Origin of the sequence: Pseudoalteromonas sp. SIMBA_162 (assembly GCF_046535955.1) — a bacterium.
In the GTDB taxonomy this organism is placed as follows: Bacteria; Pseudomonadota; Gammaproteobacteria; order Enterobacterales; family Alteromonadaceae; genus Pseudoalteromonas; species Pseudoalteromonas marina.
Map to the genome: position 1 here is coordinate 115,344 of NZ_JAWJBQ010000006.1, position 57,671 is coordinate 173,014.

59 protein-coding genes and 1 other RNA gene (2 of these 60 cut by a window edge) are annotated in these 57,671 nt (G+C 40.0%); 24 read left to right on the forward strand and 36 right to left on the reverse strand.

Annotation, left to right across the window (positions count from 1 at the left end):
* On the reverse strand, window positions 1–535 hold the 5' portion of the coding sequence (locus R0J88_RS06320; RefSeq protein WP_410899444.1) for a sensor histidine kinase. Its footprint begins 569 nt before the window's first position; only the first 535 of its 1,104 coding nucleotides appear in the window; the start codon lies at window positions 533–535; the stop codon falls past the left edge of the window.
* Complete coding sequence (locus tag R0J88_RS06325; RefSeq protein ID WP_006794092.1) at window positions 532–702, reverse strand: hypothetical protein; 171 nt, start codon at window positions 700–702, stop codon at window positions 532–534. The genes R0J88_RS06320 and R0J88_RS06325 overlap by 4 nt, the downstream gene beginning before the upstream one ends.
* 156 nt (window positions 703–858) lie before the next feature.
* On the opposite strand from R0J88_RS06325, the gene R0J88_RS06330 reads away from it, so the two are divergent.
* The 4 genes from R0J88_RS06330 to queG all read left to right on the forward strand — a co-directional run bounded on the left by R0J88_RS06330 (window position 859) and on the right by queG (window position 4,944).
* Window positions 859–1,725 carry a DMT family transporter gene (locus R0J88_RS06330; protein ID WP_410899445.1) on the forward strand — a complete coding sequence of 289 codons (867 nt, stop codon included), beginning with the start codon at window positions 859–861 and terminating at the stop codon, window positions 1,723–1,725.
* Complete coding sequence (locus R0J88_RS06335; protein ID WP_410899446.1) at window positions 1,722–2,426, forward strand: glycerophosphodiester phosphodiesterase; 705 nt, start codon at window positions 1,722–1,724, stop codon at window positions 2,424–2,426. The genes R0J88_RS06330 and R0J88_RS06335 overlap by 4 nt, the downstream gene beginning before the upstream one ends.
* Before the next feature lie 58 nt (window positions 2,427–2,484).
* Window positions 2,485–3,702, forward strand: a complete 1,218-nt coding sequence (locus R0J88_RS06340) for a methyl-accepting chemotaxis protein (RefSeq protein WP_008126841.1) — start codon at window positions 2,485–2,487, stop codon at window positions 3,700–3,702.
* Window positions 3,703–3,813: 111 nt separating this feature from the next.
* A complete protein-coding gene (gene queG / locus R0J88_RS06345) occupies window positions 3,814–4,944 on the forward strand; it encodes a tRNA epoxyqueuosine(34) reductase QueG (RefSeq protein WP_410899447.1) in 1,131 nt (376 codons plus the stop codon).
* A 124-nt stretch (window positions 4,945–5,068) separates the two neighbouring features.
* On the opposite strand, the gene R0J88_RS06350 is transcribed toward queG, so the two are convergent.
* The 3 genes from R0J88_RS06350 to R0J88_RS06360 all read right to left on the reverse strand — a co-directional run bounded on the left by R0J88_RS06350 (window position 5,069) and on the right by R0J88_RS06360 (window position 8,853).
* Complete coding sequence (locus R0J88_RS06350; RefSeq protein WP_410899448.1) at window positions 5,069–6,202, reverse strand: response regulator; 1,134 nt, start codon at window positions 6,200–6,202, stop codon at window positions 5,069–5,071.
* A gap of 70 nt (window positions 6,203–6,272) precedes the next feature.
* A complete protein-coding gene (locus tag R0J88_RS06355) occupies window positions 6,273–8,246 on the reverse strand; it encodes an ATP-binding protein (RefSeq protein WP_006794086.1) in 1,974 nt (657 codons plus the stop codon).
* A 118-nt stretch (window positions 8,247–8,364) separates the two neighbouring features.
* On the reverse strand, window positions 8,365–8,853 hold the full coding sequence (locus R0J88_RS06360; protein WP_033024928.1) for a GNAT family N-acetyltransferase: 489 nt from the start codon (window positions 8,851–8,853) through the stop codon (window positions 8,365–8,367).
* An 81-nt stretch (window positions 8,854–8,934) separates the two neighbouring features.
* On the opposite strand from R0J88_RS06360, the gene R0J88_RS06365 reads away from it, so the two are divergent.
* The 6 genes from R0J88_RS06365 (at window position 8,935) to R0J88_RS06390 (ending at window position 14,363) form a co-directional block, all read left to right on the forward strand.
* Window positions 8,935–9,510 (forward strand): glutathione peroxidase, encoded by a 576-nt coding sequence (locus R0J88_RS06365; RefSeq protein ID WP_276754086.1) that lies wholly within the window; start codon window positions 8,935–8,937, stop codon window positions 9,508–9,510.
* Window positions 9,511–9,594: 84 nt separating this feature from the next.
* Window positions 9,595–9,876, forward strand: a complete 282-nt coding sequence (locus R0J88_RS06370) for a peptidylprolyl isomerase (protein ID WP_006794083.1) — start codon at window positions 9,595–9,597, stop codon at window positions 9,874–9,876.
* Window positions 9,877–9,940: 64 nt separating this feature from the next.
* Window positions 9,941–10,519 carry a glutathione S-transferase family protein gene (locus R0J88_RS06375; RefSeq protein WP_410899449.1) on the forward strand — a complete coding sequence of 193 codons (579 nt, stop codon included), beginning with the start codon at window positions 9,941–9,943 and terminating at the stop codon, window positions 10,517–10,519.
* A gap of 17 nt (window positions 10,520–10,536) precedes the next feature.
* Window positions 10,537–10,887: a DUF2750 domain-containing protein gene (locus R0J88_RS06380; protein WP_006794081.1), complete on the forward strand. Its 351-nt coding sequence runs from the start codon at window positions 10,537–10,539 to the stop codon at window positions 10,885–10,887.
* Window positions 10,888–10,984: 97 nt separating this feature from the next.
* On the forward strand, window positions 10,985–11,665 hold the full coding sequence (locus tag R0J88_RS06385) for a hypothetical protein (protein ID WP_033019772.1): 681 nt from the start codon (window positions 10,985–10,987) through the stop codon (window positions 11,663–11,665).
* Between the two features lie 124 nt (window positions 11,666–11,789).
* Window positions 11,790–14,363 (forward strand): M1 family aminopeptidase, encoded by a 2,574-nt coding sequence (locus R0J88_RS06390; protein ID WP_410899450.1) that lies wholly within the window; start codon window positions 11,790–11,792, stop codon window positions 14,361–14,363.
* A 118-nt stretch (window positions 14,364–14,481) separates the two neighbouring features.
* Here the strand turns inward: R0J88_RS06390 and R0J88_RS06395 are convergent, their stop codons facing one another.
* Window positions 14,482–14,847, reverse strand: a complete 366-nt coding sequence (locus R0J88_RS06395) for a hypothetical protein (protein WP_006794078.1) — start codon at window positions 14,845–14,847, stop codon at window positions 14,482–14,484.
* Between the two features lie 61 nt (window positions 14,848–14,908).
* Window positions 14,909–15,784: a hypothetical protein gene (locus tag R0J88_RS06400; protein WP_410899451.1), complete on the reverse strand. Its 876-nt coding sequence runs from the start codon at window positions 15,782–15,784 to the stop codon at window positions 14,909–14,911.
* A 157-nt stretch (window positions 15,785–15,941) separates the two neighbouring features.
* Between R0J88_RS06400 and R0J88_RS06405 the strand changes: the two genes are divergently transcribed.
* From R0J88_RS06405 to yjjG, 3 genes are all read left to right on the forward strand, one after another.
* The gene (locus R0J88_RS06405; protein WP_138740409.1) at window positions 15,942–16,841 is read left to right on the forward strand and encodes a phosphoribulokinase; all 900 of its coding nucleotides are present in this window, start codon (window positions 15,942–15,944) and stop codon (window positions 16,839–16,841) included.
* A gap of 75 nt (window positions 16,842–16,916) precedes the next feature.
* Complete coding sequence (gene yjjX, locus R0J88_RS06410; protein WP_058428359.1) at window positions 16,917–17,456, forward strand: inosine/xanthosine triphosphatase; 540 nt, start codon at window positions 16,917–16,919, stop codon at window positions 17,454–17,456.
* A gap of 15 nt (window positions 17,457–17,471) precedes the next feature.
* The gene (gene yjjG / locus R0J88_RS06415; protein ID WP_410899452.1) at window positions 17,472–18,146 is read left to right on the forward strand and encodes a pyrimidine 5'-nucleotidase; all 675 of its coding nucleotides are present in this window, start codon (window positions 17,472–17,474) and stop codon (window positions 18,144–18,146) included.
* 106 nt (window positions 18,147–18,252) lie between these two features.
* On the opposite strand, the gene lpxC is transcribed toward yjjG, so the two are convergent.
* From lpxC to mraZ, 16 genes are all read right to left on the reverse strand, one after another.
* On the reverse strand, window positions 18,253–19,164 hold the full coding sequence (gene lpxC, locus R0J88_RS06420) for a UDP-3-O-acyl-N-acetylglucosamine deacetylase (protein WP_008126813.1): 912 nt from the start codon (window positions 19,162–19,164) through the stop codon (window positions 18,253–18,255).
* A gap of 103 nt (window positions 19,165–19,267) precedes the next feature.
* Complete coding sequence (gene ftsZ, locus R0J88_RS06425) at window positions 19,268–20,512, reverse strand: cell division protein FtsZ (RefSeq protein ID WP_010555688.1); 1,245 nt, start codon at window positions 20,510–20,512, stop codon at window positions 19,268–19,270.
* Window positions 20,513–20,533: 21 nt separating this feature from the next.
* Window positions 20,534–21,766, reverse strand: a complete 1,233-nt coding sequence (gene ftsA / locus R0J88_RS06430; RefSeq protein ID WP_010555687.1) for a cell division protein FtsA — start codon at window positions 21,764–21,766, stop codon at window positions 20,534–20,536.
* On the reverse strand, window positions 21,763–22,542 hold the full coding sequence (locus R0J88_RS06435; RefSeq protein WP_058428356.1) for a cell division protein FtsQ/DivIB: 780 nt from the start codon (window positions 22,540–22,542) through the stop codon (window positions 21,763–21,765). The genes ftsA and R0J88_RS06435 overlap by 4 nt, the downstream gene beginning before the upstream one ends.
* 1 nt (window position 22,543) lies before the next feature.
* Window positions 22,544–23,464, reverse strand: a complete 921-nt coding sequence (locus R0J88_RS06440; RefSeq protein ID WP_010555686.1) for a D-alanine--D-alanine ligase — start codon at window positions 23,462–23,464, stop codon at window positions 22,544–22,546.
* Window positions 23,461–24,912 carry a UDP-N-acetylmuramate--L-alanine ligase gene (murC, locus tag R0J88_RS06445; RefSeq protein WP_138740413.1) on the reverse strand — a complete coding sequence of 484 codons (1,452 nt, stop codon included), beginning with the start codon at window positions 24,910–24,912 and terminating at the stop codon, window positions 23,461–23,463. The genes R0J88_RS06440 and murC overlap by 4 nt, the downstream gene beginning before the upstream one ends.
* A complete protein-coding gene (gene murG, locus R0J88_RS06450; RefSeq protein ID WP_410899453.1) occupies window positions 24,913–25,989 on the reverse strand; it encodes an undecaprenyldiphospho-muramoylpentapeptide beta-N-acetylglucosaminyltransferase in 1,077 nt (358 codons plus the stop codon).
* Entirely contained in the window at window positions 25,986–27,161 is a 1,176-nt protein-coding gene (gene ftsW / locus R0J88_RS06455) for a cell division protein FtsW (protein ID WP_006792144.1), read from the reverse strand. Before ftsW ends, murG begins: the two co-directional genes overlap by 4 nt.
* Window positions 27,158–28,492 (reverse strand): UDP-N-acetylmuramoyl-L-alanine--D-glutamate ligase, encoded by a 1,335-nt coding sequence (murD, locus tag R0J88_RS06460; RefSeq protein ID WP_410899454.1) that lies wholly within the window; start codon window positions 28,490–28,492, stop codon window positions 27,158–27,160. The genes ftsW and murD overlap by 4 nt, the downstream gene beginning before the upstream one ends.
* The gene (gene mraY, locus R0J88_RS06465) at window positions 28,493–29,575 is read right to left on the reverse strand and encodes a phospho-N-acetylmuramoyl-pentapeptide-transferase (RefSeq protein ID WP_006792142.1); all 1,083 of its coding nucleotides are present in this window, start codon (window positions 29,573–29,575) and stop codon (window positions 28,493–28,495) included. It abuts the gene before it with no gap.
* Window positions 29,575–30,957: a UDP-N-acetylmuramoyl-tripeptide--D-alanyl-D-alanine ligase gene (locus tag R0J88_RS06470; protein WP_033019026.1), complete on the reverse strand. Its 1,383-nt coding sequence runs from the start codon at window positions 30,955–30,957 to the stop codon at window positions 29,575–29,577. The genes mraY and R0J88_RS06470 overlap by 1 nt, the downstream gene beginning before the upstream one ends.
* The gene (gene murE / locus R0J88_RS06475; RefSeq protein WP_410899455.1) at window positions 30,954–32,432 is read right to left on the reverse strand and encodes a UDP-N-acetylmuramoyl-L-alanyl-D-glutamate--2,6-diaminopimelate ligase; all 1,479 of its coding nucleotides are present in this window, start codon (window positions 32,430–32,432) and stop codon (window positions 30,954–30,956) included. Before murE ends, R0J88_RS06470 begins: the two co-directional genes overlap by 4 nt.
* Window positions 32,425–34,242, reverse strand: coding sequence for a peptidoglycan glycosyltransferase FtsI (locus tag R0J88_RS06480; protein ID WP_008126791.1), 1,818 nt, complete (start codon window positions 34,240–34,242; stop codon window positions 32,425–32,427). Before R0J88_RS06480 ends, murE begins: the two co-directional genes overlap by 8 nt.
* Window positions 34,239–34,568 (reverse strand): cell division protein FtsL, encoded by a 330-nt coding sequence (ftsL, locus tag R0J88_RS06485; protein ID WP_006792138.1) that lies wholly within the window; start codon window positions 34,566–34,568, stop codon window positions 34,239–34,241. Before ftsL ends, R0J88_RS06480 begins: the two co-directional genes overlap by 4 nt.
* Window positions 34,565–35,503 carry a 16S rRNA (cytosine(1402)-N(4))-methyltransferase RsmH gene (rsmH, locus tag R0J88_RS06490; protein ID WP_010555681.1) on the reverse strand — a complete coding sequence of 313 codons (939 nt, stop codon included), beginning with the start codon at window positions 35,501–35,503 and terminating at the stop codon, window positions 34,565–34,567. Before rsmH ends, ftsL begins: the two co-directional genes overlap by 4 nt.
* Before the next feature lie 28 nt (window positions 35,504–35,531).
* A complete protein-coding gene (gene mraZ, locus R0J88_RS06495) occupies window positions 35,532–35,990 on the reverse strand; it encodes a division/cell wall cluster transcriptional repressor MraZ (RefSeq protein ID WP_006792136.1) in 459 nt (152 codons plus the stop codon).
* Between the two features lie 498 nt (window positions 35,991–36,488).
* On the opposite strand from mraZ, the gene R0J88_RS06500 reads away from it, so the two are divergent.
* The 3 genes from R0J88_RS06500 to R0J88_RS06510 are packed head-to-tail and all read left to right on the forward strand — an operon-like array spanning window position 36,489 to window position 37,533.
* Window positions 36,489–36,827 carry a hypothetical protein gene (locus R0J88_RS06500; protein WP_010555679.1) on the forward strand — a complete coding sequence of 113 codons (339 nt, stop codon included), beginning with the start codon at window positions 36,489–36,491 and terminating at the stop codon, window positions 36,825–36,827.
* A 6-nt stretch (window positions 36,828–36,833) separates the two neighbouring features.
* Window positions 36,834–37,289: a hypothetical protein gene (locus R0J88_RS06505; protein ID WP_006792134.1), complete on the forward strand. Its 456-nt coding sequence runs from the start codon at window positions 36,834–36,836 to the stop codon at window positions 37,287–37,289.
* A 1-nt stretch (window position 37,290) separates the two neighbouring features.
* Window positions 37,291–37,533, forward strand: coding sequence for a hypothetical protein (locus R0J88_RS06510; RefSeq protein ID WP_410899456.1), 243 nt, complete (start codon window positions 37,291–37,293; stop codon window positions 37,531–37,533).
* Window positions 37,534–37,541: 8 nt separating this feature from the next.
* Here the strand turns inward: R0J88_RS06510 and R0J88_RS06515 are convergent, their stop codons facing one another.
* Together R0J88_RS06515 and R0J88_RS06520 are read right to left on the reverse strand one after the other, a co-directional pair.
* Entirely contained in the window at window positions 37,542–38,513 is a 972-nt protein-coding gene (locus tag R0J88_RS06515; protein ID WP_008126784.1) for a glutathione S-transferase family protein, read from the reverse strand.
* Window positions 38,514–38,530: 17 nt separating this feature from the next.
* Window positions 38,531–39,376 carry a pirin family protein gene (locus tag R0J88_RS06520; protein WP_203986152.1) on the reverse strand — a complete coding sequence of 282 codons (846 nt, stop codon included), beginning with the start codon at window positions 39,374–39,376 and terminating at the stop codon, window positions 38,531–38,533.
* A 275-nt stretch (window positions 39,377–39,651) separates the two neighbouring features.
* On the opposite strand from R0J88_RS06520, the gene R0J88_RS06525 reads away from it, so the two are divergent.
* Complete coding sequence (locus R0J88_RS06525) at window positions 39,652–42,663, forward strand: EAL domain-containing protein (protein WP_410899457.1); 3,012 nt, start codon at window positions 39,652–39,654, stop codon at window positions 42,661–42,663.
* A 128-nt stretch (window positions 42,664–42,791) separates the two neighbouring features.
* Window positions 42,792–43,676 (forward strand): LysR family transcriptional regulator, encoded by an 885-nt coding sequence (locus R0J88_RS06530; RefSeq protein WP_410899458.1) that lies wholly within the window; start codon window positions 42,792–42,794, stop codon window positions 43,674–43,676.
* 7 nt (window positions 43,677–43,683) lie between these two features.
* On the opposite strand, the gene R0J88_RS06535 is transcribed toward R0J88_RS06530, so the two are convergent.
* Window positions 43,684–44,637 (reverse strand): YihY/virulence factor BrkB family protein, encoded by a 954-nt coding sequence (locus R0J88_RS06535; RefSeq protein ID WP_008130339.1) that lies wholly within the window; start codon window positions 44,635–44,637, stop codon window positions 43,684–43,686.
* Between the two features lie 176 nt (window positions 44,638–44,813).
* On the opposite strand from R0J88_RS06535, the gene R0J88_RS06540 reads away from it, so the two are divergent.
* Window positions 44,814–45,830, forward strand: a complete 1,017-nt coding sequence (locus R0J88_RS06540) for a mechanosensitive ion channel family protein (RefSeq protein WP_410899470.1) — start codon at window positions 44,814–44,816, stop codon at window positions 45,828–45,830.
* A 58-nt stretch (window positions 45,831–45,888) separates the two neighbouring features.
* Here R0J88_RS06540 and rnpB read toward each other — a convergent pair.
* Together rnpB and rsmI are read right to left on the reverse strand one after the other, a co-directional pair.
* Window positions 45,889–46,252: RNase P RNA component class A (gene rnpB / locus R0J88_RS06545), an RNA gene on the reverse strand.
* A 41-nt stretch (window positions 46,253–46,293) separates the two neighbouring features.
* Window positions 46,294–47,151 (reverse strand): 16S rRNA (cytidine(1402)-2'-O)-methyltransferase, encoded by an 858-nt coding sequence (rsmI, locus tag R0J88_RS06550; RefSeq protein ID WP_276754156.1) that lies wholly within the window; start codon window positions 47,149–47,151, stop codon window positions 46,294–46,296.
* Window positions 47,152–47,212: 61 nt separating this feature from the next.
* Between rsmI and R0J88_RS06555 the strand changes: the two genes are divergently transcribed.
* The 4 genes from R0J88_RS06555 to dolP are packed head-to-tail and all read left to right on the forward strand — an operon-like array spanning window position 47,213 to window position 50,652.
* Window positions 47,213–49,090 (forward strand): penicillin-binding protein activator, encoded by a 1,878-nt coding sequence (locus R0J88_RS06555; protein ID WP_410899459.1) that lies wholly within the window; start codon window positions 47,213–47,215, stop codon window positions 49,088–49,090.
* A gap of 9 nt (window positions 49,091–49,099) precedes the next feature.
* Complete coding sequence (locus tag R0J88_RS06560; protein WP_006792124.1) at window positions 49,100–49,471, forward strand: YraN family protein; 372 nt, start codon at window positions 49,100–49,102, stop codon at window positions 49,469–49,471.
* Window positions 49,472–49,496: 25 nt separating this feature from the next.
* Complete coding sequence (locus tag R0J88_RS06565; RefSeq protein ID WP_410899460.1) at window positions 49,497–50,090, forward strand: SIS domain-containing protein; 594 nt, start codon at window positions 49,497–49,499, stop codon at window positions 50,088–50,090.
* Window positions 50,083–50,652, forward strand: coding sequence for a division/outer membrane stress-associated lipid-binding lipoprotein (gene dolP / locus R0J88_RS06570; RefSeq protein ID WP_008130334.1), 570 nt, complete (start codon window positions 50,083–50,085; stop codon window positions 50,650–50,652). Before R0J88_RS06565 ends, dolP begins: the two co-directional genes overlap by 8 nt.
* A 61-nt stretch (window positions 50,653–50,713) precedes the next feature.
* Here the strand turns inward: dolP and R0J88_RS06575 are convergent, their stop codons facing one another.
* The 8 genes from R0J88_RS06575 to zapE form a co-directional block, all read right to left on the reverse strand.
* Window positions 50,714–51,148, reverse strand: a complete 435-nt coding sequence (locus R0J88_RS06575; protein WP_006792121.1) for a ClpXP protease specificity-enhancing factor — start codon at window positions 51,146–51,148, stop codon at window positions 50,714–50,716.
* Window positions 51,148–51,774 carry a stringent starvation protein SspA gene (gene sspA / locus R0J88_RS06580; protein WP_006792120.1) on the reverse strand — a complete coding sequence of 209 codons (627 nt, stop codon included), beginning with the start codon at window positions 51,772–51,774 and terminating at the stop codon, window positions 51,148–51,150. The genes R0J88_RS06575 and sspA overlap by 1 nt, the downstream gene beginning before the upstream one ends.
* A gap of 79 nt (window positions 51,775–51,853) precedes the next feature.
* On the reverse strand, window positions 51,854–52,597 hold the full coding sequence (locus R0J88_RS06585) for a cytochrome c1 (protein ID WP_006792119.1): 744 nt from the start codon (window positions 52,595–52,597) through the stop codon (window positions 51,854–51,856).
* Window positions 52,594–53,859 carry a cytochrome b gene (locus tag R0J88_RS06590; protein WP_006792118.1) on the reverse strand — a complete coding sequence of 422 codons (1,266 nt, stop codon included), beginning with the start codon at window positions 53,857–53,859 and terminating at the stop codon, window positions 52,594–52,596. The genes R0J88_RS06585 and R0J88_RS06590 overlap by 4 nt, the downstream gene beginning before the upstream one ends.
* The gene (petA, locus tag R0J88_RS06595) at window positions 53,859–54,449 is read right to left on the reverse strand and encodes a ubiquinol-cytochrome c reductase iron-sulfur subunit (protein ID WP_006792117.1); all 591 of its coding nucleotides are present in this window, start codon (window positions 54,447–54,449) and stop codon (window positions 53,859–53,861) included. Before petA ends, R0J88_RS06590 begins: the two co-directional genes overlap by 1 nt.
* A 578-nt stretch (window positions 54,450–55,027) precedes the next feature.
* On the reverse strand, window positions 55,028–55,420 hold the full coding sequence (rpsI, locus tag R0J88_RS06600; RefSeq protein WP_086007041.1) for a 30S ribosomal protein S9: 393 nt from the start codon (window positions 55,418–55,420) through the stop codon (window positions 55,028–55,030).
* 8 nt (window positions 55,421–55,428) lie between these two features.
* Window positions 55,429–55,857 carry a 50S ribosomal protein L13 gene (gene rplM / locus R0J88_RS06605; RefSeq protein ID WP_002957960.1) on the reverse strand — a complete coding sequence of 143 codons (429 nt, stop codon included), beginning with the start codon at window positions 55,855–55,857 and terminating at the stop codon, window positions 55,429–55,431.
* A 270-nt stretch (window positions 55,858–56,127) separates the two neighbouring features.
* Window positions 56,128–57,216 carry a cell division protein ZapE gene (gene zapE, locus R0J88_RS06610; protein ID WP_010555667.1) on the reverse strand — a complete coding sequence of 363 codons (1,089 nt, stop codon included), beginning with the start codon at window positions 57,214–57,216 and terminating at the stop codon, window positions 56,128–56,130.
* Window positions 57,217–57,348: 132 nt separating this feature from the next.
* On the opposite strand from zapE, the gene R0J88_RS06615 reads away from it, so the two are divergent.
* A protein-coding gene (locus R0J88_RS06615; protein WP_006792113.1) for a YhcB family protein crosses the window boundary here: on the forward strand, window positions 57,349–57,671 show its 5' portion. The gene runs 121 nt beyond the window's last position; 323 of the gene's 444 nt are visible here — the first part of the coding sequence; the start codon lies at window positions 57,349–57,351; its stop codon lies off the right edge, out of view.

Here is a 57,671-nt window from a genome sequence, read left to right on the forward strand (position 1 = left end):
GCTCAGCAATAGCAGCTAATTGCTCTAATTGGTTTGCACTTTCTTGCTCGCGCTTTTTATGGTCGCGTTCTCTTTTTGCTGCAATTCCATAACTAAATAAAGCGGCACATAATATTAAGGCCACAGCCAAAAAGTATTGAAGCTTTCCCATATCGCTTAAATACGAACTTGTAAAAAGCGCCACCACAATGGCTAATGCGGCATAAAACCGCTGTTTTAAGTTATAACTATACCCAGCTACATAGGCAACAAAGCCATATAAGGTAGGTGTGCCAGAGGTAAAAAAAGTGGCGCTAAAACAAATAGCGAGCAAGGCTAAAAATAAGGTGGTTATTTTTGTGTTATCGCAGTTAATTGCTTTTACATACAAGATAATAAAGGCAATATAAAAAGCTAAACATAGGCCCATTTGGCTTTTTGTGAATTGGTCAAAATTAATAATTAATGGCAGTAAGTAAAAGCCTGTAAAAATTAAATGGCCGTATTTCCAAAACGTTTTATCCGTTTGTTGAGAAAAGCTACTTTGCGAACTCATGCTAGCACCTCTGGTGTATTATTTTTATTTAAAGCACTCTTTTTATTAATAAATATAGATACCACAAAAATGCTTATCAGCATAAAATAATCAATGTAATTAATAGTAAAATTAAGCGAATCAAAAAACTCGCTAATATCAAGACTCATTAAAACTAAACTATTCATAGCACTCTCCTGTTAAGTAGGATAACTATGCCAGTACGTAAAAATAATAAGAGTGTGAAGTGTCATTAACTTTGCTGACATTTGTCATGTTTCAAAAAATTCATCTTGTTGACGCCCCCTCGGTGATAACATATTAAAAAAGGAGATGATGTTTAAATGCAGCCACAACAGCAAAGCTTAATTTACCTACATATTGCCGTGTTACTTTTTGGGGGAACCGCCCTTTTTGCCAAACTCATTGGTTTAAATGCTCTGGATATTACAGTTTACCGAACAGCTATTGCTGGTATGGCAATATTGGCAATGCTTTCATTCGGGAAAAAACAAATTAAGTTAAACAATCCCAAAGACTACCTTATTGCTTTATTTTTAGGTGTTACAGTAGGGCTACATTGGGTGACTTATTTTGCAGGTATGCAAATGGCAGGCATAACCATTGGTATGCTTGCATTTTTTAGCTATCCAGTAATGACCGTGTTTTTAGAGCCTTTATTTAATAAAAGTAAACCTCAAGCAAAAGATATAATAAGCGCTGGTGTAGTTGTTTTGGGTATTTATTTATTAGTACCAAGTGCTGATTTAGGTGACGATGTAACACTTGGTGTTATTACTGGCGTGGTATCTGCGTTGTTTTTCTCTGTCAGAAACATTACTCACAAACGCTATTTTAGCCAATACGGCGGCCCACAGACGATGTTTTACCAAACCTTGGTAGCGAGCATAATGCTGTGCGCATTTATTGAAGTGCCTGTGTACGAGGTGAGTAATCAAGATCTTATATTAATTGCCGTCGCTGGCATTATATTTACCGCTACACCCCACTCGCTATTTGCAGCAAGCCTCAAACATTTATCAGCCGCAACGGCAGGGCTAATTTCGTGCTTACAACCGTTGTACGGTACTATTTTGGCTATTATTATTGTTCACGAACGCCCAACATTAATAACCCTGATTGGCGGTGCACTTATTGTAAGCGCTGCATGCTTTGAAACATGGTCAATAACCAAGAAGGCTCGACAATGAAAGTTTTTGCACACAGGGGCGCTAGCGGGCACTTTCCCGAAAACACGAAAAGCGCCATTTTAGAAGCCTTAAATATGGGTGTAGACGGCATTGAAGTAGATATTCAAAGCGCTACCGATGATTACATGCTAATACATGACTCGTGGCTAGACAGAACCACCAACGGAAAAGGCAAAGTTAGTGAGTTTGATGCAGCAACCCTTACAAAGCTTGATGCGGGTAATGGCGAATGTATACCAAGGCTACAACAGTTATTTGATTGGAATAACAATAAAACCTTACTTAATTTAGAACTTAAGCATACCTTTGAACTTGAAAAGTTTGCTGACCAGCTTGAACGTAATATCAGTGCGGGAACCATTTCATGTGCTAATATTTTAGTATCATCGTTTGATCATCATCAATTACAATGGCTTAAAAAGCGTTTACCCTGGTTAAAAATAGGCGCTTTAACGTCTTCTATTCCAATTAATTATGCAAAGTTTGCACAAGACTTAAATGCATTTAGTGTGCATGTAGATAAAAATTTTATTAACAAAGCGTTTGTAGATGATGCTAAAAAACGCGGGCTTGAAGTTTACGCTTATACAGTCGATAAACAACAAGATATTGCACTTATGCATGACTTCGGTTTAGACGGGATTTTTACTAACTTTCCCATGCAATCCAAGGCATATTTGCTATCGTTAGCTGATAAATAGAGTCGCTTATACCTTGCAAATGCCTGCGTAAAAGCGTTCAAACATAGGTTTAAGCAAGATGAGTGGCTTAATGAAAATTTATAATTACATCGAACAAACATTCTTTTTTACTCTAACGCGTAAAATTGTTGGTAACTTAAGTTTTGTTTTTCTGTTTCAAGCTATTACTTTGTTTTGGCTTTATGACAGCTTAAGTGAGCAACAAAATCTTGGCCTTTTTTGGCTACTAACCTTGGTTATTATTTCAGGCTTTGCGTTTACGCTTTTTTACATGCGCTTTTTGATTGTTCGCCCTGTAAAAGCAATGTGCGATACGCTTATTAAAATTAATCAACAAGATGCCAATTTAAACGCTAAACTTCCGCATTTTTCATACGACGAATTTAAAACGTTAAGTACGCAATATAACGATTTTACAAGCCACTTAAGCCAATTACTTAACACGACTTACACAAGCGCTGAAGCCAGCGCACAAAGTAATAAAGCCGCAACTGAGTCAATGCAAAGTACGGAAAATTCGAGCGAACAGCAAATTACCTTAAGTCATACAATTATTGATGCCAGTAACCAAATAACACAAAGCTTACAAAATATTGTGGGTAATACCGACAGTGTTCATACTGTAAATAATGAGCACTTAGCCTTTGTAAAACTCTCAGCTCAAGAGCTGAGTTCTCTGGTTGAGAAAGTGCAGTTAATAACTGATATGTTAGGCAGTTTTGCGAGCACCGTTGATGGCTTGAAGGAAAACAGTGAGAATATTCGAAGTATTTTAAAAATGGTTGAGGAGTTTTCTGATCAAACTAACTTACTCGCGCTTAACGCCGCGATAGAAGCTGCGCGAGCAGGAGAAGCCGGACGTGGTTTTGCTGTTGTTGCTGATGAAGTACGTACCCTCTCGGTTAAAGTAAGTGGAGCTACTCGCCAAATCAGTGATTTTATAACCCAAATGAACGACCTAGTAAGTGAAACAAATAAAGAGTCAGAGCAACTTATTAACCATTCTAAAAATGCGCAAAGCTCAATTTGTTCAACCTCTGAAGGGTTTAGTAAAATGCTTAATGAATTTGAGAGTAATCAACAGCAATTACAGCAAATTGCCAGCGCCGTACATTTACTAGAAGATACGCAAAATTTAACCCATCAATCGGTAGAGCAAATTGTTGAATTAGGCGAGCAGGCTAAACAGCAAATAGACACCGCTCTTGCCGACAGTCAATTGTCGCAAGAGTTAAGCTTACAAACACAGCAGCAATTGAAGCGCTTTGTACTTTAATTTTTATCATAAATGCGGTTTACGTTTAAACACCTATTGATGCGTAAACCTCAACACACCCTTGTAATTATGCTAAATTACAGGGCGATTATTTAATATGCGTGAATATGTGTGAGCAACCTAACTCCTGACTACCCTAAATTAGCCCAGCAAATAAAAGCATGGGGAAAAGAACTCGGCTTTAGCGAAGTAGGGATCACTGATATAGATTTGAGTAAGCATGAACAACAGCTTCAACGTTGGCTTGACGCCGGGTTTCATGGCTCAATGGATTATATGGCGGCACATGGAATGAAACGCGCTCGCCCTGACGAGCTTATTCCCGGCACACAACGTGTTATATCGGTAAAAATGAACTACCTGCCCCCCGATGCTGGCTTTGCTAAAACATTAAAAAACAAACAAAAAGCCTATATTAGCCGTTACGCACTTGGCCGAGACTACCATAAATTAATTCGTAATCGATTAAAAAAGCTCGGCCAAAAAATAGAACAAGAGGTAGGTGAATATGGCTTTAGACCCTTTGTTGATTCTGCCCCTGTATTAGAGCGCCAATTGGCTGAAAAAGCGGGACTGGGCTGGCGTGGAAAACATTCATTACTAATAAACAAAGAAGCTGGATCGTGGTTTTTTTTAGGTGAATTGTTTATTGATTTACCGTTACCTGTTGATAATGAAAATACCTTTGAAGGCTGCGGTAAGTGTGTAGCCTGCATAACCTTATGTCCTACAGGTGCAATTGTAGAACCTTATGTGGTTGATGCGCGTAAATGTATCTCATACTTAACAATAGAACACCAAGGCCCTATTCCTGAGCAATACAGAACTTTATTAGGTAACCGAGTTTATGGCTGCGACGACTGTCAATTAGTTTGCCCGTGGAACCGCTATGGACAAATAACCGACGAACGAGACTTTCATCCGCGTACGCATTTAAAAGACAAAGACCTGCTTGAGCTGTTTAGTTGGGATGAAACCACATTTTTAAAAAATACCGAAGGCAGCCCAATTCGCCGAATTGGTCATGAACGTTGGTTACGTAATTTAGCTGTTGGTTTAGGTAATGCAAACTTTGACCCTGACATTGTTAGCGCGTTAGAACAAAAAATTGATGGTTGTAGTGATCTAGTAAAAGAGCATATTCAGTGGGCACTGGAGCAGCAAAACAATAAACAACCCTCACTTAGAAAAACGCAAAGACTTATTAGGATAGTGGAAAAAGGCTTACCACGAGATGCATAAATTCATAGAAGCCTATTTAGTACTAAAGCAAATCAGAGCTATTGGAGTGTGATTATTCACCATTATAGGGCGATAAACCTGATATTAATGGCAAACAAGCCCAAAAAGTAAGTCCATGTTTTTATTATTGGCTATGGTTTAGCAGTATCGAAAGCTCTCTTTCAATGTCTGCGAACGCCTCTTTTACTTGAATAACAGACTCCTCGCGGGCTACTGAATTTTGAATTGTTTCATCTACTTTTTTATAGATAAAAATTTCTTGGTCTTCGTCTAAACCCATTGTTGGAATTCTAACCTCAAGCTCTTCCTGAAGTTTTTTAAATACTTGTTCGTTGTTTAGGCGATTTTCATTAAGTAAATCTATCAAACCATGAAATTTACTGTGTACTGTACTTGCTACTGCGTTTAGTTTTACCTGCTGCGCATCTAATAAGTTCTTAGTTATTATGGCGCGTAACTGCTGTTCTGTAACACTAACAATAAAGCACACGTGATCGCGTATTCTGCCGTGTTTATCAGGATCGTGTCCTGGCATGTTTAAGATGAGTAAACTAATTAGCTCGTAGTTAACTAATAAGCGCTGCGAAAACTCATGCAAACGGCCTTTGTTTTTAAGCATTTCAAATAGCTCGATCACAATAGGCGAACAAACACCATGTAAAGCATAATGTTTAACAATAGAGTCGTATCTAAATTCTACATTACTTTGTAAATCAAAAGATTGTAGGCAATCAATAAGTGCTTTTGCTAAATCGTCTGGGTTAGTTATGAGTGCTATGCTTTCTACGTAGTTGACTATTTGCCCCATTTCGCTGCTGTTAGCCATAGCATTGAACGCGGTTGAAGTTGCCGCTTCTACTTGTTTTTCTAGGCTTTGTTTCTCTACTAATACTTGGTTTAGATTTTTTAATTTAGATCTAAGCTCATCATGCCCAAATGGTTTTACTATGTAATCTTCAGCGCCGGCTGAGTAGCCTTCCATGCGCTCCTCCACAGTTCCTCTTGCAGATACAAACATAACAATAATATGTGCGGTACTTGGGTTTGATTTAAGCGTTTTACACACTTCGTAACCACTCATCTGCGGCATGCTTACGTCAAGTAAAATAACTTGAGGCATATAGTCCTCAACCATATCCAAGCATTCAGGGCCACTGTTGGCTAGCCTTAACTCAAAATCTAAGTCTTCTAAAATTTCTTCAATTATCTCAAGGTTAAAGGGCTCGTCATCTACTGCTAGTATTTTTGTTAAAGCCATAACTAAATCATCCTTTTAAATTCAAAAATAAATTGTATTAACATAAACAACTTACTGTTTTAGCATACTTTTATTCATCGACTAGGTGTTCGTCTAAATTTATTTCAAGTGGTAATTTTATGTGAACTGTGGCACCACCATTGGTATTATTACACGCGCTAATTTGACCTTGATGCAACGATACAAATTCTCGGCAAAGTGCTAAGCCTAGCCCCGTACCGCCCGCACCACTGTTTGTTTTACTGCTTTGCACAAACTTTGTGAAAATATGATCAAGCTCATCTTCAGGAATACCTATACCACTATCAATGACTTCAATATCAGCAAATTGGCCATCCGATGCTAATTTAAGCGTGATGTTACTTTTGGGCTCACTAAACTTTAATGCATTGCCCAATACGTTGCGCAACAACTGATTTATTTGCTCTTCATCGCATTGCACAATGACCGGTGAATCTGGCGCAGGAAAAATAATATTAATGTGTTTTTCCATCGCCGTGCCCGACACATCGTCAATGCTTGTTTTAATAATGCTTTCTAAATTATGAGGGCGCGGGTTAAACGGAAATTTACCCACATCAAGCTTTGATAAATCAAGAAGGTTATTTAATAAAGATAGCAGCCTATCGCCACTACACTCGATACGAGATAAGTATTTTAGTAACTTTTCTCTAGCAAAGTCGCCAGCTTCTAGCTTATCGAGTCCAAAGCGTGCAAAACTTAAAATTGAGTGCATGGGGGTTCGCAGCTCATGTGACATATTTGCTAAGAAGTCTGATTTACTTAAATTTGCCGCTTCGGCTACATTTTTAGCATGCTCTAACTGCGATGTACGGGCTTTGACCTCTTCTTCTAGTAACCCTTTAGCTTCTTGAAGTAGCTCTTCTTTTTGTTTTAAGTGAGTTACATTTTTGAAAATTACAGCCAGTGCAATCTCACCATGGTGATCTATTTCGTTAAAAGAGCCAAACAAAGGCACTGTTCCACCGCTTTTAATGGGTAGACGTAAATCGTAACTGAACTGACGATTGCTGTTTAATGTTGAAATTTTTTCTTTGATTCCAGCAATCGAATCGTTATCTAAAAAATCAAATAACGATTTACCAGAAAGCCCGCTAAACGGTAGATCTAACAATCTTAAGCAAGCGTCATTTGCTTCAATAATTTGACCGTTGCGTTTAAATAGCATGATAGCGTCAGGAGTGTGTTTATAAATAACTTGTAGCAAGCTGTCTTTTTCTATTAGAGCGTCGACGGTTTCTTGAAGGCGCTCAACTAACTCGGCATTGCGGCGTTTTAATAATTCAGTTTGCCAAAGCTTATGCACTGATTGCAGTAAAATATTTTCATTGAGCGGTTTAATCAGTACGTCTTCAACACCTTGGCGAATAGCTTCAATCATTGAAACTTGGTCAGGGCGGGAAGTGAAAAGTAAGCACCGTGCATTTGGTTGCGACACTTTTAATTTTGAAAATATTTGAAGGCCAGTCGCTTCACCAAGGCTAAAATCGCTAATTAAAATATCGATTTTATTACTTTTTGCAATAGTGAGTGCGTCATTTAAGCTGCTTGCCGTAAGGGTTTTAATATGTGCGCCAATTAAATTGCTCTTCATATTATCAAGGCGATTTTGGATATGATCGACCAACAATATAGTGGGCAGTTGCATCATATGGTTAGAGTCTAGCTCTAATAAGCTTTCTAAAAGAGAGGTGATCTCTTTATTAGAGAAGAAAGGATAAACAACCGTAGCATCAGGTACTATTTTATTTAGGCCTGCAAATGCGGTTAACTGCTCTGTATTTTCGGTTTTAGGGGCAAGTAATAATAAACGCCCATGAGATAGTTTATCAATTAGCGGCTTAATAGGGGCAACCGGCACGCCGTGAGCTATAACAACTAAATCGTAATTTTCGGCGTGAGTAAACATCTCAAGCATAGAGAAATGAATCAGCTCAACATTACACCCAATGAGCTCTAAGAGTACTTTTACTCTCATTGCTATGATGGTGCTGCTGTCTATGATTAATATTTTTCTAGCCATTAAACTACACTTACAACCAATAAAATTAATATGTTACCAGCGTAGTATAAAAACACGAAAAAAACACACATTCCTGTGCGTTATTTGTAAACAAATATGACCAATAAATAAGCGTAACTTATTCTAAATGCTTACCAAATATGGTTAGGCTGTATAAGTTATTATCCATAACGGCAACGTTTGGTAACTCCCCCCACACATCAAAACCAAAGTGCTTAAATAACTTTACGCTTGGCAAATTATGGCTAAAAATAAAGCCAAGTAACACGTTAATATCAAGCTTTTTAGCCTCCGATTGCGCAAACTGCATTAACTTTTTACCCAAGCCTTTACCTTGTGCATTTTTAGTTATGTAAATGCTCATTTCTACGGTTCCATCGTAAGCAGGGCGTCCGTAAAACGATTTATAACTCACCCAGGCAAGTACAGTATCGTTTTCGCAATACACATAAATTGGGCGTTTTTGTGTATGACTATTAAACCAATCTTTTTTTTCTTCAACAGTTACTTCTTCGGTATCTGCCGTTACCATTCGCCCTTCTATGGTTTCGTTATAAATGGCGACAATATCATTAAGGTCGTCAATAGTTGCTAAGCGAGTTGTCATAGTAAATTTAAGTGGTTGATCAATTTCCTCCATATTAGCGTATGATCAGCCAATCAAACAATCGGATAGTTAGGTAATATGATGCTTAAAAAAATGATAATAGGGTTTACTGCGTTATTGGTTAGTTCAACTTTAATGGCACAAACACAGCCAAGTAATGAAGCCGTAAATCCCCAAGCCTGTGACGATTTTACTAACGTTGATATCCGAAAGCTTCGCTCTAAAGAGTCCATTAACTTATGCGACTACAAAAACAAACCTCTGTTAATTGTTAATACTGCGAGTAACTGTGGCTTCACCCCTCAGTTTGAAAGCTTAGAAAAACTACACAAAACATACAAAGACGAAGGGCTTGTAATATTGGGCTTCCCTTCTGATGACTTTTTCCAAGAAGAAGATAACGAAAAAGAAACGGCCAAAGTCTGTTTTATTAATTATGGGGTCACCTTTCCTATGTTCGCCACCAGCGAAGTGAGAGGAAGTGATGCAAATCCTATATTCAAGCATTTAAACGAGCAAACAAGTTCGCCCAATTGGAACTTTTATAAATATTTAGTATCTGCTGATCGTAAAACAATTTTACGATTTAACAGCAAAGTAAAACCAGATTCAGAAAAAATGATTAAGGCAGTGGAAAATTCCCTGTCTAAAATCTAAATTTATACTGGTACAATTTGTACAAACTAACTAGTATGGCAATACACTAGGTTAAAAAAACACCACTTATAATCAGGAGATTTTATGGCAGTGGCAAGCGCACGACACATTTTGGTAGACAGCGAAGCACAATGTTTAGACTTAAAAACAAAAATTGAACAAGGCGAAGACTTTGCTGAATTAGCAAAAGTACATTCTAATTGCCCATCAGGACAAGACGGTGGCGCTCTGGGTGAGTTTGGCCCAGGTATGATGGTTCCTGAGTTTGATAAAGTGGTTTTTTCTGCCCCAATAAACCAGGTACAGGGCCCTGTACAAACGCAATTTGGTTACCATTTACTTGAAGTTACTAGCCGTTCAGAATAAATTGAGCTTTACTGCTATTAACGTTTAATAAAAGCCGCTTTAGCGGCTTTTTTTTGGAGTGATTATGCAATTAATTGGTTCTGTTCCCTCACCTTACGTTCGTCGAATTAGAATATGGGCTCTGCAAAACAACTGTAATATAGAGCTTATAAACTTAGACATATTTTCAGCTCAAGACCGCCCTAAAATGGCCAATAAAAACCCAGCCCGAAAAATACCTATTTTAATTGATGGTGATTTAACACTGAGCGACTCAAACTCAATAATACGCTACTTATTAGAAAAAACAGGCAAATCAAAGCTAAACTGGCCGCAAGAGCACTTACTTACCACTATTAATGCCTGCAACGACTCGCTTGTTGAAATGCTATTATGCAAGCGCTCAGGTTTAGATACACAAAGCGATGCATTATTTTTTAATCTGCAAAATGAGCGAATAGAACAAACATTAAGCTTTTTAAACAACCATTTAAACGATGAACAATTTAAAAGCTGTGAATACCTCAACATCAGTTTATACTGCCTGCTTGATTGGATTAGCTTTCGTGAATTAACTGACTTTAGTCAGTACAGTGAACTTGTTGCATTTCATGCACAATTTAGCGAACGTCAATCAGCAATAGAAACTAATCCTCGTCACTAACTTAATAAGGTAAACACATGAGCGATATTGAAATTGAATCACAGCTAGTTAACTTCGTAGAAAAAGTACGTGTTAGCGAAGTCATTTGGGCACTGGGCGCAGAAGATAATGGCTTTGTAGTGTGCGACTCAAACCAATTTGACGACACTGATGTTTTACTGCTCTGGGAAAGTGAAGAAGCGGCTAAAGCGCAGTGTAAAGAAGAATGGAAAGATTACAGTCCGGTAGAAATTAACCTTGATGAATTTTTAGATGCATGGGTTGAAGATTTAAATGAGGACGACGCATTAGTTGGCATTAATTGGAATGATGATCAAGTATGTGTTGAGATTGAACCAACGGGTTTAGCTCGTGCATTAAGTGAATAATAATTTACACACAGGACCTTAAAGCCTGATAACCCGACTAGCATCTAGTGCTAGTTGGGTATAAAATAAAACATCTCACTATTTTCAAGGTATTACGTTGAAAACCCATCTTGGTCGCCGCCCTTTTTCAGCCATGGAACTGCACACTATTTATAATGGATATATATACGGTGATGTTCGACTCCCCCGCGAGCAAGCAAAACATTGGCACTTTTGGCTGCCACTAATAGCCTATTACAGCGGTGCTTACAGTGATGAAATTGGCTGTTTAACACTTGATGATCTTTGTATTATTGATGATATTTTATGTTTTAGCTTTCATACTCACGGTAAAATAAAGCCCCGCTTAGTCCCTGTACATAAAGCACTTATCGATGCAGGATTTAGCGATTATGTTGAGTTTATAAAGTCTAAAAACCACCAGCGACTTATGTTTGATCTCCCGGCTAAAACAGGCAGATACAGTGAAAAAGTACGTATTTGGTTTTCGGGTGAAGGCGATCGTGCCGGCTATTTGCAAAAATGTGATATCCCCAACGTTGACCAGCTCGGTATGAAAACCGCCATTAGTAGCTTACGCCTTAACTTTGAACAACAAGTGCGTATTTATGCGCTTCAGGCTAACTCTAAAGATGCTTTTAATTATTTAATGGGTTTTAATGAATACCCAGATAATCAGTTTGATGAAATCAGCTTATTAAATACGGTTATTCAACAAGTACGTATTATAAATACACAACTCAGCTGGCAACGTTTTCTATCACGCGAAAGCCACTGACAAACTTTGTTACTATTTACCATCAAAGCCACTTCTTAAATCAATTACGCGCCTCACAAAAACTGGTAGGATAAACTGTACCCATAAAAATCTGGGCGTTTCTAACAATAAACAAGGGATCACTATGTTTCTTAAAAGCCTCTTAACTGTGAGTGTTGCGCTAGCAATAAATGCAGCAAACGCTAACGAATTCGTTATCGAAAAACTCGCAAAACCAAGTTCGCAAAATGTATCGCTGACACTTGACCCAAGTAAAGATACATTCACAGGGATGACTGAAATTGCCTTAGAAGTATTAAAACCAACACATTACATTGAGCTAAACGGTGTGGATTATGCTGTAAAAATGGCGCAACTTTTAGGTAAAGAAAACTGTGACTTAAGTAATGAAATACTTAAAACAGGTAAAGTTAAATTTAGCTGTGATGAAAAAATCCAACCGGGTAAATACACGCTTAATATTGATTTTTCTGCTCCCTACAACCGCCAAAGTGTGGGGTTATACAAAACATTGGATCAAGGTACGCCTTACTTATTTACCCAATTTGAAATGAGTGATGCACGTCGTGCCTTCCCCGTTTTTGATGAACCAAGCTATAAAATTCCTTTTCAGTTAACAATAACGGCTCCAAGCTCACAAAAAGTATATACCAATACACCAGAACTAAAAACAACAATAAATGGTGATATGACAACCCACTTTTTTGATAAAACACCGCCTATTCCATCATATTTAGTTGCAATGGCTGTTGGCCCGTTTGAAGAAATAGACATTGAAGGTATGCCCATTCCTGGGCGCGTTATTACTCCTCAAGGTAAAATTCATTTAGCCGAATATGCTAAAGATAATATGCCGCGCGTACTTGCAGCATTAGAAGAGTATTTTGGTATTCCTTATGTGTATAAAAAACTCGACTCAGTTGCCGTACCTGAATTTCCATTTGGCGCAATGGAAAACTCAGGTTTAGTAACTTACCGCGAAGACATTTTACTCGTTGATTTAGCTGCAGCGACACGCAGTAAAAAACAACGTAACGTATCTATTATTGCTCACGAACTAGCACACCAATGGTACGGTAACTTGGTAACCATGAAGTGGTGGAATGACCTGTGGTTAAACGAAGCGTTTGCAAGCTGGATGGCAGCTAAAATGACCAAGCAGCTAAATCCTGAGTTTGAATCACATTTAGACTTACCACAAAATAACGTAATGGCATTAGACGCCCGCTTAAGCACTAAGCCTATTCGTAAGCCAATTAAAACCGAAGCTGACATTATGGACGGTTTAGGCCTTGCATACAGTAAAGGTAGCTCAGTACTTGCAATGGTTGAAAACTGGATTGGTGAAGAAGCATTCCAAAAAGGGATTCAGCGTTACTTAAAAGACTTCTCTTATAAAAATGCAGAAGCGGCTGATTTATGGCAAGCACTAGGTAAAGCATCAAATAAAGATGTAGCTAGTGTTTTAAAATCATTTATCGAGCAGTCTTCTTTTCCTCTTGTAAGTGTTAAACAGCAAGGCAAAAAAGTAACCATTTCACAAAGCCGCTTTGTGAATGCTGGTGTTGATGCGCCAACACAACTTTGGAATGTGCCAGTAACGATTAAATACGGTGCAGGCGACAACGTTAAAACAGCCAGTGTTTTACTAAACAAACAAAGCCAAACGCTTGATTTAGATTTTGCGCCAGAGTGGATTTACCCTGACCAAGGTGCTCTTGGCTACTACCGCTGGGTAATGGATGACGCGCAATTTAACGCATTAATTGAAAACGCGCCAACAGTGCTGACTGACCGCGAACGTTTAGCGCTATTATCGGCCACCGATGCACTGCTTAAGGCTGGCGTTATCTCTGCCGCCAAGTTAATGCAAACACTTGAAGTATTTGTAAGTGACAGCCACCCTCGTGTAGCAAATACTGCACTGGGCTACTTAGTATCGCAGCAACGTACGTTCAAAGATGAAAGCAATAAAGACTTATGGCCTGCATTTATCCGTGACGCAGTGACTCCTGCTGCTAAAAAATATGGTTTAGAGGCAAAAATTGACGAAGATGGTGCAGTATCGCAACTTCGTGCAGCCGTTATATCACGCTTAGGCTTTGATGGCGAAGACCAAAACGTAATCAATAAAGCCAAAGAACAAACGCAAGTGTATTTGACTAATCCTCAAAAAGTAGACCCATACTTAGCAGGTGTTTATTTAAGACTCGCGGCTTTTCATGGTGATAAAGCCTTGCTTGATCAATTCATGACAACATTTAAAACGACTAAAGACCCTCAAGTGCGCACTAACATGCTAGCTGCTATGGGCTTTTTTGGTGAGTCTGAGTTACAAAATACAGTGCTGGCTTACAGCTTAACTGATGAAGTAACCGCCTCTGATATGCGTACTATTTTATCTGGGCAAAGTTACACAGAAGAGCGCCAAGCATTATTTATCGATTGGGTTTATAACAATTACGATAAAGTAACAGCAAGTTTACCGCCGTTCTTTATTCCTAATTTACCGTACTTTACAACCGTAGGCTGTGATGCCAAAAGCTTAGCAACCACTCAAAACTTCTTTAACGATAAAATTTCAGAAGTGCCTGGGTACAGCCGTACATTGAGTAAACTAGAAGAAAGTACGCTTGATTGTATTGCACTAAAAAAACGCGAGCTTGATTCGGTTAATAGCTTCTTAAACAGTAAATAACCACTATGTGATTAAGCTATAAAAAAGCCGCTGAGTATTCACTCAGCGGCTTTATAATTTTAGGGCGAAACTAATTAACTCGAATTCTGGATAATAAACTTCTTAACTAAAGTTCAGATTAATTACCAATGATCATCGTCAACTTAGCAATAAAGTCTTTTGCAGCTTGCTCTGAATTTATTTTAAATGCGACACCATAATGAATTGGTTGAGCGCTTTTATATATACGAGTTGGAAAACGGGTCATTTCACTGCTATGAAAATACCCTTGTGCACGTGTTACACCATCTATGTCATTAAAGTCATCGCTAAATACTTCAAACGCAGGGCGAATCACTATTTTACCTTTACCGCTTTCACTGTGAGTGTAAAAGGCCTCTTTAGAATTAACTAACATGTATTCAGCAATGTTTTTAATTTTAAAATTACTTCTGCATTGTAGTTTTATAAGCTGCTCTGTTAACTCATCTGCACTGTACGCCATGTTTATCCCTATTCGTTAATTTGCGTATCACCTTAACGCATACGCAGTTTGAAGTCTTACTTTATTGTGTTACGTCGCATACAAATGCAAGCTTATCGTTGTTATAACTCATTCGGGTGATATTTGTTTCGCAGTATGTGCTTAAATCAAGCCATTGCGATATCTCATTACTGCCATCGAGCTTACGTTGATAAACCCGATTTTTAATAGCGTAAGCAATTGTTTTATCATCTTTTAAAATGAAGTCTTGTACCTGAGTGGGTAGCCTTAATAAATCGCCTACTTGTTTATTTTGTGGATTAAAGCTCGCTAAAATATGCTGATCATTTTTAGTGTAACTAAATAAAAACATCGCCGCGTTGTGGTTATAAATAAGTGTACGAGAAATATCACTGGCGGCTATTTCACCTCTAGCAGCGTCTACTGAGGTGTATTGAAGCGTATGCGGCTGACCTAAAATAAACATCACTAAATCGTTTTTAATGCCCCAAGCATGGTAGCCAACAGGCTCTATCCAATCAAAAATACGACTAGGCGCACTTTGTGTATCAAGCGGATACTGCCACAACTTTTGTTTTGAGTCGGCCTCTACAACAATGGCTGACAAACTTGTTTTATTAGGCATTAACGTTGGCGAATACTCACTGACAGGTGTATTTGTTAAGTTAGTTATTTCACGTGTTGTTAAATTGTAGTGTGCAATATCGGTTTGGCTTTGGTTATTAGTTATTACCTCATGGGTAAAGTATAAATCGTCATTAATTAAGTAAGGCTGGTTATTGTAACTTGTTTTGTCGCTTACTATGGTCACTTGAACACCATATGGCGTATTTAAATCAGCAAGTAATATTTGGCTTTTAGGCATGTTAGCGTGCGCACAACCTGCGGCTAACGCACTTAATGAAAAGAAGCTAAGTAATGGTTTTAAAAGTTTCATGCTTTCTCTCGTTTTAATTTTAAGCACCTCATGATAACGTTATTTGCTGATGGCGTCACTTGAGCTTAGTCAGTCAACACGTAAGATACCCAAACGACTTAAAAAAGTGTTAAGTTTAGTCTGGTTATATAGCCTGGTCCTAAAAAAGAGAATTAACATGTCAGCTAAAAATCCTATCATTGCAATTACTGGTTCATCGGGTGCAGGCACAACTACCACGACAAATGCCATTAAGCATATTTTTCGTAGCCTAAATATTCAGGCAGCATTTATTGAAGGTGATAGCTTTCATCGTTATACACGTCCCGAAATGGACAAAAAAATACGCGAAGCCCAACAAGAAAGTAAACATATTAGTTACTTTGGCCGTGAAGCTAACGACTTTGGCGCCCTTGAATCGTTATTTAGTAATTATGGTGAAACAGGGCAAGGCAAATTGCGCCGCTACTTGCACACCTTTGATGAAGCTGTACCTTATAACCAACTGCCAGGCACATTTACTCCTTGGCAAGACCTTGAGCATAATACAGATATTTTGTTCTACGAAGGTTTGCATGGCGGAGTTGTTGACCAAGACGTTGATGTAGCCAAGCATGTTGATTTACTCATAGGCATGGTACCTATTATTAACCTTGAATGGATACAAAAGCTAATCCGCGATACTTCAGAGCGAGGCCACTCTCGCGAAGCCGTGATGGGGTCAATTGTGCGTAGTATGGACGATTACATAAATCATATTACCCCTCAGTTTTCACGAACGCATATTAACTTTCAGCGTGTGCCAACCGTAGATACATCAAACCCATTTAGCGCAAAAGACATTCCATCACTTGATGAAAGTTTTGTTGTGATCCGCTTTAGAGGCATTGAAGATGTTGATTTTCCTTATTATCTGAGAATGATTGAAGGCAGCTTTATGTCGCGTATTAATACGCTGGTAGTGCCGGGCGGTAAAATGGGCCTTGCAATGGAGCTTGTATTAACACCGCTGATAAAAGATATTATTATGAAAAAGCGCGCACTAGAGAACCTTGCTCCGCTTGATTTGCCTATTTAGTATTATCGCTCTAGTGCTCTTTTTTGTTTAACAGAAGTCACGTACACTGCTGATTTTACTCAATACGAGATCAGCATGTCATCATTGTTAAAAGTTATAGTTGGATCTAAAAATCCAGTAAAAATAAATGCAGCAAAGCATATTTTTACTATGTACTTTCCAAATAACACCATTGATTGCCTAGGTGTTAACGCTCCTTCAAACGTGCCAGATCAACCTATTGGTGAAGATGAAACACGTATTGGCGCGCAAAACCGTGTTAACTATTGTAAAAAGCACCATCAAGCCGATTACTACGTGGCAATGGAAGGCGGTGCAGAGCAATTTAGCTATGGTGCAGCGACCTTTGCCTATGTTGTTATTGATAACGCCACAGAACAGGTTGTAGGGCGAAGCAGTAACCTTCCATTACCCAATATACTTTTTAAAGCATTACTTAATGGCGAAGAGCTTGGCGATGTAATGGATAAAGCATTTAACACCACAAATATAAAACAAAAAGGCGGCGCCATTGGTCTGCTTACAAATAACTATGCAACACGTGAAAGTACCTATACCCAAGCACTAACCTTGGCCATGGCACCCTTTTTACATAGCGACCTTTATCGCAAATAAAATACAGGAAATTGAATGAAATACAGCTACGTGTTGTTTGATGCAGACGAAACTTTATTTAGGTTTGATATATTAGCCGGTATGACCCGTATGTTTAAAAAATACGGCGTTAACTTTACTAAAGACGATTACATTCACTATCAAAAAACCAATAAACAACTGTGGGTTGATTATCAAAATGGCGTTATTAGCGCTGATTACTTACAGGTAACCCGCTTTAAAGAATGGTCAGCAAAATTAAATGTACCCGCTAAAGAGTTAAACGATGCATTTTTAGATGCAATGGCGCAAATTTGTGAGCCATTACCAGGTGCTGTAGAGTTGCTTAATAAATTAAAACCTCATGCTAGGTTAGGCATCATTACTAATGGCTTTGCTCGCCTACAAACAGTACGTTTAGAGCATACTGGTTTAAAAGATATGTTTGAATGGTTAGTTATTTCTGAGCTTGTAGGTATAGCAAAACCTAACAAAGCTATTTTTGAACATACCTTCGAACTGATGGGTAACCCAAATAAGAGTCAAATATTAATGGTGGGTGATACCGCATCAAGTGACATACTTGGCGGTAATAATGTAGGTATAGATACATGTTGGTTGCAACACCCTGGTGAACAATTACCAGAAGGAATAACCCCCACTTACACAATAACCAAATTAGAACAGTTACAGGCCATTTTAGGTATTTAATTTTTAAAACTTACTATTTTAAAAAAATAGATACATAGCAAAAAAAATGACGCTAATAAGCGTCATTTTTTGTAACTGTTTTAAGTGTGTACTTTAAAGTGCTTGGTTAGGCTGTTGCTAACTCAAGACCGGGTGCAGGCATCGTTACAGGCGTTTCAAATGTTGCCCACTCCCACGCTGACTCGGTTGCCATTACTTTACGAAGCAACTTATTGTTTAAATCGTGACCCGACTTAAACGCAGTCACCTTACCTAAAATGTTATGGCCTGTCATAAACATGTCACCAACACAGTCTAGTATTTTGTGCTTAACGAACTCATCGCTGTAGCGTAAACCATTTGGGTTTAGTACTTTAAACTCGTCAAGTACTACTGCGCTGTCCATGCTGCCACCTAAAGCAAGGTTATTAGCATGCATGTATTCAATATCTTTCATAAAACCAAAGGTACGAGCACGGCTAATTTCTTCAGTAAAGCTTTGAGCCGTGATGTCTAAACCAACACGCTGACGACTTTCGTTAATAGCCGGGTGATCAAAAGCGATTTCAAAGTCGATGTGAAAACCGTCGTACGGTTCTACTTCGGCCCATTTGTCGCCTTCTTCAATACGAACTTTTTCTTTAATACGAATAAAGCGTTTAGCTGCATTTTGCTCTTCAATGCCGCCTTTTTGTAATAAATAAATAAATGGTAATGCACTACCATCCATAATTGGCACTTCTGAGCTGTCTAATTCTACAATTAGGTTATCAATCCCCATTGCTGCAACCGCAGCAATTAGGTGCTCAGTAGTTGATAAACGAACGCCATCTTTGTTAATTAAACAGGTACACAACTGCGTATCGCCAACGGCTTCAGGTGTTGTTTCAAATTCAACAACCGGATCAAGGTCGACACGACGAAATACAATCCCAGTATTTGCGCTCGCAGGTCGGAGAGTTATTGTGACCTTCTCACCTTTATGAAGTCCAATTCCTATGGCTTTGACTACTTCTGCAATCGTACGCTGTTTAATCATAGGTTCGCTCACTTAAATTTATTACAGTTAGACGGCGGATAGTAACATATATACGCGCGCCTTACAATATTCGCTCAATTTACCAGCAAAATAACGTTTTTTATTAGTCTGCTTGTTTGCGTAAAAATGCAGGGATGTCAAAGTAATCACCACCCTCTGATTTATCCGCTTTTTTACTCGTTTGCGACGACGAGCTTGCTGTATTGCTAGAACTTGCTGAACTCGCTTTTTCTGCGCTTTCAGTTTGTGCTTTAGCTGCACTTTCATCGGTGCTGTCTTGGCTTGCAAAGCTAGGCACATACATGCTGCTTGCTTGGTTAGACGTGTTTGCAACATCAGAACCCGAAGCCTTTTTAAAACCGTTATCAACAATACCAAACTGTGGACGACGATCGCCGCCTAAACCCGTTGCAACTACAGTTACACGTAACTCGTCGCTCATTTCAGGATCAATTACCGCACCCACAACAACCGTTGCGTTTTCAGAGGCAAGTGCTTTAACGTGGTTACCGACAATTTCGAATTCTTCAATCGCAATATCCATACCCGCGGTGATATTGACTAAGATACCTTTGGCACCTGTTAAATCAACGTCCTCCAATAATGGGCTTGAAATAGCAGCTTCTGCGGCTTCTTGTGCACGATCAGGACCTGACGCAGATGCAGTACCCATCATAGCAGTACCCATAGCAGACATAACAGTTCGTACGTCAGCGAAATCCACGTTAATTAAACCAGAGCGCGTAATGAGTTCTGCAATACCTTGTACTGCACCAAATAATACGTCATTAGCTTTAGCAAATGCATCTAGAAGTGTAGTGCCTTTGCCTAAAACTTTAAGTAATTTATTGTTTGGAATTGTAATAAGCGAATCTACAATTTCTGACAACTCGCTGATACCTTGTTCAGCTGCCGCTGCACGCTTCTTACCTTCAAAGTCGAAAGGACGCGTCACTACCGCAACAGTTAAAATACCCAGCTCTTTAGCAATTTTAGCAACCACAGGCGCAGCCCCTGTACCTGTACCGCCGCCCATGCCCGCTGCGATAAATACCATGTCGGCACCTTCAAGGCTTGCACGAATAGTCTCTGCATCTTCTTCAGCCGATTCGCGGCCTACTTCAGGGTTTGCACCCGCACCTAACCCAGAGGTTATTTGTGTGCCTAATTGAACTGTTACATCAGCAGCCGAATTTCGTAATGCTTGCGCATCTGTATTAGCGGCAATAAAGCGCACGCCTTCGATTTGCTGTTTTACCATGTGCTCAACAGCGTTACCGCCGCCGCCGCCCACGCCAATTACTTTTATTACAGCTTCTTCGCTGTGTTGTTCCATTATATCAAACATGTTCACTCTCCGACTTGAGTCTTAAAACTCGCCTTGAAACCATTTAGTAATGCGGTTCCACCAATTATTGTTATCCTCTGCTTTCGACTTTTGTGCATTCATCGATTGCATGGTGCGCCCGTATTGTAACAAACCAACAGCGGTTGCGTACGAAGGATCATCTACGTAGTCTGTTAAACCAACCATCCCGATTGGTTTACCTATTCTTACTGGCATTTGAAAAATGTCTTCCGCCACTTCCATTGCACCAGTCATTTTAGCAGTTCCGCCTGTTATAACGAGACCTGCCGCAATTTGGTCTTCTAAACCTGAACGACGAATTTCTTCCATCGCAAGTTCAAATAATTCTCTGAAACGAGGCTCTACCACCTCTGATAATGTATGACGTGACATTAATCTTGCAGGGCGCCCGCCTACACTTGGTACTTCAATAGTGTCTTCACTGCTTGCCAATTGGCTGCTTGCACATGCGTATTGTACTTTGAGTGACTCTGCATGCGATATAGGTGTACGAAATATTTTTGCAATATCACCCGTTACCTGATTACCCGCCACAGGGATTACTGCTGAATGACGCAGCGCACCGTTGATATAAATAGTGATGTCCATTGTACCACCACCAATATCGAGTACAGCGACTCCAAGCTCTTTTTCATCATCTGTGAGAACTGAATAACAAGAAGCCAATGCTGTAAATATCAATTGGTCGACTTCAAGGCCGCAACGCTCAACACATTTCTCTATGTTTTTAGCCATGTCGTTAGAGCAAGTAATAATGTGAGCACGTGCCTCCATACGCACACCGCTCATGCCTAGTGGGTTTTTAATCCCTTCTTGCATGTCTATGCTGTACTCTTGCGGTAGTGCATGCAGCATTTTACGTTCAGCTGAAATAGGCACAGAACGCGCAATGTGAATCACATTTTCAATATCTTCGTCTGTTACTTCAGTATTATTAATAGCAACAACACCGCTTTCGTTCTGGCATTGAATATGTTTACCAGAAATCCCCAAGTACACCGAACTAATTCGACAATCTGCCATTAATTCGGCTTCATCTATAGCGCGGCGAATAGACTCAGACACTAAGTTTAAATCGTTAACGCCACCTTTATCCATACCATGGGATACCTGGCTGCCCACACCAACAATGCTGAGCTTGTTATCTGCGGTGATTTCACCTACCGTGGCTACCACTTTCGAGGTACCAACGTCTAATCCAATCACGAGGTTTCTTTCTGCTGACTTAGTCATGCCTTACTCTTATTTTGTAATTGTTCTTCTTGCACTGGCTTAAAGCTCACTGCAAGGCCGGTATCATACCGTAAATCGACTGCATCTATCTGTGCTTTTTCTGGATATTCCATACGTGGGTAAACGTCTATAAAACGTTGCACACGCTTGGCTTTATCCCTACGCCCTAAATTTAAGCGCACCCCGCTATCAAGCCAAAGCTGCCAAGAAAAACGCTCTGATAAAGCTAAACTTTTAAGCGTTAACGCGTTTACTTTAAGCATTTCGTCAAACTGCTTAAAAGCAATCCATGCTTCTTGTTCGCTCCCTTCTGGGCCAAATAACTGAGGTAAATCTTTACTTAACTTATCGCTGCGAGCTTGAAAAGCCTCACCGTTGTTATTAATTAACAAGTCACTATTCCAATGCGCAACCGCCTCGTGTTCAACAACGTAAACCTGAATCGTATCAGGCCATTGTTTTCGCACCGATACAGTGGCCACCCAAGGTAGATTTTGCACTAGCTGTTGTACATGTTTTACATCAAGCTCAAAAAAACTACTTAAATCCGCTTTTTTTATTGCTGTTATTATTGCGGTTTCATCTGTGTATTTAGGATGCCCTTGCACCGTTAAGTGCTTTATTTGTGCATCTTTATTTTTTACTAACCAATCAGATACACCCGTTGTAATTTGCACTAAGCCTATAATAACAAATAAAAAAAAGCTCACGCCAAAAATCAGCGACCAATTTAGGTTCTGTTTGATTTTATGAGCTTTTTCTAAAAGGGGATGCATATTAAAGCGTTTGCTCCAAAATGCGAACAACTAATTGCTCAAAACTTGCCCCATTTGCTTTAGCTGCCATAGGCACTAATGATTTTTCTGTCATTCCGGGTACAGTATTAACCTCTAATAAATAAAAGTTGCCTTGCTCATCTTGCATTGCATCTACGCGGCCCCAACCGCTTGCGCCAACTAAGTCAAACGCTTCTAACGACATAGCCTGTAATTGCTGCGTATCGTGCGCCGATAAATTGGCTGGGCAATGATACTGCGTAGTATTTGATTGATACTTTGCCTGATAATCGTAAAAGCCATTTGGCGTTGTCATTTCAATTACGGGCTGTACTTCATCACCTAAAACAGTCACTGTAAATTCACGACCCGTTATCCACTGCTCAACCAACACTTGGCTATCAAACTTAAATGCATTAATTAATGCATCTTCAAGTTCTTGCGCAGTAGTTGCCTGTGCCATACCAATGCTCGACCCTTCATGAGAAGGCTTAACCATCACTTTTTTAAATTCAGCCATGATAGCGTGTGCATCAAAACCTTTTTTAGCATCTACAACGGCATAAGGCGCGGTGCTTAAGCCTGCCGATTTAAACAAGTGCTTACAACGAATTTTATCCATTGCCAGCGCTGAACCCAGTACGTTACTGCCGGTGTAAGGTAAGTTCATAAACTCTAATGCACCTTGAACAGTTCCGTCCTCACCACCTCGGCCGTGTAGTGCAATAAAAACACGATCTACATTTAACTCTTTGAGTTCCCACAATGACCGATTTTGAGGATCGAATGCAATCGCATCTACACCGCAATTTTGTAATGCATTAAAAACAGCCTGACCCGACTTTAATGACACTTCACGCTCTGCTGAGTTACCACCAAGCATTACCGCTACTTTACCAAATTGTGCATTTACTTGGGTCATACTTCACCTTGTTTTAATTTTTCTATCGACATGCCTGTTGCTGCTAACGTTTTTACTAACTGGCCTATATTACCCGCACCTTGGGTCAATACTAAGTCATTATTTTGCAGGTTATCTGCTAATACACCCGCAAGCTCTTTACTTGATGCTACGTGCAATGGTTCTTTGCCACGTTGACGAAGGCTTCGGCATAAACTTTTACTATCAGCGCCCACTATAGGCTCTTCGCCTGCGCCATAAACGTCTAACAATAAAAGCTGATCTACATCGGCAAGTACTTTTACAAAGTCTTCATATAAATCACGAGTACGACTATAACGATGCGGCTGATAAATCATTACTAAGCGTTTATCGGGCCACCCCTCGCGTACTGCCGCAATAGTTGCTGCAACCTCTGAAGGGTGATGACCGTAATCATCCACTAACATTATATTGCCGCGTTCGTTTTCAAATTCGCCGTAGTGTTGAAAACGACGGCCAATACCTTCAAACTTTTGTAATGCTTCTAAAATTGCTTGGTTAGCAATATTTTGATCTTTTGCTACTGCAATCGCTGCTGTTGCATTCAATGCGTTATGTTTACCTGGCATATTTAGGGTTGCCGTTAAACACTCACCTTGTTTATTGGTTACCGTAAACGTACACGTATTAGCTGACTGGCTAAAATCACTCATACGATAATCAGCCGTTGACGACTCGCCATATGTAATAATAGGACGCCCAAAACGAGGAATTAGTTCGGCGGCTACCTCAGAGTCGATACATACAACAGCCAGACCATAAAATGGCAGGTTATGTATAAAATCGACATAAGTGTCTTTCATTTTTTCAAGGCTGCCACCGTATGTATCCATGTGATCTTCTTCAATATTAGTGATCACCGATACCATAGGTTGTAAGTGTAAAAACGACGCATCACTCTCATCAGCTTCTGCAATTAAAAAATCGCTTTTACCCACTTTAGCGTTACTGCCTGCACTATTTAATAAACCACCAATAATGAAGGTTGGATCGAGCCCAGCTTGTGCATAAATGCTGGCAATTAAACTTGTTGTTGTGGTTTTACCATGTGTACCTGCAATGGCTATACCATGGCGGAAACGCATTAATTCAGCTAGCATTTCAGCACGACGAACAACAGGAATTCTTGCAGCTTTTGCGGCAATTATTTCAGGGTTAGTTTCGTCAATAGCACTTGAAACTACCACCACATTGGCATCTTTTACGTTGTTTTCGTGATGACCAATGAATACTTCTGCACCCGCTTTAATCAAGCGATCTGTCATCGCACTATGCGCAATATCAGACCCTGTAATACGGTAACCTTCAAAAGCGAGCACTTCGGCAATACCGCCCATACCCGCTCCACCAATACCAATAAAGTGGATGGTTTCTATTCGACGCATTGCAGGTCGTATACTTTTGTTTTGTACTGATGCTTCTTTCACTTACGCTCTCTTATTTGATACTTGCTCACAGTGCGCGGCTACGCTTGCTGTGGCATCTAAAATGGCTTGTTTTTTTGCGTTATTAGCCATTTTATTAATTAAACTAGGGTTTACTAAGTAAGGGGTTAATAGCGCAACAATCGATTGCTCATTAAATACACTTTGCTGCATGAGTAACGCTCCATCTGCCTCAACCAAATATTGGGCGTTAGCCGTTTGATGGTCGTCAACTGCATGAGGAAATGGCACAAATACAGCCATTTTGCCCGCTGCTGCAATTTCACTTACCGTTAGCGCACCAGCTCGGCAGATAACAATATCAGCCCAAGCATACGCTGCATCCATGTCATCAATAAATTCCGCAGCTTTTACATTATCGCTTTCAAACATGTGCGTTTTGTAGGCTTGCTCAACGCTGTTTAAATGCCCTTTACCTGTCTGGTGCCATACATTTATTGCACTGGTTTTGTTAAGCGCTTTAAATGCACTTGGAAGTGTTTGGTTTAGTACCTGAGCCCCTAACGACCCTCCCACAACCAACATATTAACCGGTGTTGAAACGTCACGCGTTGCTATGTCTATTACACTTTGACGAACTGGATTGCCGACAAGTTCGGCTTGTCCTGCATCAAAAGCGCTTGGAAAAGCCGCTAAAACGCGATTAGCAAATCGTGAAAGCCATCGGTTACTCATGCCAGCAACCGCATTCTGTTCATGAATAACTAACGGAATACCTAAACTTTTTGCAGCAATACCTGTTGGTCCAGTTACGTATCCTCCCATTGCAAGAACAACATCTGGACGTTGATTTTTCAATACCTTACGCGCTTGCAATATTGCATTAATGACCATGAATGGCGCTTTAACAAGGCGTTTTAATCCGTTGCCACGCACGCCTTTTACATTAATAAAATCAATTTCTATATTGTGCTTAGGAACAACGCTTGCTTCCATTCTATCGGGTGTGCCAATCCAAGTAACTTGCCACCCCTGTGCTTTTAAGTAATCAGCAACTGCAATACCTGGAAATATATGCCCGCCAGTTCCACCAGCGACTACAACACACTTTTTACTCATCGTTTACCTCCGCCTGAGGTCGCTTGCTTAGTTGCCATTTTAGTCTCAAAATCAACGCGTAATAATATTCCAGTTGCTATGGTCATAATCATCAAACTAGAACCACCATAAGAAATAAACGGTAATGTAAGACCTTTAGTCGGTAAAATTCCCGCACTTGCCCCTACATTCACCATGGTTTGAAACGCAAACCAAATACCTATTGCAAAGGCAAAGTAGCCTTCGTATTCTTTACCGCACTTTAAGGCTTGCTGGCCAATTAATAGTGCTCTAAATACTAAAGTGGCGAGCACCATTAAAATGCTTACCACGCCAACTAAACCAAGCTCTTCGCCAATAACCGCAAAAATAAAATCATTGTGTGCTTCAGGAAGGTATTGCAACTTTTGCACGCTATTACCTAACCCTTGGCCAAACCATCCACCTTGGCTGTACGCCATTAACGATTGAACGAGCTGGTACCCTTTTCCGAATGGGTCGTCCCAAGGGTCTAAAAAGCCAACAACACGCGCCATACGATAAGGCTCAACAATAATCAACAAAACAACCAAGCCAATCCCGGTTAAAATAAGGACAAAAAACTGCCATAGTTTTGCGCCCGCTAAAAACAATAAGCCAACTGTTGTTACAAACATAACAACTACGGTGCCTAAATCAGGCTGCAACAAAATAAGCAATGCATACACAGCAAACACTGCAATAGGCTTTGCAAAACCTTTAATGTTCTCTTGTACTTCTTCACGCTTTCGGACCAAGTAACCCGCTATGTAACTAAAAAAGTACAATTTAGCGGCTTCAGCCACCTGAAAACCAATAGGTCCAATTGGGATCCAACGCTTGGCACCATTAACCTCGCGGCCAATAATTAATACAGCAATGAGCAATACCATGCCCAGTATCAATAAATATGCATTTGAGCGTTTCCACCAATCCATTGGCACACAAACCGTGATCCAAAAAAGAACAAACGCAACGGCCAAAAACATCCCGTGACGAATAGCAATATGATGTGAGTTATCAAAAAGGCGCTCTGCCGTGGGCATAGACGCACTCATCACCATAATAAAGCCAACACCAATTAGCATTAGCATTGAATAAAGCAAAGGCACATCATAAAGCTGCGGCGAAGGTTTTGGTGTTAATGTGTCTTTTATTTGTGCAAGCGCAATCATATGTTATCCGCCAAAACACACTTAACAAAGTCATCACCACGTTGCATATAGTTGTTATACATATCAATGCTTGCACATGCTGGCGCTAATAAAACTACATTACCCGGCGAACTAAGCTGCTTAGCTAAATTAACCGCCTCACTCATGTTATTTGTTAAATGGCTTTTGCTGCTCAGAGCCACTAGCTTTTTGGCATCTTTACCAAAACAGATCAGCGCTTTTACATGCTTTTGTAAGTAAGGTTTAAGCGGGTTTAAATCAGCGCCTTTTGCATCGCCTCCCGCTATCACAATTAAGTTTTGAGTTTCTGTGGCCAAACTGTCTATGGCTGCTATGGTAGCGCCTACGTTTGTTGCCTTTGAATCGTTAAAGTATTTAACGCCATGTTGCTGAGTAACAAATTGGCAGCGATGAGCCAATCCGCTAAACTCATTTAGTGCCTTTTTATAAGCCTCTTTACTAATATTAAAGGGGCTTAGTAACGCCATAACCGCAAGCGTATTTAAATAATTGTGCTTACCTACAACAGCAAGTGTATCAACAGGTAAAAACGCTTCATTGCTAGCGAAAAAATACGTACTGCTATTATGCTGCCCTAAATAATATTCACCCTGTTGAGTACCAAAAGCAATTTTAGCCGTAGCACTGCTACTGGACGGGTGCGTTTGTTTGTCATCTTCATTAACAACAAGACATTGTGTACCGTTGTAAATAGATAGCTTTGAATCTATATATGCTTGGTAGCTATCGTAACGATCTAAATGATCTTCAGATACATTTAACACCGTTGCACTCACCGATTTTAAGCTTGTTGTGGTATCTAATTGAAAGCTCGAAAGCTCAAGCACATAAACATCAAAGTCGTCATTGAGTAAATCAAGCACTGCGGTACCAATATTGCCGCCAAGTGCCACATTAAAGCCAGCCGCTTTTAACACGTCATAGGCTAAAGTCACTACGGTTGATTTACCATTTGAGCCAGTCACTGCCACTACAGGTTTAGTATTAATGCGCGCAAATAGCTCAACATCACCTATGACTTCAACACCCGAATTAATAGCACTCGCAATGGCAGGCGTTTTAAGGCTTAACCCAGGGCTTACAATAATCATATCACTGCTATTAAGCCCAGCAGCATCTAAGCTGCCAAAGTGTGTATTTAAACTAGGCGCATGACTGCTCAGCCATTCAATCCCTGGGGGATTTGCTCGGCTGTCGACAACCTTTGGCGTTAAACCGTGAGATAGTAAAAAACGCACAATGCCCAGACCGGTTACACCGAGTCCGAGCACTGTTATTTGTTTATTCTTTATCTCGTTTAAATATTGCATTTATCTTATCTTTAATGTCGCAAGACCTGCGAGAACCAACACAATAGATATAATCCAAAAACGCACAATAACGCGCGGCTCTGGCCAACCTTTTAATTCGTAATGATGGTGAATAGGCGCCATTCTAAAAATTCGTTGCCCTCGTAACTTATACGAGCCCACTTGTAAAATCACCGACAATGCCTCCATTACAAAGACACCGCCCATGATAATCAGTAGAAGTTCTTGACGAACCAGCACTGCAATAATCCCCAGCGCTCCACCTAATGCTAATGAGCCTACATCACCCATAAATACTTGCGCCGGGTAGGTGTTAAACCATAAAAACCCAAGCCCTGCACCAACAATGGCAGTACACACAACCACAAGCTCACTGGCTAATGGCAAATGAGGAATATGTAAGTAAGCAGAAAAATTAATATTACCGGTTAAGTAAGCAATTATGGCAAGTGCCGCCGCAACTAAAATAGTCGGTACAATAGCGAGGCCATCTAGACCATCAGTCAGGTTTACAGCATTTGATGTTCCAACCAATGCAAAATAGGTAATAACAATGTAAAACAAGCCTAACTGCGGTAAAACATCTTTAAAAAACGGCACAACTAAAGACGTTTCTGCAGCTTGCGTACTTGTAAAGTACAATGCAGTTGCAACCACAAGTGCAATTACTGACTGCCAAAAGTACTTCCATTTCGCTATAAGCCCTTTTGGATCTTTACGGATAACTTTTCGGTAATCATCGATAAAGCCGACAATTCCCAGTGAGCCAATTACAAATAACGTTGCCCACACATACTTATTGGAGAGATCGGCCCACAATAAGGTACTTGTAAAAATTGCCGCTAAAATAAGCAGGCCACCCATAGTTGGCGTACCCGATTTTGATAAGTGTGATTGTGGGCCATCATCGCGTACTGTTTGCCCAATTTGCATTTTTTGCAAACCACGAATTAGCTTTGGCCCTAAATACAGAGACATAATGAGCGCAGTTAAAATCCCCAAAATAGCGCGCAGTGTTAAATACGAAAAAACATTAAAACCACTAAAATACTGTGTTAAATACTCAGCCAGCCAAACTAACATTATGATACTCCATTGATGGCTTGTTGCTGGCCATTAACTAAATCGGTTACTAATAATTCCATGCGAGAACTGCGTGATCCTTTCACGACGATGGTCGTTTTTTTATTTACTTGATTAATTGTGGCTTGAATTTGTTGCTGCATCTGGTCACGGTTTGAGAAGTGACGATTCGCAAGTGCAAATACATCGCTTGCACACTTACTCAACACACCTAGAGTAAATAGCTCATCAATGCCTTTTTCAAGCGCATATTCGCCAACTTCTTGATGGTATTTACGTGCGTCTTCACCAAGCTCCCCCATATCCCCCAGCGCTAAAATACGATGCCCTTGCATATCACTCAGTAAGTCAATCGCAGCCTTTACTGATTTAACATTGGCATTGTAGGTATCATCAACCACGGTGAGCATGTCAGACACTTCTATTAAGTTTACGCGCCCTTTTACATCGCCCATCGTCGCTAACGCATGAGCAATATCATCTAAAGTGACATCAAGCTCGCTTGTTAGTGCAGCTGCAATAAGTGCATTGCTAATATTATGTTTACCCGGTAATGCGAGAGTAACAGGTACTTTTTTTTGTTTTGTACATAACGTAAAGCTTGCACGTGCATTAGCGTCTAAGCTTATATCTTCAGCCCAAATATCGAGTTTTTCAGAGGTTGAAAAGCGCTTTATGTTGCGCCCTTCAAGTTTATCTAGCCAATATTGACTAAACTCACTATCGCAATTAATTATGGCTACGCCATTTTCTTTAAGACCATCAAAAATTTCGCCTTTTGCTTTGGCCACGCCCATCAAGCTACCAAAACCTTCTAAATGGGCTGGTGCTACATTACACACTACCGCTACATCAGGTTTGGCCATTGCCGTTGTGTATGCAATTTCACCTAAATGATTTGCACCCAGCTCTATTACTGCAAAACGGTGTTGTGGCTCTAAACGCAACAACGTTAGCGGTACGCCAATATCGTTATTAAAATTACCTTTGGTTGCCAGCACATCGCCATGCACAGATAAAATAGCCGCGCACATTTCTTTTACTGTGGTTTTACCCACACTGCCCGTAATAGCGATTGTTTTAGGTGCTACTTGCGCCATAACCGCTGTACCAATAGCGCCTAATGCTATACGCGTGTCATTCACTATAAACTGGGCAATATCAACATCGACTTTATGATCGACAATAACGCCTATCGCGCCTTTTTGTTTTGCCTCAGCTATAAATTTATGACCATCAAAATTTGGCCCTTTAAGTGCTAAAAACACTTCACCTTCGCATACTGTGCGAGTATCTGTATTTATGTTGAGCACTTGCTGATTATCACCCTGATAATCGGTTGTTAACACATTGGCTAACCAATCAAAATCCATCGGGATCATGCTTGAGTCCCTCTATCTGTTTTTATTAATTGTTCTTGTACAAACTGGCGATCGCAAAAGTCGATACGTTCATCGCCTATAATTTGATAATCTTCGTGGCCTTTTCCCGCAATTAACACCACTTCATTAGAAGCTGCATTATTAATTGCATAACTAATTGCTGACGCTCTATCTGCTTCTAAATGTGCGCTTTGAGGTGCAGCTAAACCTGAAGCTACCTCTGCAATAATCACATTTGGATCTTCTGAGCGTGGGTTATCGCTGGTAATAATCACTTTGTTAGCATTTTTTTCAGCAGCTTGGGCCATTAATACGCGCTTCCCCTTGTCCCTGTCACCACCACAGCCAAATACACAGCTCACGCCACCTGGCACATGTTTTTGCAATGCTTGTAATGCTAAAGCTAATGCTTCTGGCGTATGCGCATAATCAACTACGCAAGTTGGTTTACCCGCAACACTAAATGCTTGCATTCGTCCTGCTACTGGCTGAAGTTGTTGGCAACCTGCAATAAGTTGCTCTAGGGGATAACCTAAACCCAATAACGTGGCTAAAGCAGCTGTTAAGTTATAAAGATTAAATTCACCAAACAGCGGCGATTTTACCTTAATATCACCCCAGCTTGTAGATAATTGCGCCGAAATACCTTCAGCCGAATAATCAACATCTGAAAAGTACACATACTGTGCATTTTTAGGCGCTAAATTTTTTCGTCCGTAGCAAATTAAATTATTAAAATCGTATTTTTCAAGCCACTGCTCTGCTTGGTTGTCATCTTGGTTTAGTACAACAAGCTGTGGGTCAAAATCACGAAATAGCATGAGTTTTGCATCACCATAACTCGCCATATCACCGTGGTAATCTAAGTGATCGCGAGAAAGGTTAGTAAATACAGCAGCTTTAAACTGGCACTGTGCAACACGGTGCTGTACAAGTCCGTGCGACGACACCTCCATTGCCACCAGCTTTTTATCTGCTTGATGTAAGTCGCTCAATATATGTTGTAAATCGACTGCTGAAGGCGTGGTGTTTATAAGCGGCGTTAAATTATCTGGATGGCCAAAACCAAGCGTACCAATAATTGCTGACTGCGTATTACAATACTGCGCTAAATGAGCAATCATAGCCGTGGTAGTCGATTTACCGTTTGTACCAGTTACACCAATTAAATCAAGGCTATGGCTCGGTTTATCGTAAAAACGACTAGCCAGTTCAGCCAACTTTTTATCAAGCTCAGACACTAAATAAAGTGGCTCAAATGCAACATCAAACTCGCACAGTCTGTCGGCAATAACTGCGACAGCACCCTTTTCAATTGCTTTAGCTATAAACTGCCCGCCATCTAGCGCATGGCCCTTTATTGCTACAAATACATCGCCTGGGTTGACGTCTCGGCTATCTAATCGCAAATGATTTACAAGCTGCGATGGTGCATCTATTTCTATGTATTTTAAAATGCTTTTTAAATCACGCATCGTTCTTTTTACCTTTTACGTACGCAACTTCTTCCTTGTCGGGTGCGACGTTTAATATTCTTAATGCGTTAGAAACGATTTCTGCAAATGCAGGGCCTGCAGTGGCACCTCCATAGTACACATCACCGCCAGGTTCATTGATCATTACTACCACAGCTAAACGTGGATTACTTGCTGGTGCAACACCTGCAAAATAACCAACATATTCATCACCGTAACCACCTACTGCGGCTTTTTTAGAAGTACCCGTTTTACCCGCTGCACGGTAACCATCAACTTTAACGTTATGTGCTGTGCCACCACTTTCAAATACGCTTTCCATCATGTTTACTACCGCTTCAACATCTTGCTGTTGAAAAACGCGATCCCCTTCAGGGATAGAATCTTGCTTTAGTACAGTGAGCGGTCTGTTGACACCTCCCGCGCCTAACATGGCATAGAAGCGAGCCATTTGCGCAGTACTAACAGCAATATTGTAACCAAATGACAATGCAGCAATTTCGTGATCAGACCAACGACGATTAGGGTAAAATAAACCACTGCTTTCACCTACCATACCCGTGCCAGAGTCAGATCCGAATCCGACCTTTTGGAATAAACCCACGAGGTAGTCTTTTGGAACCAACTGAGTAACCTTAGTCACCCCCATATTTGACGAATATTTTAGTATTTCTCGTAGTGACATTTCACCATGGTTACGCGTATCTTGGACTAAACTTCCCCCTAAACGCATCCAACCTGGGTAGGTGTCAATTTGTTCATCGGCTTGAATTGCGCCGTAGTCTAGCCCAGCTAAAATGGCCAGTGGCTTAACGGTTGAACCCGGTTCGAACAAATCAGTGATAGCGCGATTTCTGCGTTTATGGGGAGCCGCATCGGTTAGATTATTTGGATTAAAAGACGGGCTATTAACCATTGCTAATACTTCACCGGTTTTAACATCAACCACCATGGCTGAACCCGATGTAGCCTTATAAGATAAAACCGCTGACTTTACAGCTTTATAAGCAATTGCCTGAATACGTTGATCAATACTTAGTTGAATACTTTCGGGCTCTACACGCTCTCGCTCATCTAGCACTTGTACTTCACGGCCTTGGGCGTCTTTTCTTATAGTTCGACGACCTTCTTCACCGGTTAAAGCGTTTTCGTAGAGCTTTTCAATGCCTTCAATGCCTTTACCATCGATGTTGGTAAAGCCAATAATATGCGCGGTCACTTCGCCAGCCGGATAGTAACGCTTAGACTCATCCAATAAATGAATACCAGGAAGACGCAAGCCACCAATATAATCGGCTACTGCAGGGGTTACTTGGCGTTTTAAATAAACAAAACGACGACTCGGATCATTTAAAAGTCGGGAGTTAATTTTTGCCTGATCAATACGTAATACATCAGCTAATTCGCGCCAACGTAAATCGTTTTTGTAATACTGTGTGGTGCGTTTGTTTAGCTCTACTGCATTATCTAACAACGCTTGTTTGTCTTCACCATTTTTTCGCGCTTGCCTAACAACTTTAGATACCAGTGATTTATGTAAAGCTTTAGGGTCAGCATACACACTCACAACGGGTACACTAACCGCGAGCTCTTTGCCATTGCGGTCAAAGATCATTCCACGTTGCACATGAAGTTTTTCGACGCGTACTGTACGTTTGTCACTTTCCGAACGTGCTTTATCAGGTTCAATTACTTGTAAATAGGCGGCACGAGACACAAGCGTCACAAACACCAAAAACACAACCGAACACACCAGCATAAAGCGCCATGTGATTAAGTTGTTAACTGGTTTTTTGCCTCGATTTCTCATTTTACTATAATTACCTGTTCATCCTGACTCGTCGGTCTTTTCATTTTTAATTGCGAGGTTGCCACTTCTTCAATACGCGCATGCTGAGAGTAAAACTCCTCCTCAACTAGTAAGTACCGCCACTCTAAATCAAGCTCATCTCGTTCTTGCAGTAATTTATCTTGTTCAATTAACTGCCCGCGCGCTAAATGCGTAACTTGCACTACGCTAAAGCCAGAAACAAATATCGTAACCAACAAGGCCAAGGTGAGCTTATTAGCACCAAGGCCTTTAATTATTTCGAAAAATAAATTGGGAGGTTGACGATGATTTGCTTTTGTATTCATCCCAACCTCTGAGCAATCCTAAGTACAGAGCTTCGTGAACGCGGATTGCGCGCTACTTCTTCAGTGCTTGGTTTAATAGCTTTACCCACTGCTTTTAACGTCAGGTTTTGATTTATTTGTGCATCGGTTAAAGGCAGACCTCTGGGTAATGCTTCTCCCTTACTCTGTTTTCTAATAAATTGTTTTACTATGCGATCTTCAAGTGAATGAAACGAAATGACCACTAAGCGACCGCCCGGCTTTAATACTTTTACGGCCGATTGCAGCGCCGTTTGTATTTCTTCAAGTTCGCTGTTTATATAAATACGAATAGCCTGAAAAGTGCGCGTTGCGGGGTGTTTAAACTTATCTTTCACTGGTACGGCTTCATCAACTAAATCAGCAAGCTGCTTAGTTGTTGTAATGGGTGTGTGCTCTCGAGTTTCTAAAATTTTATGTGCAATACGCTTACCGAACTTTTCTTCACCCAACTTTTTAATGACGTGGGTGATATCATCTAACTCAGCTTCTGCCAACCACTGAGCAGCACTTCGGCCGCTTGTTGGATCCATGCGCATATCAAGCGGGCCATCTTTCATAAAACTAAAACCGCGCTCAGCATCATCAAGTTGTGGAGATGACACACCAATATCTAATAAAATGCCATCCACTTTACCAATGAGATCGTTTTGCTCAGCTACATCGTAGAGTTTTGAAAATCGAGTGTGTGCTATAGCAAAGCGGGAGTCATCGGCAAATTTTTCAGCCGACTTTATAGCCTGTGGATCTTGGTCTATTGCCTGTAAGCGTCCTGCATCGCCTAAACGAGCAAGTATTTGACCTGAATGACCGCCTCGTCCAAATGTGCCATCCATATAAATGCCGTCTGGCTTAATTGCTAGGGCATCAATGGTTTCGTCCATCAAAACAGATACGTGTTCAAATTGCGCTGTCATTAGCTATTGTTTGCCTTTTTTTGTGCCGTTAAAGTGTAAAGTTATCTAAATCTGAATTAGGCTCAAAATCACCTAGCCTCTCAAGCTCAGTATCTTGGCGCATTTGCTCGTTCCAACGCGCTTCATCCCAGATTTCAAATTTATTCATTAACCCAACTAGCATTATTTTTTTACCAAGGTCTGCATGCGCACGTAACGACGGCGCTAACAAAATCCGACCATTTTTATCAAGTTGATACTCTGTCGCATTGCCTAACAACATGCGTTGCATTCGACGGGCACGTGGATTCATATTGGAAATTTTAGCTAAGCGACTTTCTATTTCTTGCCATTCAGCCAATGGATACAACCACAAGCAGGGCTCATTTAACGCGACGGTACAAATCACTGTTCCCTGATCTTCAGATAGCAGCGATTCTCGGTACTTGGTCGGCACCGCAAAACGTCCTTTATCATCCAAACTCAGTGAACTCGCGCCACGGAACATAATTAGCCTGCTTTAAATTATTTTAATCAGCTATTAATCTATGCTGATCCAGTTTGATCCACTAAAAACCACTTTTTACCACAGTGCTCCAGTTTAGGGCTTGACAAGCCTTTTTGTCAAGTAAGCTGACCTCCTTTAACGAGTCTCTAAGCTAGAAAAAATAAGGGTTCAGGCGAAGCGGTTGAATTACGTGGGAAAAAGTGGAGATACAAACAAAAAAATATTTTCATCCATTTTAATAACTTTTTGTTTACATGGTTTGATTACTGAATAAACAGTGAATAATTACAATTTTTTAGCGGGTTTTACTCACTTTGTAATATTTACTTGGATCGGTGGTAAGAGTTACTGCTTCGTTTTTATTATATGTTAAAAACGACTCAACAAAAAAACATTATAACGTATAAAATCAACTAGTTATATAAATATCACAGTCTGGTTTAATTGTTGCTTCAGTTAATGAACTACTTAAATACTTTTACTCATTAAGGATTGATTATGGCTACTGCTACGACGACTAAACAAAATACGACTACAGATATTAAGTCTGACACTAAAGCACAAACGACTGATGCCCCACTGACAGAAAAAGCAACATCAGCTGCTCACGATGCGGTTGACGCACTGTCTACAAAAGCAGCAACAGCTGAAAGTAGCGTGAGAAAAGGTGCATCTAGTTCTGCTGAGGCACTGAGCGAAAAGCAATTAATTGCTCGCGAAAAGCTGAGTGAGTGCACAGCTAAAACACGTGCCTTCGCATCTGAGAATCCTCTAGCTACAGCAGGAATTGCATTTGCAGCGGGTATGTTAATTACGTCATTATTCCGTCGTAAGTAAAACCTGATGGAAAATTTTCACTCGAGCACAACCAAGGATGGTACAGCGCAAAACCAAACGACTGATCAACAGTACCAAAAGGATGATTGGCAAGATCATATTGCAAAACTCTTAACGTATTCAAAGCAGCTCAAGGATGATTATCACACTCAAGGAAAGATCACCCACCAGCTTGCAAAGGCTGAATGGCGCTTATCGTTAAGATCGCTTGCATTGATCTCTATATTTTTAGGCTGTTTTGCCAGTGGTTTGGTTTTGTTGTGGGCGGGCGTATTAGGTGCGGCAGGTTATGCGATATACGACCTATTTGGTTCTGTGTGGGTAAGTATTGCAACCGTTACACTATTACAGGTCGCATGTTTGTTTTGGCTATGGAAAAGCGTTGCGTATTTAAGCAACAAAATAGGTTTTAGCAAAACCCTTAAAAGCATTAAACAATTATTAAACTTACAAGGACATTAATATGTTAGTTGATATGTTGATTAAAAACCCTGATGCAAACGTAAAAGCACTGACTAAACAAATGGATTTACAAAGCGAGCTTAAGCGACAACACCAAGCCGCGTTTATATATCGATTAAAGCGTTTTGCAGCCAGTAAAGTAGGCTTAAGCAGCGCATTTATAGCTGGCGTTGCCGTTCAATCCGGTAGAAGTGAAACCAGCCTTATAAGAAAATACGGCTGGCTAATTAGGTTAATTGGTTAGCTGGTTAACTATGCCCTGCCATGTGCTTGCAAATAATTTATTTCTGGCCCTTTTGGTACAATCTGGGTGGGATTAATCATAGTGTGGCTAAAATAGTAATGCCGCTTGATATGATAGAAATCAACCGTATTTGCAACTCCCTCAACTTGGTACAAATCCCTTAAGTATCCACTCAACGAAGGGTAACTCTCAATTGTGCGCAAATTGCATTTAAAATGCCCTACATACACACAATCGAACCTAATTAACGTTGTAAATAAGCGCCAATCTGCTTCCGTAATTTTGTCACCCGCAAGGTAGCGTTTTTTACTCAGTATTTTTTCAACTTTGTCTAGAGCTGTAAACACATCGTCGAATGCTTGTTCGTACGCGTGCGTTGTTGTTGCAAATCCAGCTCGGTAAACACCGTTATTAATATTTGGATAAACTAACGCATTAAGTTCATCGATTTCACTACGAAGTGATTCAGGGTAGTAATCGTCTTTATTACCTGTTATTTCATTAAACGTACTATTAAACATGCGTATTATATCGGCAGATTCATTACTAACTATCTTGTTTTGTTTTTTGTCCCACAAGACAGGAACAGTTACTCGTCCTGAGTAATTAGAATTATTTTTAGTATAAACTTGGTGTAAGTAATCACTAGCAAATAAGGCATCACCCGTGCTGTGGTTATTTTGATCAAACTCCCAGCCATTAGCCAACATGTCAGGGCTTACAATCGATACAGAAATAAGTTCATCAAGCTTTTTTAACGTACGGAAAATAAGTGTGCGGTGTGCCCAAGGGCACGCTAACGAAACATATAAATGATAACGCCCAGCCTCAGCTTTAAAACCACCTTCGCCAGTTTCACCTGCGCTACCGTCTGACGTGATCCAATTTCGTAATTGCGCGGCCTCACGCTCAAACTTTCCGTCGCTTGAATCTGTGTCATACCATTTATCTTGCCATTGACCATTAACAAGTAATCCCATTATTTGCTCCTCAAAAATTAAATAAGTGTGCCAAATTGACCATTTTGGTAATCATGAACGGCTTGCTGTATTTCGGCTTGTGTTGTCATAACAAATGGCCCCATGTGTGCAATGGGTTGCTTGAGCGGATTACCCGCTAAAATTAATACACCTGCACCATGTTGCGTTGCTATATCAATATCGCTACCTTGCTCTAAAATTAGTAACTTACCCGCCTTGAATGTTTGATTATCTGGCGCGATAAGGGATCCCGAATGTATGTAAAGCATCACATTTTGTTGTTTTAAAGGAGCAAGCTTTAGCTGCTTACCAGCAGGTAAAGTTACATCGGCTAAAGCGGCATTTGCAGAGAGCTTTTGAATACTTGATGTTAATTCAACTGCCTCAAATTGCCATGAACCAGCAAGGGCAGTTAATGTAACACCGCTTTCATTTTTAAAGGTTGGAGCTGGGCTTTGCGTTGTATCTTGATAAATGGGATCGCGCATTTTTTCTTTGCTTGGCATATTGATCCAAATTTGAAAACCATGGAGTCCGTCTTTGGCATCAGGCAGAGGCATTTCGCTGTGGATCACTCCATTGCCTGTACTCATCCATTGCACATCGCCTGCTCTGATCGCTTTTTTATTACCCATTTGATCTTTGTGCTCAAATCCTCCTTTAATAATATAAGTAAACGTTTCCATACCTCGGTGCGGATGCGCAGGAAAACCGCCCATATAATCAGCCTCGTTATCTGACTTGAGCTCATCGATCATTAAAAACGGGTCAAGGTATTTACCATCGAATCCAGGGATACGGCTTATATTGACACCGTCACCATCTTGAGTTGCATAAGATGTTAATATTTTTGCTATATTCATTTTTTAAATCACTATCTGAAATATTATCTATACTTATTTAAGCACTGATAAAACCAAACAACCATGTCTTTATATCGCGCTAACCATTCGTTTTTTTAGAATGATTTGATAGTAAAATATTTTTTCATAACAACTTATAAAATATGGTTTTTTTATATTTTATTGACTACAATCACCATTAAATTTACTCAAAAAAGGGACAGAGTATTTTAACCTCATCGCTCAAAAGTCAATTTTATAGGTTACTAATCATTATTAGTATCCCGGGCATTCTTGTGACATTTTTAGCCCTATGGGCAGAACGTGAGGCTGCGATTGAAAAAAGCGAAGAAAAAGTCGTTAATATTGCTAAGCATTTAACCCACCAACAAACAGCAATGATTGGAGAGACTGAGCAACTCACTCGGTTTTTAGCAAACACAATTGCTGCAGAACCCAACCTTCCGGACACGTGCCCTAGCTATTTTTACCAAATACAAGAGCTCTACACAAACGTTGCCAATATTGGTGTAGTTGATGACAAAGGAAACTTAATTTGTGTAACCAATGGCATAGTAAAAAATGTGTCTATTAGTGATAGGCAATACTTTAAAAATGCCATAGCAAATAAAAGCTTTTCAATTGGGTATTTTCAATACGACAGAAGCATTCAAGCACCCAGTGTTAACTTTGCTCACCCTATTATTGATAAGCAAAAGCAATTAAAGGGCGTTGTTGTTACAGTGATTGCACTTGACTGGTGGAGTGCAGCTTTAGACAAAGCCGAATTCCCAATTGGTTCGAACGCTGTTATTGCTGATTCTAATGGCCTTGTACTGGCGAGTTACCCAAACTCATTGCTACCTTTAGGGGAAAAAATTAACAACAAACACTTTTTACATGGCGATAGCTCATTAGCTATGTTTAAAGACGATAACAACGTCAATCAAATCTTTCACCGAGCAACTATTTATAATGACATTAATAACAATAATTTAGAAATTTACATCACATCGCCCACTGATAAATATATTGATCGAGCAAATAAACACTTTTTAGAAACTATTATTTTATTTTTTAGCGCTATTTTAATTATTGCTTTTATTGGCCACCATTTAATTAAAAAAAGTATTTTTTACCCTATTGAAAAACTCTCCCAAGCAACCGACCTATTAGCACAAGGCAATATGCCCGCTCATAAAATAAAACCTAATAGTCCTGAATTATCAGCTTTGTATACGCGCTTTGAAGCCATGGCTGAAACACGTTTGCAAACAGAAGCCGATTTAAAAAACAAACACGACGAGTTGACAGGGTTACTAAATGCTCTCCCCGATATGTACCTTAGATTCAACAATACGGGTACTATACTTAACGTTAGCGGCACCATTATCCCGCTATTTGCCGCAAGCAGTAAACTGCCTGAAAACTTATTAGACATATTACCAAAAGATATCACTGAACAAATTTTGAGTGAAGCATCCAACCGCGAAGACGTCATCACCTTTGATTTTAAAATCAGTACAGGTGTGGCGGATCACTATTTTGAGGCGAACATAAATCATCTTGAAAAAAGTGATGAGCTAATACTTGTACTTCGTGATATCAGCCAACGCAAAGTAAATGAAGACTCGCTTCACTTAGCGTCTCTTGTTTATGGTAACAGTAGCGAAAGCATGGCAATTACAGATGCCAACGGTATTATTTTTGATGTAAACCCTGCCTTTTGTGAAACAACACAATATTCTAAAGACGAAGTGATTGGCCACTCTACCCGCATACTTTCTTCAGGTGAACACTCAAAAGAGTTTTATGAAAAAATTTGGGCATCAATAAATGCCACTGGTCGCTGGCAAGGCGAAATTATAAACCGTAAAAAAAATGGGGTACTATTTACTGAGTGGCTAAATATAGATACTGTTTACGATGAAAATAACAAACCTGCACGCCGAATAGCTATCTTTACTGATTTAACTGAAAAAATACAAGCAAATAAAACCATTTGGCGACAAGCTCACTTCGATCATTTGACCGATTTACCAAATCGATTAGAGCTTAAAATACGGCTAAATAAACAGTTTTCTAATGCTAATAATGAAAGCTTTGTAGTGATGCTTTTAGATATTGATCATTTTAAAGATATTAACGATACTTTAGGCCACCACTATGGAGACAACCTATTAAAAGTGGTGTCGCAGCGCATTGTTAATTCAGCTAAAAATGCAGAATTTGTTGCCCGCATTGGTGGTGATGAATTTGTTATTGTTTTTAATCGTATTAAAAGTACTCGGCATATAAACCAAATTGCTAGCAATATTTTACAAAGCTTATCGTCTGCGCTACATGTTGAAAATGAAGAAGTATTTATAAGTGCCAGCATGGGTATAGCCTGTGCGCCCGAAGATGGTGAAAACACCGAGCAGCTATTAAAAGCAGCCGATCAGGCAATGTATAAGGCTAAAAATAATGGCCGTAATGGCTTTGAATTTTTCTCTCGTGATATGAGAGAGCAAGCACAAGCTCGTATGTTATTACTCAAAGACTTACGCTGTGCAATAGAATATAACCAGTTCGAATTATTTTATCAGCCTATAGTGTCGCTAAACGGTTTACATATACACAAGGCTGAAGGCTTAATACGCTGGCAACATCCACAAAAAGGGTTAATAAGCCCTATTGCGTTTATTCCTCTTGCTGAAGAAACAAGGCAAATTAATGCCATTGGCCAATTTGTATTTTCCCAGGCAATAGAAACACTCACTGATATAAAAAAATTTACTGATGACGATTTTCAAATAAGTGTAAACGTCTCCCCTGTACAATTATCTACTGCTAATAGTGGTATTGATGATTGGTATGCCATGCTTGATGCCGCTAAAATTTCCCCCTCTTCTATTGTTGCTGAAATAACAGAAGGCTTAATGGTTAACCCTGAGGAACTGACGCAAAAGCGCCTCAAAAACATTGTGAAATCAGGGATGCAACTGGCGCTTGACGATTTTGGTACAGGCTACTCATCGCTTGCCTACTTGCAGGAAATGGATACTGACTACTTAAAGATTGATAAACGCTTTGTTGATAATATTCAAGCTGATAGCCAAGAACTATCGTTGTGTGAAGCAATAATTGTAATGGCTCACCAGCTTGGTTTAAAAGTAATAGCAGAAGGCATTGAAACACCATTACAATACCAGCTACTAACTGAGGCTGGTTGTGATTATGGGCAAGGTTACTTATTTTCCAAGCCTTTAAATAAAAGCGATTTTATGGATCTTATTGCTGAGAAAAAAGTGATTCTTTCAAAGTAAACTTACCGAGATTAGTAAGTTTTGTTAGGGCTGGGTTAAACATAAATTAATCTATTTCTGTTATGCAATTAAAAATGCGTCTATACGGTCAAGTCCAAGAAGCAAATAAATTTCTAACAGGATTTCAAATGGCAAAACCCACATTAGATCAATGGCGGATGTTTAAAGCCGTGGTAGAACATGGTGGTTTTGCTGGCGCCAGTGCCGCGGTATTTAAAAGCCAGTCAACGGTTCATCATGCAGTGCAAAAACTCGAAGCCGCTTTGCAAATAAAACTACTTGAGGTGAAAGGCCGTAAAGCGTTTTTAACGGAAAGTGGAAAACTTATATTACGACGTGCAGAGTTTTTAATTGAAGAAGCGAATAAAATAGAATCTGTTGCAAATACACTAAGTGAAGGAGTGGAAAGTACATTAAAAATAGCAGTTGATGAAGTATTCCCTCACCCTATTTTGTATCAAGCACTTGCTAAAACAAGTGAGCTTTATCCATTACTAAAAATCGATTTGATTGAAAGCGTGCTAACTGGCGCCAATGAATTACTTAACAATGCGGTGGTTGATTTAGCTATTTCATCAGTTCCTATTTATGGCATTAGTTGTAGCAAATTAACAGATGTTGAATTTATTGCCGTAGCACATAAAAATCACCCACTTAACCAACATGAAGAACAATTAAGCTTTCGAGATTTAAAACAACATCGACAAATTGTAGTGCGCGATTCTGCAACACACACTAACCAAGACGAAGGTTGGTTGGGCGCAGATATGCGCTGGACCGTTAGCCACTTACGTAATTCAATTGATATGGTGAGCCAAAATCTAGGTTACGCGTGGCTTCCGTTTGATCAAGTCACTCATCTTATTAATGATGATACACTCAAGGTACTAAACCTTGAGCAAGGCATTACGCGTCCTCTTAACTTATATTTAATGTGTAACGATGTTGATAGATTAGGCCCTGCAGCACAAGAATTTAAAGATCAACTTACAGCAATAATTGCAGCAGAGTAACGATTGATTAATCGTTTTTGATACCCAGGTGATCAGCAACATACGCGCCGCGTTCACCTAGCTCTTTCTCTGGTCCAATTGTGCTGTCTTTTGCCGTTTGCTGCTCTGTTTCTGCGTTAATAACGGCTCCCATGGTGACGATGTACGCGCTTATATATAACCACATTAGCATGATGACCACCCCACCCAAGGATCCATAAGTTTCGTTATAACTTGAAAAGCGCGATACATAAAATGAAAAGCCAATAGATGCTATAATCCAAAATACGGTTGCAATAGCAGAGCCGAGCGTTATCCAACGCCATTTAGCCGCTTTTCTATGCGGTGCGTAACGATATAAAAGCACCAATGCAAAGTTAAACGTAAGGGCTAGTATTGGCCACGACACGACCTTAATTAACAAATCAATACTGTCTTTGAGACCTACTAAATTTAGTACTATAGGCAAAATACCTATAATCAACAGCGCAAAAATAGCGACTAAAATAGCACCTACCGAAAACATAAAACGAACAAACTGCGCCCTCAAGAAAGAACGTTTTTCATATTCATGATAACTTATGTTGCAGGCTGTAATTAATGCTTGGCTTCCCTTAGAGCTACTCCAAATAGTGAGTAATAACGTGCCTAACGCCCCTAAAGTTAGCCGCGCCTGAGAGCTTTGCGTGAGCTCTGAAATTTGCGATAAAATCAGTTCACGCGAACTATTTGGTATTAAGGTTGTAAACTGCCTTAGGTGCTCACTGATCTCTGCAGGTGAAGCAAAATAAGCGTATATAGAAACCAAAGCAGCAATAGCTGGGAAAATAGCAAGTAACGCATAAAATGCCACTCCGGCAGAAACCAAAGATAAATTGTCTTTGCTCATGCGCGCAAAAATACGCTTAGCAATATCCCACCAGCCCTTAATTGGAATATGTGCTGGTTGCTCTGCATGTTGACCTCTTTTTGGCTTTTTCATACTTAATCTCACTATAATTAGTACTTTAATGAAGCAAAATAACTGCCAACTTAAAAAAAGTGTTTGGTATTAAACTTGCTGTTAAAGTAAAAGTAACTAAACACGGAAGAAACCCAATGCCTACAATAGCATCAGACGTACCATCAGCTGCCAGTACCCCCTCATTGAACCCCGTAATGGAAGGAAATGTGTTTTCGTGGCAATTTTTTTATGACCAAAGCATGCAATTAGTTCACGCTACAGCGCAAATATTACCCACCTTGTTGTTAGGTTTACTCTTACTCGCTATCAGCTATTTTACAGCAGGCCCTCTTTCACGCATGCTCATAAAACCTATCAATTTAGTAACCGATAGTAAGCTAGTTTTGCTGGTTGTAAGGCGCGGAATTAGCACTTTAGTCATTTTATTAGGCCTGTATCTGTTTTTACGTTTAGCAGGGCTTACTGAATTTGCGGTAGCCATAATGAGTGGGACCGGTTTAATAGGCTTAATATTAGGCTTTGCTTTTAGAGACATCGCAGAAAATTTTATAGCAAGCTTACTTTTAAGTGTACAACGCCCGTTTAAAATAGACGATGTAATTGAAGTAGATGGACGTTTAGGCGTTATAAAAAAAGTGACGGCTCGTGCCACAACGCTTGTTGATTACGATGGTAATCACATTCAAATCCCTAATGCTACGGTGTATAAAAATACCATCAAAAATTTAACTGCCAACCCCAAAATGCGCGGTAAAGTGGAAATAGGTATAGGCTACGATAACGACATACGCAGCGCGCAAACGCTTGCTCTAAATATAGCAAACAAACAAACGGCCGTATTAAACGATCCCCCAGCACAAGTACTTATAAAAAATTTAGGCTCATCAACAATAAACTTTATTTTATATTTTTGGGTTAATAGCGAGCAGCATAGTCCACTTAAAGTAAGCTCTCAGCTTATGCGTGAACTAGTTAATGAATTTACTGAGCAAAATATAAGTATGCCGGATGATGCTAGAGAACGAATTTTATTAAATGCCTCTGGCGAGGATTTTTCAAGCTCAGCAATAAAAGAGCGTTTAAATGAAAAGAAACCACCGGAAACCCACGAGCAAACCCAAACACTTAACGATGTAAGCAGTGATACTGACGAAATACGCGAACAAGCAGAGCAGTCAAGGGATCCTGAACAAGGAAAGAATATTATTTAAGTTAATAAAATTTAGATGCAAAAAAGCCCGCAGCGTTAACTGCGGGCTTTTTATTGAATGAGTGAGTCAGCCTATAAGCCGGGTTTTGTCCTTTCCGAAGAAAGTGATAATCATTCGTCTAGGCCATAAATCGCTCTATGGCTCAAGCAACCTACCCGGTTCCAACGTGGGCCACGCCATAAGGAACCCTATTTGGTCTTGCTCCGAGTGGAGTTTACCTTGCAACCGACTATTACTAGCGGCCCGGTGCGCTCTTACCGCACCCTTTCACCCTTACCAACCGAAGTTGGCGGTCTTCTCTCTGCTGCACTTGTCGTGGGCTCACGCCCCCCAGCCGTTAGCTGGCACTCTGCCCTGTGGAGCCCGGACTTTCCTCCCCCTGATCATTTTCGTCACAGGCAGCGATTATCTTGGCTGACTCGGCGCGCATTATACATGACGCTAAAGCCAAGCGCAGTAATATTTACTCTTTTTCTTCAATAATTGTTTTGTATAGTGCATTTTTTTTCATGCCAAAGTACTCAGCTACAACACCGCACGCTTTTTTCATTGGCATTTCTTTTTCAAGTAGAGCCAACATTTTACGAGCCTCTGGTGGAATGTCGTCTACCACCTTAGGTTTGCCCGGCAGCATGAGAACTATTTCGCCGCGTTGCTTAGTGGGATCATCTGTTAAAAACTGCTTTAGCTCACTCACTGAGCCATTAAAAAAAGTTTCGAACGTTTTAGTTAGCTCTTTGGCAAATACGACCTGCTGCTCACTGCCAAGCGCAGTTTCTAAATCGTCTAGGCTTGCCATAATACGGTGTGTGCTTTCGTACATTATACTGGTAATACTTGAGTTAATCGCATCAATAAAAAAATCTTGGCGAGCCTTACTTTTAGCCGGTGTAAAACCAATAAACTGAAAGCGGTCGGTAGGCAGCCCTGAACAACACACCGCGGTTATAGCAGCGCACGCACCTGGTACTGGGGTTACGCTTGCCCCTTGCTCACGACATAAGTTTACAACCGCATATCCAGGGTCACTAATGAGTGGCGTGCCTGCATCCGATACTAAAGCAATATTTAATCCTTGATTAAGCTGATCGATAATTTGCTGTGCTTTTTGTTTTTCGTTGTGATCATGTAATGCAAATGTTTTTGCCTTAATACCAAAATGGCTAAGGAGCTTACCTGTATGGCGAGTGTCTTCAGCAGCGATTAAGTCAACCTGCGATAATGTCGCGATAGCACGCTGACTTAAGTCGTCATAATTGCCAATTGGGGTGGCAACAACGTAAAGAGTGCCAATTTTATGTGAATTCTCCTCATTTAACATTGAGGTCTCCTGCGTCAGTCAGTAATATAAGCAAATCGCGTTAACCTATTGGGAAATCATTGTGCGACTTAAACTAGTTGGTCTATTAATTATATTGTCAGGGTTATCGGCGTGTAGCACAACCGAAAAACCAATTAAAAAAAGCGATAACTTCAGCAGCAGTGCTAATGCGCTAAAAAATCAAGCGACTAATGCTCAATCTATCTATCAATTGGCCGTAAATCGCGAAGGTGCAGATAAAATACAATTATTGTATAGCGCACGTGATGCTGCTATTTCTGAGAAGAACTGGCCATTATTAGAGCAAATTGGTAGCGACCTAGAGTTAACAGCGAGTGTTGATCAAACTCAAAATCGCCTTTATATTGCATACGCGCAAAAGCAACAAAATAAAAATGACCAGTCTTTGATTATTTTACAATCGTTAGATGGTCAACTGACACAACCTGAACACTTTGCATGGCATCAGTTTTTAACAGCCAGTATTTACGCCTCACAAAACTTCCCTAAAAAAGCGGCTCCCTATTTTTTTAGAGCATCAGAAACATCTACAAAAAATAATATTGATATACCACAACTCGACCAACAATTATGGGATAACCTAAAACAGCTTTCTTCTTATGCGCTGGAGCGTTTTAACCGTGGCTCAGTTATCCAGCAAGGCTGGGTAAATCTTGCTTTATACCATCAAGTATATGCAGGTAGCGGTGTAGAGTTAGATCAAGCAATAAATAATTGGCGACGCCGTTACGTGGGGCACCCTGCTGGAGCCGTGTTACCTAAACAAGATGAAAACTTTGTTGAATTAGCACCTTTGAACATTGACCGCTTAGTTTTGTTATTCCCTCAATCAGGTCCTAACGAACGCCTAGGTGATGCTTTAAAAGCAGGAGCTTTAGCCGCATTAGATAAACAAAATATTAATGAAGCTATTTTTATTGATGAAAATTTAAGTACTGCAGACATTGCAGCAAAACTTGACCAAATTAACCCTGACTTTGTAGTTGGGCCACTACTTAAAGCGAACATAGATAAGCTTACGGCAGCTGAAACGCTTATTAATATTCCTACGTTGCATTTAAATACATTCGATGGAGACACTATTTCGCTCCAACACTACTATTTTGCCCTAAACCCAGAGCACGAAGTTGAACAAGCTTTAGAGCATTTTCTAGCTATGGGGTATCAAAAACCCATGCTACTCGCTCCAGAAAATACGAATGGCCACCGCTTAGTTGATTTTTTTAATCAGCAATGGCAACGCTACAGCGAGACTAAACCTCAAATTGGTTTTTATGAAAACAATCAAGACATGCCAAAAACGATTAGTAGCTTATTAGAAGTTGATCAATCTAAAGAGCGTATAAAAACAATAAAAGCCTTATTTAAGCAAGAAGTTGAAAGTGAAACACGCTCACGCAGTGATATTGATGTAATTTATATTTTAGGTGATGCAATAGAAACACGCTTAATTAAGCCCTACCTTGATGTAAATGTGAGTACATTCTCAGAGCGAATTCCGCTGTATGCGAGCTCAAAAAGTCACAGTAAGCAAATTGACTCAACCGACAAAGGCGATTTAGACGGCCTGTATTTCACAGAACTACCTTGGATGCTTAACTCACAAATCACACAACATAACTTACGTGAGCAGTATAATTTACTTTGGCCCGAGCAAGCCGATATTAGCCAGCGCTTATTCGCCATGGCATACGATGCTGTACTCGTTATTAACGACATTAGGCAGTTGAGCTTAATGCCTGGCAATCAATTTAGCGGTTTGAGCGGTAAGTTATCGGTTAATAGTAATGGACACCTTCAACGCGTACTTGATTGGGCTCAATATACTAATCGCCAAATTAAGTCTGTGCAGTTAAAAACACAACGCCCTGTGCCCTTATTTATGCAGTCGGCTAGCGGTGTAAAAACGATAAATTAAGGGGGCGGCATGTCGTGGTTTAAAGAGCTGTGGCAAAATAGTCGTGAAAAAGGTCAGTACTACGAACTACAAGCGCAAAAATACCTAGTAGCGCAAGGTTTAAAGCCTATAGAGCGTAATTATTACTGCCCCTTTGGTGAGCTCGATATTATTATGAAAGAGGGTAACACCCTTGTTTTTGTGGAAGTGAAGTTTCGCAAAAACAATGCTCGAGGTGGTGCAAATTATGCGCTCAGCGCTCAAAAACAAGCACGGCTTAAACGTAGTATTCATCATTACTTAGCAGCTAAAAACTTAACAAATCAGGCATTAAGAATTGACTATGTAGCCATAACCGGAGAATCATCTCCTACATATAATTGGCTTAAAAACGTATTTTAAAAATACTAAAAAGAATTGGTAGGCTATGCAAGACACGATAAAAGAAATTTTCACAGAAAGTATTCAAGTTCAAATAGCCGCTGGAGAGGTCCTTCCCAGTGCGCTTGAATCGGCCGCGTTCACAATTGCACAAAGCCTTATTAACGGTAATAAGTTAATTTGTTGCGGGACAGCTAACTGTCATATGCTTGCGCAACATATAGCGGGTATATTGGTCAATCACTACGAAACAGAGCGTCCTTGCTTGCCTGCTATTGCTTTGTCACAAGGAAATATAAATCTTGGACAAAACAATCACAGTGATGATCACGATACATTTGCCCGTCAAATCCGTGCATTCGCTCAGCAAGGTGACTTACTATTGGTATTAGCAATTAATGGCAATGAAAAGCAGGTAATTTCAGCCGTTGAAGCTGCACTTACACGCGATATGAAGGTCATTGTAATGGTCGGTGACGATGGCGGTGAATTAGTAGGTTTACTTGGCCCTAATGATGTTGAAATAAGAACACCGTCTAAACGTCCAAGCCGTATTATAGAGTCGCATTTAACTAACTTACATTGTTTAAGTGAACTTATAGATTTAACGCTTTTCCCGCAGGATGAAAATTATGTTTAAACGCTCCCTTATTATTTTAGGTACCGTTGTATTATTACAAGGCTGTGCTGCAGCTGTTGTAGCCGGCACTGCCAGTGCAGTAACCGCTGCAAACGACCGTCGCACTATAGGCTCTCAAATCGATGATAACAATATAGAAATTAAAGCTAGCATTGCTATTAGTGAAGTTGAACGCCTAGAAAAGTCTGCTCGAGTTAACGCTATAAGTGTCAATGGTATTGTTTTGCTTGTTGGTCAAGTTGCTAATCAGGAAATGAAAAACGAAGCACAAATAACCGTAGAAGCGATTGCCGGTATTCGTAAAATTCATAACCAACTTCGTATTGGCTCAAATATTGGTATAACAACTCAAACTCATGATTCGTGGCTTACCTCAAAGGTAAAAGCACAGTTACTAGCAGCTAAAGATATTAGTAGCAATAACATTAAAGTGGTTACAGAAAACGCTGAGGTTTATTTGATGGGCTTGGTGTCTCAAGATGAAGCTAATCGTGCAGTTGATATTGCACGCAATGTGTCGGGCGTTGAGCGAGTAGTAAAGGTATTTGAATATATTAATTAAAAGCCACTAAATTACAGCGATAAAAAAACCGCTTTTAAGCGGTTTTTTTGTAATCTACATATTATTTTATAACACGTAAATGTGAGCCTTTTTTCTTTTCAGGTTTTTCTGGCGGTGTTTCATCTATATACTCAGATGAATCAACACTTTCTAGCCCTGTATCAAACTCGTCTTCGTCCTCTACAAACTCGTCTGCAGTGAAGACTGTACCTTCGCCATTCTCACGGGCGTAAATTGCAAGCACAGCACCTAAAGGTACATAAACTTGCATTGGCTGACCGCCAAAACGCGCGTTAAAACTAAGTTGGGTTAGGTCTAACGAAAACTGTGTTACTGCTGATGGGCTAATGTTAAGCACAATTTGTCCATCTTGCACAAATTGTGTAGGCACTTGCACATTCGCAAAACCAGCGTCCACCACAATATGTGGCGTACATTCGTTATCGACTATCCAATCAAAAAAAGCACGTAATAAATAAGGACGATTAGGCGTCATTATAAACGGATCTCACGCTCAGCTTCAGTTAAAGAGGCTTGGAATGATTCACGTTCGAATAAACGGATCATGTACTCTTTCATCTCTTTAGAGCCTGCACCATTAAGCTCAATACCAAACTCAGGTAAACGCCATAGTAGTGGTGCTAAGTAACAATCTACTAAGCTAAACTCTTCACTCATAAAGTAAGGAGCTTCGCTAAAGATAGGAGCTACTGCAAGTAATGCCTCAGTTAACTCTTTACGAGCTTGTGCTGCATCTGATGTGTTATTGCTGATTTTAGCAGCTAAGCTGTACCAATCAGTATCAATGCGGTGCATCATTAAACGGCTACGACCACGCATTACCGGGTAAACAGGCATTAGTGGAGGATGAGGGAAACGTTCATCAAGGTATTCCATGATGATATTTGCCTGATATAAACCAAGCTCACGGTCAATCAGTGTTGGCACTGTACCGTAAGGGTTAATTTCGTGAAGTGCTTCTGGCAGATTATCCTTTTCAGCCAAATGAATATCTACACTTACACCTTTTTCTGCAAGTACGATACGTACTTGATGGCTATACATACAGTTAGCCCCAGAGAAAAGGGTCATTACAGGGCGCTTATTGGCAGCTACGGCCATGCCTACCTCCATTAAATAACTAAAACAGCAATAGGGGCTTAAGCCCCTATTGCAAAATTACCTTTAAATATGTTCAAACTTAATGAACATCTCTCCAGTATTCTTTCTTAAGCATAAATGCCAAGATAAACAGGATAACTAAGAACCCAATTACCTTAATACCTAGCGCTTCCGATTCAAGTCGAGTAGGTTCACCTACGTACTCTAGGAAATTCGTTAAATCACGAACAGCTTGGTCATACTCATCTACACTCATCTCGCCTGAGCCATCTGTTTCAGTACCTGTGATATGTACAGTTGTTACACCGTCAACAGTTACTTCTTCAGTTATAGGAGTAGGAACACCCTGAAGTTCTTGTAGAACATGTGGCATACCTACTGATGGAAATAACGTATTATTTACACCAAACGGACGAGACTCATCTTTATAAAATGATTTCAAGTACGTGTAAATCCAGTCACTTCCACGTACACGTGCAACATTAGTTAAATCCGGCGGAGCCGCACCAAACCATTTTGCTGCATCATCTTTAGCCATTGAGTTCTTAATATGGCTACCTACTTTTGAACCATCAAAAATAAGCTGCTCTTGGCCAACTTCCGTTGGAATACCAATATCACGGAAAGTACGTTCATAACGCTGATACTGCATTTGGTGACAACCAAGACAGTAGTTCATGAACAACTTAGCGCCGCGCTGCAAAGATGGCTGATCAGATATATCGTTACCCGCGTCCATTAGTGGAACTGACGGGCCTGCCGCCATTGCAGGTAACATATTTACTGATAAAGCGAATAAACCAATTATTAGTTTTTTCATCATTTCGTTAACCTCTCAGGCAATGGCTTAGTTTTTTCATTCTTACTGTAAACAAATAACAGTACGAAGAACATAAAGTAAGTCACAGTACAAACTTGCGAAACAATTGTTTTAAAGTCAGTTTGCGGTGTAGCACCAACCCAACCTAAAAGAACAAAAGTAACAACAAAGCCTGCAATGTTCCATTTGTGGAAACCACAACGGTAACGAACAGAGCGAACTGAACCACGGTCAATCCAAGGTAATAACGCAAGTACTACAATTGACGCACCCATTGCTGCAACACCCATTAATTTATCAGGGATTGCGCGCAAGATTGCGTAGAATGGCGTGAAGTACCAAACAGGGAATATATGTTCCGGTGTCTTAAGTGGGTTTGCCGCTTCAAAGTTTGGCGCCTCTAAAAAGAAACCACCCATAGCAGGCATAAAGAACACAACCCAACAGAACAAGATTAAGAAACCAACCACGCCCACAATATCTTTTACTGTGTAATAAGGGTGGAACGGAATCGCATCAATAATGTCTTTTTTATCAGTGTAGTATTCATGGAACTTAAATTTAGGCTTATCTTCTTCAGGAACAGTGCCTTTTTTACGTTTGTTATCAATACCATCTGGGTTATTAGAACCCACTTCGTGTAGTGCAACAATGTGTAAAAATACTAAGATAACAATAACCAATGGCAGTGCAATTACGTGTAATGCAAAGAAGCGGTTAAGCGTTGCACCAGAAATTACGTAGTCACCACGGATCCAAAGTGTAAGGTCATCACCAATAACAGGAATAGCCCCGAATAATGAAATGATTACCTGTGCACCCCAGAACGACATTTGGCCCCATGGTAATAAGTAACCCATGAATGCTTCAGCCATTAGGGCTAAGAAAATAAACATACCAAACAACCACAGTAACTCACGTGGTTTTTGGTAAGAACCGTAGATCATGCCACGGAACATATGCAGGTATACAACAATGAAGAATGCTGATGCACCGGTTGAATGCAGATAGCGCAGTAACCAGCCATAATCTACATCACGCATGATATATTCTATTGATGCAAATGCACCTTCAGCAGACGGTACGTAGTTCATTGTTAGCCAAATACCGGTCAGTATTTGGTTAACTAGTACTAACATTGCTAATGAGCCAAAGAAGTACCAAAAGTTAAAGTTTTTAGGTGCTGGATACTGTGCAATATGCATGTTCCAAACACGTGTCATTGGGATTCTGTCGTCAATCCAACCAATAATCTTACCAAACATTAGGCCACCCCTTGTTCTTCGCCCACTAAAATAGTGGTTTCATCAAGAAAAGTATATGGTGGAATTTCTAAGTTTAATGGTGCTGGAACCGATTGAAAAACACGGCCAGCCATATCAAATTTAGAACCGTGACATGGACAATAAAAACCATCATCAGTCCCTTCCACTTTTTCACCAAAGCCACCTTGTAAAAAGCTAGGTGAACATCCTAAATGCGTACAAATACCTACAGCGACAAAAATCTCTGGACGTAATGAACGGTAGTCATTTGTTGATGATTCTAATTGTTGTGGCTCTTGCGATTGCGGATCACGAAGTTGACCTTCATGTTCTTTCATTTGCTCAAGCATTTTTGGGGTTCGTGATACAACCCATACAGGTTTACCACGCCACTCGACACGTATTAATTGTCCTGGCTCAAGTTTGCTTATATCTACTTCTACAGGCGCACCCGCAGATTTAGCTCGCTCACTTGGATTCCAAGACGCAATAAAAGGAACAGCAGCCCCAGCCGCACCAACACCACCAACAACAGAGGTAGCTATGGTTAAAAAGCGACGTCGGCCATTGTCTACAGGCGCATTGCTCATCCACTTATCTCCACTTACGATTCTCAACACTTGCTATATTGAGAACATCAGTTACAGCAGGTTAATTATTCGAAATTTTTAAAATAGAAATGATAATAATTAAAACCCTTGTTTAAAACAAGGTTATTAACAACTCAGGTCTTGAAAAATATTAATTTCACCAATGGTTTGATTAAGCTAGTTCGAGCACGAGCCGAAAAGTAATAATATCACTTCTGTAAAAACGATGTAGTGACCAAGATCAACTCCACTAAGCGGAAGTTTTAAGACTACACATAGTGTTATAAAACTTGATCGTTTTACTTCCACGCCAATTGTAGCAAAAAATTCCATCAATTAACTGATGGATTTAAACTAATTACGATAATTATTTAACTTTTTTGCACCTATCTGGCTATTTACTTCCTTTCGTTCAATTAATACGCCGTTATTACACTGTGTGATCATCATAAACAGTAATTTGCAATTACAGCTTAGGCTAACAATTTTTTAAAGCTCAAAGGAATCAGAAGAAAGTTATCGCCAATAACAAAAAACCCAGCATAAGCTGGGTTTTTGAATTCTTGATAACGTATAGATTAACGTTTTGAGAACTGTGGACGCTTACGCGCTTTCTTAAGACCCACTTTCTTACGTTCAACTTTACGTGCATCACGAGTAACGAAACCTGCTTTACGAAGTTGTGGACGAAGTGACTCGTCAAACTCCATAAGTGCACGAGTGATACCGTGACGGATAGCACCAGCTTGACCAGTTGTACCACCACCAGAAACGGTGATGAAAAGGTCAAATTTTTCAGTCATATCAACAAGCTCAAGAGCTTGATGAACAACCATGCGTGCTGTTTCGCGACCAAAGTACTCTTCTAAAGAGCGCTTGTTGATTACGATGTTACCAGTGCCTGGGCGTAAGAATACGCGAGCACTTGAACTTTTACGACGACCTGTACCGTAGTATTGATTTGCCATGATAGTGCTCCTTAAATGTCTAGAACCTGAGGCTGTTGTGCAGCATGGTTATGCTCAGTACCTGCGTAAACTTTAAGTTTACGGTACATAGCGCGGCCTAAAGGACCACGTGGCAACATGCCTTTAACTGCTTTTTCGATGATCATTTCAGGCTTTGCAGCTTGAAGTTTATCAAAAGTAGTAGACTTAAGGCCACCTGGAAAACCAGAGTGAGCGTAGTACACTTTATCTTTGAATTTGTTACCAGTTACAGTAACTTTCTCAGCGTTGATAACGATGATGTAATCACCAGTATCTACGTGTGGAGTGTATTCAGCTTTGTGCTTACCGCGTAGGCGATGAGCGATTTCAGTAGCGATGCGACCTAAAGTTTTACCTTCAGCGTCAACTACGTACCAGTCACGTTTTACTGTTTCTGGTTTAGCAACAAACGTTTTCATTTATAAAAATCCAATGTTTTTCAATTAAAACCACAAGTAGTTAATATTAACTACTGCTCTAAGTTTGCTATAACCCCTTCGAGTTTTAGACTTTTGCGCCGCTCATTAGTGGCTAAACTATATGAAGGCATAGAACGCAACGTGGCAGACGCGGGAGTATACCAGCACTTAAATCACATTGCTACCGATCGGTTGTTTTTCCCACAAGAAAATTATCGCTATTTAAAAATAAGTGTTGAGAGCGCAAAACGACCGGCATTCTAATTTTTATTAAGCTAAATGTTCTCTTGCCAAATACTCTAACGACTGCATTTCTTGTAAACGGCTTATGCAGCGTTTAAATTCAAAATTTAAGTTACCTTGGGTGTAAAGTTCGGTAATCGGTTTTTCTGCTGAAATAATTAGCGTCACGTGGCGTTCGTAAAATTCATCTACTAGAGCAATGAAGCGCCTTGCTGCATCATCATTACTTTGGCCAAGCTGTTTTACATTAGAAATAATTACCGTGTTATATAAACGGCTAATTTCCATATAATCAACTTGGCTACGTGCAGTCTCACACAATTCACTAAATTCGAATAGCACGACACTTTGAGCTACTTTGCGCGTTTTTATTAAGCGCCCTTCTATTTCTATAGATTGATCGAGTTGACCCGGTTCAGCAGACAACTTATCAAAATATTCAAATAGATTTTTATCCGCTTGTTCATCAAGCGGGCTGTGAAAAATCTCAGCTTGTTCTAAGGTTCTCAGTCGATAGTCAATACCCGAATCTACATTCACTATTTCAGTATTGAGTTTTACCAGTTCAATGGCAGGCATAAAACGAGCCCGCTGTAGGCCATTTCTATATAAATCGTCAGGCACAATATTAGAGGTAGCGACTAAAACAATTCCACGAGCAAAAAGCGCTTCCATTAAACCACCCAGTAACATGGCATCCGTTATGTCTTGCACAAAGAATTCATCAAAACAAATGATGTCTGTTTCTGATTTAAATATATCCGCTACTTTTTCCAGTGGATTGGTCGTATTATTTAGTTTTTTTAATTCGTCATGCACACGGTGCATGAAACGGTGAAAATGCACGCGCATTTTTCGATCACTTGGCAAAGCCTCGTAAAAAGTATCAACTAAATACGTTTTTCCACGTCCAACTCCGCCCCAAAAATACAAGCCTTTTATAGGTTCTGGTTCATTTTTACCAAATAAATTAGCGAAAAAACCTGTTGATTTTGGTTTTGCTTGCGTGAGGTCATCGTATAAACGTTGCAAGTGGCGCACAGCATTTTCTTGTGCTGCGTCGTGTACAAAGTCATCTCGTTTTAAATCTTGTTGATATGTTTGCCAAGGAGTCATATGTATTTTCAGTCAAAACGCAGTTTAATTTGTAAAGCATATTAACACGCATCATAACTCGGGGTATATTACACTTAATATGATTTATAAATGAATCAGCATTCTTTCGTTATTTTCCCAAAGGGGTAGTTTATGGGCACAGTTATATGGGTAGGTTTAATCGTTATTGTTGCGGTTATAGCATTTTTTATTGGTGCATTTGTTACTAAAAAACAGTTCAAACAAGATGAGTTAAAAGAGCAAGCGGAACAAGCGCAAAGCGAACTTGAGCAATACCGCCAAGACGTAGCTGACCATTTAGCAAGCACCAGCAAGCTTGTAAATAAAATGAAAGATAACTACAACCAGCTCTTGAGTCATGTAGAAGAAACTAATCAATTACTGTTAGAAGATAGAAATAAAGAACCAGCAGCCCCTTACTTTTCAAAAGAAACAACAGAGCAATTACAAGCATC

Excerpts from the sequence above, each read along its gene's own strand:
- R0J88_RS06575 (WP_006792121.1), bottom strand. The coding sequence starts at position 51,148 with ATGACGCCTAATCGTCCTTATTTATTACGTGCTTTTTTTGATTGGATA.
- sspA (WP_006792120.1), bottom strand. The coding sequence starts at position 51,774 with ATGGCCGTAGCTGCCAATAAGCGCCCTGTAATGACCCTTTTCTCTGGG.
- mraZ (WP_006792136.1), bottom strand. The coding sequence starts at position 35,990 with ATGTTCCGTGGCGCGAGTTCACTGAGTTTGGATGATAAAGGACGTTTT.
- yjjX (WP_058428359.1), top strand. The coding sequence starts at position 16,917 with ATGTCATCATTGTTAAAAGTTATAGTTGGATCTAAAAATCCAGTAAAA.
- rplM (WP_002957960.1), bottom strand. The coding sequence starts at position 55,857 with ATGAAAACGTTTGTTGCTAAACCAGAAACAGTAAAACGTGACTGGTAC.
- ftsW (WP_006792144.1), bottom strand. The coding sequence starts at position 27,161 with ATGATTGCGCTTGCACAAATAAAAGACACATTAACACCAAAACCTTCG.
- ftsA (WP_010555687.1), bottom strand. The coding sequence starts at position 21,766 with ATGACTAAGTCAGCAGAAAGAAACCTCGTGATTGGATTAGACGTTGGT.
- R0J88_RS06380 (WP_006794081.1), top strand. The coding sequence starts at position 10,537 with ATGAGCGATATTGAAATTGAATCACAGCTAGTTAACTTCGTAGAAAAA.
- R0J88_RS06330 (WP_410899445.1), top strand. The coding sequence starts at position 859 with ATGCAGCCACAACAGCAAAGCTTAATTTACCTACATATTGCCGTGTTA.
- R0J88_RS06400 (WP_410899451.1), bottom strand. The coding sequence starts at position 15,784 with ATGAAACTTTTAAAACCATTACTTAGCTTCTTTTCATTAAGTGCGTTA.
- R0J88_RS06535 (WP_008130339.1), bottom strand. The coding sequence starts at position 44,637 with ATGAAAAAGCCAAAAAGAGGTCAACATGCAGAGCAACCAGCACATATT.
- R0J88_RS06360 (WP_033024928.1), bottom strand. The coding sequence starts at position 8,853 with ATGACAACTCGCTTAGCAACTATTGACGACCTTAATGATATTGTCGCC.
- R0J88_RS06515 (WP_008126784.1), bottom strand. The coding sequence starts at position 38,513 with ATGGGATTACTTGTTAATGGTCAATGGCAAGATAAATGGTATGACACA.
- R0J88_RS06435 (WP_058428356.1), bottom strand. The coding sequence starts at position 22,542 with ATGCATCCCCTTTTAGAAAAAGCTCATAAAATCAAACAGAACCTAAAT.
- murD (WP_410899454.1), bottom strand. The coding sequence starts at position 28,492 with ATGCAATATTTAAACGAGATAAAGAATAAACAAATAACAGTGCTCGGA.
- petA (WP_006792117.1), bottom strand. The coding sequence starts at position 54,449 with ATGAGCAATGCGCCTGTAGACAATGGCCGACGTCGCTTTTTAACCATA.
- ftsL (WP_006792138.1), bottom strand. The coding sequence starts at position 34,568 with ATGAATACAAAAGCAAATCATCGTCAACCTCCCAATTTATTTTTCGAA.
- R0J88_RS06405 (WP_138740409.1), top strand. The coding sequence starts at position 15,942 with ATGTCAGCTAAAAATCCTATCATTGCAATTACTGGTTCATCGGGTGCA.
- ftsZ (WP_010555688.1), bottom strand. The coding sequence starts at position 20,512 with ATGTTTGATATAATGGAACAACACAGCGAAGAAGCTGTAATAAAAGTA.
- R0J88_RS06340 (WP_008126841.1), top strand. The coding sequence starts at position 2,485 with ATGAGTGGCTTAATGAAAATTTATAATTACATCGAACAAACATTCTTT.
- mraY (WP_006792142.1), bottom strand. The coding sequence starts at position 29,575 with ATGTTAGTTTGGCTGGCTGAGTATTTAACACAGTATTTTAGTGGTTTT.
- R0J88_RS06585 (WP_006792119.1), bottom strand. The coding sequence starts at position 52,597 with ATGATGAAAAAACTAATAATTGGTTTATTCGCTTTATCAGTAAATATG.
- zapE (WP_010555667.1), bottom strand. The coding sequence starts at position 57,216 with ATGACTCCTTGGCAAACATATCAACAAGATTTAAAACGAGATGACTTT.
- R0J88_RS06350 (WP_410899448.1), bottom strand. The coding sequence starts at position 6,202 with ATGGCTTTAACAAAAATACTAGCAGTAGATGACGAGCCCTTTAACCTT.
- lpxC (WP_008126813.1), bottom strand. The coding sequence starts at position 19,164 with ATGATTAAACAGCGTACGATTGCAGAAGTAGTCAAAGCCATAGGAATT.
- R0J88_RS06480 (WP_008126791.1), bottom strand. The coding sequence starts at position 34,242 with ATGAGAAATCGAGGCAAAAAACCAGTTAACAACTTAATCACATGGCGC.
- R0J88_RS06370 (WP_006794083.1), top strand. The coding sequence starts at position 9,595 with ATGGCAGTGGCAAGCGCACGACACATTTTGGTAGACAGCGAAGCACAA.
- R0J88_RS06530 (WP_410899458.1), top strand. The coding sequence starts at position 42,792 with ATGGCAAAACCCACATTAGATCAATGGCGGATGTTTAAAGCCGTGGTA.
- R0J88_RS06325 (WP_006794092.1), bottom strand. The coding sequence starts at position 702 with ATGAATAGTTTAGTTTTAATGAGTCTTGATATTAGCGAGTTTTTTGAT.
- R0J88_RS06505 (WP_006792134.1), top strand. The coding sequence starts at position 36,834 with ATGGAAAATTTTCACTCGAGCACAACCAAGGATGGTACAGCGCAAAAC.
- R0J88_RS06390 (WP_410899450.1), top strand. The coding sequence starts at position 11,790 with ATGTTTCTTAAAAGCCTCTTAACTGTGAGTGTTGCGCTAGCAATAAAT.
- R0J88_RS06470 (WP_033019026.1), bottom strand. The coding sequence starts at position 30,957 with ATGATCCCGATGGATTTTGATTGGTTAGCCAATGTGTTAACAACCGAT.
- R0J88_RS06395 (WP_006794078.1), bottom strand. The coding sequence starts at position 14,847 with ATGGCGTACAGTGCAGATGAGTTAACAGAGCAGCTTATAAAACTACAA.
- rsmH (WP_010555681.1), bottom strand. The coding sequence starts at position 35,503 with ATGACAGCGCAATTTGAACACGTATCTGTTTTGATGGACGAAACCATT.
- dolP (WP_008130334.1), top strand. The coding sequence starts at position 50,083 with ATGTTTAAACGCTCCCTTATTATTTTAGGTACCGTTGTATTATTACAA.
- R0J88_RS06510 (WP_410899456.1), top strand. The coding sequence starts at position 37,291 with ATGTTAGTTGATATGTTGATTAAAAACCCTGATGCAAACGTAAAAGCA.
- yjjG (WP_410899452.1), top strand. The coding sequence starts at position 17,472 with ATGAAATACAGCTACGTGTTGTTTGATGCAGACGAAACTTTATTTAGG.
- R0J88_RS06565 (WP_410899460.1), top strand. The coding sequence starts at position 49,497 with ATGCAAGACACGATAAAAGAAATTTTCACAGAAAGTATTCAAGTTCAA.
- murE (WP_410899455.1), bottom strand. The coding sequence starts at position 32,432 with ATGCGTGATTTAAAAAGCATTTTAAAATACATAGAAATAGATGCACCA.
- R0J88_RS06500 (WP_010555679.1), top strand. The coding sequence starts at position 36,489 with ATGGCTACTGCTACGACGACTAAACAAAATACGACTACAGATATTAAG.
- R0J88_RS06365 (WP_276754086.1), top strand. The coding sequence starts at position 8,935 with ATGCTTAAAAAAATGATAATAGGGTTTACTGCGTTATTGGTTAGTTCA.
- R0J88_RS06560 (WP_006792124.1), top strand. The coding sequence starts at position 49,100 with ATGTCGTGGTTTAAAGAGCTGTGGCAAAATAGTCGTGAAAAAGGTCAG.
- murG (WP_410899453.1), bottom strand. The coding sequence starts at position 25,989 with ATGAGTAAAAAGTGTGTTGTAGTCGCTGGTGGAACTGGCGGGCATATA.
- R0J88_RS06540 (WP_410899470.1), top strand. The coding sequence starts at position 44,814 with ATGGAAGGAAATGTGTTTTCGTGGCAATTTTTTTATGACCAAAGCATG.
- R0J88_RS06520 (WP_203986152.1), bottom strand. The coding sequence starts at position 39,376 with ATGAATATAGCAAAAATATTAACATCTTATGCAACTCAAGATGGTGAC.
- R0J88_RS06355 (WP_006794086.1), bottom strand. The coding sequence starts at position 8,246 with ATGGCTAGAAAAATATTAATCATAGACAGCAGCACCATCATAGCAATG.
- R0J88_RS06590 (WP_006792118.1), bottom strand. The coding sequence starts at position 53,859 with ATGTTTGGTAAGATTATTGGTTGGATTGACGACAGAATCCCAATGACA.
- R0J88_RS06335 (WP_410899446.1), top strand. The coding sequence starts at position 1,722 with ATGAAAGTTTTTGCACACAGGGGCGCTAGCGGGCACTTTCCCGAAAAC.
- R0J88_RS06375 (WP_410899449.1), top strand. The coding sequence starts at position 9,941 with ATGCAATTAATTGGTTCTGTTCCCTCACCTTACGTTCGTCGAATTAGA.
- rsmI (WP_276754156.1), bottom strand. The coding sequence starts at position 47,151 with ATGTTAAATGAGGAGAATTCACATAAAATTGGCACTCTTTACGTTGTT.
- R0J88_RS06440 (WP_010555686.1), bottom strand. The coding sequence starts at position 23,464 with ATGACCCAAGTAAATGCACAATTTGGTAAAGTAGCGGTAATGCTTGGT.